At 72.6% G+C, this 53612-nt stretch carries 44 protein-coding genes, 1 tRNA gene and 3 pseudogenes; 23 read left to right on the forward strand and 25 right to left on the reverse strand.

Annotated features, from left to right (window positions below; all coding sequences use genetic code 11):
• From VG276_13150 to VG276_13170, 5 genes are all read left to right on the forward strand, one after another.
• Nucleotides 1–2409 (forward strand): ATP-dependent Clp protease ATP-binding subunit (locus VG276_13150; GenBank protein ID HEV8650321.1); only part of this gene is annotated, 2409 nt, incomplete at its 5' end.
• 144 nt (nucleotides 2410–2553) lie between these two features.
• Nucleotides 2554–5064, forward strand: a complete 2511-nt coding sequence (gene leuS / locus VG276_13155) for a leucine--tRNA ligase (GenBank protein ID HEV8650322.1) — start codon at nucleotides 2554–2556, stop codon at nucleotides 5062–5064.
• 43 nt (nucleotides 5065–5107) lie between these two features.
• The gene (locus tag VG276_13160; GenBank protein HEV8650323.1) at nucleotides 5108–6010 is read left to right on the forward strand and encodes an A/G-specific adenine glycosylase; all 903 of its coding nucleotides are present in this window, start codon (nucleotides 5108–5110) and stop codon (nucleotides 6008–6010) included.
• 441 nt (nucleotides 6011–6451) lie between these two features.
• Nucleotides 6452–7909: an MFS transporter gene (locus VG276_13165; GenBank protein HEV8650324.1), complete on the forward strand. Its 1458-nt coding sequence runs from the start codon at nucleotides 6452–6454 to the stop codon at nucleotides 7907–7909.
• Between the two features lie 33 nt (nucleotides 7910–7942).
• A complete protein-coding gene (locus VG276_13170) occupies nucleotides 7943–8542 on the forward strand; it encodes a hypothetical protein (GenBank protein HEV8650325.1) in 600 nt (199 codons plus the stop codon).
• A gap of 116 nt (nucleotides 8543–8658) precedes the next feature.
• Here the strand turns inward: VG276_13170 and VG276_13175 are convergent.
• A pseudogene (locus tag VG276_13175) lies at nucleotides 8659–8874 on the reverse strand (DUF2087 domain-containing protein).
• A 120-nt stretch (nucleotides 8875–8994) separates the two neighbouring features.
• Here VG276_13175 and radA point away from each other — a divergent pair.
• The 8 genes from radA (at nucleotide 8995) to VG276_13215 (ending at nucleotide 16372) form a co-directional block, all read left to right on the forward strand.
• Complete coding sequence (gene radA, locus VG276_13180; GenBank protein HEV8650326.1) at nucleotides 8995–10413, forward strand: DNA repair protein RadA; 1419 nt, start codon at nucleotides 8995–8997, stop codon at nucleotides 10411–10413.
• The gene (gene disA / locus VG276_13185) at nucleotides 10410–11486 is read left to right on the forward strand and encodes a DNA integrity scanning diadenylate cyclase DisA (protein ID HEV8650327.1); all 1077 of its coding nucleotides are present in this window, start codon (nucleotides 10410–10412) and stop codon (nucleotides 11484–11486) included. The genes radA and disA overlap by 4 nt, the downstream gene beginning before the upstream one ends.
• A gap of 128 nt (nucleotides 11487–11614) precedes the next feature.
• Entirely contained in the window at nucleotides 11615–12094 is a 480-nt protein-coding gene (locus VG276_13190; protein ID HEV8650328.1) for a CarD family transcriptional regulator, read from the forward strand.
• A gap of 76 nt (nucleotides 12095–12170) precedes the next feature.
• The gene (gene ispD, locus VG276_13195; protein ID HEV8650329.1) at nucleotides 12171–12905 is read left to right on the forward strand and encodes a 2-C-methyl-D-erythritol 4-phosphate cytidylyltransferase; all 735 of its coding nucleotides are present in this window, start codon (nucleotides 12171–12173) and stop codon (nucleotides 12903–12905) included.
• Nucleotides 12906–12931: 26 nt separating this feature from the next.
• On the forward strand, nucleotides 12932–13426 hold the full coding sequence (gene ispF, locus VG276_13200; protein ID HEV8650330.1) for a 2-C-methyl-D-erythritol 2,4-cyclodiphosphate synthase: 495 nt from the start codon (nucleotides 12932–12934) through the stop codon (nucleotides 13424–13426).
• Between the two features lie 142 nt (nucleotides 13427–13568).
• On the forward strand, nucleotides 13569–14975 hold the full coding sequence (gene cysS, locus VG276_13205; GenBank protein HEV8650331.1) for a cysteine--tRNA ligase: 1407 nt from the start codon (nucleotides 13569–13571) through the stop codon (nucleotides 14973–14975).
• On the forward strand, nucleotides 14957–16249 hold the full coding sequence (gene rlmB, locus VG276_13210; GenBank protein ID HEV8650332.1) for a 23S rRNA (guanosine(2251)-2'-O)-methyltransferase RlmB: 1293 nt from the start codon (nucleotides 14957–14959) through the stop codon (nucleotides 16247–16249). Before cysS ends, rlmB begins: the two co-directional genes overlap by 19 nt.
• Nucleotides 16250–16299: 50 nt before the next feature.
• Nucleotides 16300–16372: transfer RNA gene (locus tag VG276_13215), tRNA-Thr, on the forward strand.
• A gap of 128 nt (nucleotides 16373–16500) precedes the next feature.
• Here the strand turns inward: VG276_13215 and VG276_13220 are convergent.
• From VG276_13220 to VG276_13285, 14 genes are all read right to left on the reverse strand, one after another.
• Complete coding sequence (locus VG276_13220) at nucleotides 16501–16740, reverse strand: type II toxin-antitoxin system HicB family antitoxin (protein ID HEV8650333.1); 240 nt, start codon at nucleotides 16738–16740, stop codon at nucleotides 16501–16503.
• A complete protein-coding gene (locus tag VG276_13225; protein HEV8650334.1) occupies nucleotides 16710–16955 on the reverse strand; it encodes a type II toxin-antitoxin system HicA family toxin in 246 nt (81 codons plus the stop codon). The genes VG276_13220 and VG276_13225 overlap by 31 nt, the downstream gene beginning before the upstream one ends.
• 441 nt (nucleotides 16956–17396) lie before the next feature.
• A complete protein-coding gene (locus VG276_13230; GenBank protein ID HEV8650335.1) occupies nucleotides 17397–18518 on the reverse strand; it encodes an FAD-dependent monooxygenase in 1122 nt (373 codons plus the stop codon).
• A gap of 161 nt (nucleotides 18519–18679) precedes the next feature.
• Entirely contained in the window at nucleotides 18680–20071 is a 1392-nt protein-coding gene (locus tag VG276_13235) for a 2-polyprenyl-6-methoxyphenol hydroxylase-like oxidoreductase (protein HEV8650336.1), read from the reverse strand.
• A 122-nt stretch (nucleotides 20072–20193) separates the two neighbouring features.
• The gene (locus tag VG276_13240) at nucleotides 20194–21831 is read right to left on the reverse strand and encodes a response regulator transcription factor (GenBank protein HEV8650337.1); all 1638 of its coding nucleotides are present in this window, start codon (nucleotides 21829–21831) and stop codon (nucleotides 20194–20196) included.
• 184 nt (nucleotides 21832–22015) lie between these two features.
• The gene (locus VG276_13245; protein ID HEV8650338.1) at nucleotides 22016–22426 is read right to left on the reverse strand and encodes a Rieske 2Fe-2S domain-containing protein; all 411 of its coding nucleotides are present in this window, start codon (nucleotides 22424–22426) and stop codon (nucleotides 22016–22018) included.
• A complete protein-coding gene (locus tag VG276_13250; GenBank protein HEV8650339.1) occupies nucleotides 22416–23870 on the reverse strand; it encodes an aldehyde dehydrogenase in 1455 nt (484 codons plus the stop codon). Before VG276_13250 ends, VG276_13245 begins: the two co-directional genes overlap by 11 nt.
• Complete coding sequence (locus VG276_13255) at nucleotides 23867–24088, reverse strand: tautomerase family protein (protein ID HEV8650340.1); 222 nt, start codon at nucleotides 24086–24088, stop codon at nucleotides 23867–23869. The genes VG276_13250 and VG276_13255 overlap by 4 nt, the downstream gene beginning before the upstream one ends.
• A 19-nt stretch (nucleotides 24089–24107) precedes the next feature.
• Nucleotides 24108–24896 carry a fumarylacetoacetate hydrolase family protein gene (locus tag VG276_13260; GenBank protein HEV8650341.1) on the reverse strand — a complete coding sequence of 263 codons (789 nt, stop codon included), beginning with the start codon at nucleotides 24894–24896 and terminating at the stop codon, nucleotides 24108–24110.
• Complete coding sequence (gene dmpG / locus VG276_13265) at nucleotides 24893–25966, reverse strand: 4-hydroxy-2-oxovalerate aldolase (GenBank protein HEV8650342.1); 1074 nt, start codon at nucleotides 25964–25966, stop codon at nucleotides 24893–24895. The genes VG276_13260 and dmpG overlap by 4 nt, the downstream gene beginning before the upstream one ends.
• Nucleotides 25963–26871 carry an acetaldehyde dehydrogenase (acetylating) gene (locus VG276_13270; protein HEV8650343.1) on the reverse strand — a complete coding sequence of 303 codons (909 nt, stop codon included), beginning with the start codon at nucleotides 26869–26871 and terminating at the stop codon, nucleotides 25963–25965. Before VG276_13270 ends, dmpG begins: the two co-directional genes overlap by 4 nt.
• Nucleotides 26872–26874: 3 nt before the next feature.
• The gene (locus VG276_13275; GenBank protein ID HEV8650344.1) at nucleotides 26875–27666 is read right to left on the reverse strand and encodes a fumarylacetoacetate hydrolase family protein; all 792 of its coding nucleotides are present in this window, start codon (nucleotides 27664–27666) and stop codon (nucleotides 26875–26877) included.
• Nucleotides 27663–28505: an IclR family transcriptional regulator gene (locus VG276_13280; GenBank protein ID HEV8650345.1), complete on the reverse strand. Its 843-nt coding sequence runs from the start codon at nucleotides 28503–28505 to the stop codon at nucleotides 27663–27665. The genes VG276_13275 and VG276_13280 overlap by 4 nt, the downstream gene beginning before the upstream one ends.
• Nucleotides 28502–29188 (reverse strand): hypothetical protein, encoded by a 687-nt coding sequence (locus VG276_13285; GenBank protein HEV8650346.1) that lies wholly within the window; start codon nucleotides 29186–29188, stop codon nucleotides 28502–28504. Before VG276_13285 ends, VG276_13280 begins: the two co-directional genes overlap by 4 nt.
• Before the next feature lie 192 nt (nucleotides 29189–29380).
• Between VG276_13285 and VG276_13290 the strand changes: the two genes are divergently transcribed.
• The 9 genes from VG276_13290 to VG276_13330 all read left to right on the forward strand — a co-directional run bounded on the left by VG276_13290 (nucleotide 29381) and on the right by VG276_13330 (nucleotide 38498).
• Nucleotides 29381–30292, forward strand: coding sequence for a catechol 2,3-dioxygenase (locus VG276_13290; protein HEV8650347.1), 912 nt, complete (start codon nucleotides 29381–29383; stop codon nucleotides 30290–30292).
• An 8-nt stretch (nucleotides 30293–30300) separates the two neighbouring features.
• Nucleotides 30301–31209, forward strand: coding sequence for a catechol 2,3-dioxygenase (locus VG276_13295; protein HEV8650348.1), 909 nt, complete (start codon nucleotides 30301–30303; stop codon nucleotides 31207–31209).
• A gap of 10 nt (nucleotides 31210–31219) precedes the next feature.
• On the forward strand, nucleotides 31220–32299 hold the full coding sequence (locus VG276_13300; GenBank protein ID HEV8650349.1) for a histidine phosphatase family protein: 1080 nt from the start codon (nucleotides 31220–31222) through the stop codon (nucleotides 32297–32299).
• Nucleotides 32296–33384, forward strand: a complete 1089-nt coding sequence (locus VG276_13305) for a PEP/pyruvate-binding domain-containing protein (protein HEV8650350.1) — start codon at nucleotides 32296–32298, stop codon at nucleotides 33382–33384. The genes VG276_13300 and VG276_13305 overlap by 4 nt, the downstream gene beginning before the upstream one ends.
• 48 nt (nucleotides 33385–33432) lie before the next feature.
• Entirely contained in the window at nucleotides 33433–35241 is a 1809-nt protein-coding gene (locus VG276_13310; GenBank protein HEV8650351.1) for a PEP-utilizing enzyme, read from the forward strand.
• Between the two features lie 12 nt (nucleotides 35242–35253).
• Nucleotides 35254–36516, forward strand: a complete 1263-nt coding sequence (locus VG276_13315) for a Rieske 2Fe-2S domain-containing protein (protein ID HEV8650352.1) — start codon at nucleotides 35254–35256, stop codon at nucleotides 36514–36516.
• Nucleotides 36509–36745 (forward strand): hypothetical protein, encoded by a 237-nt coding sequence (locus tag VG276_13320; protein HEV8650353.1) that lies wholly within the window; start codon nucleotides 36509–36511, stop codon nucleotides 36743–36745. The genes VG276_13315 and VG276_13320 overlap by 8 nt, the downstream gene beginning before the upstream one ends.
• A 71-nt stretch (nucleotides 36746–36816) precedes the next feature.
• Complete coding sequence (locus tag VG276_13325) at nucleotides 36817–37473, forward strand: HAD family phosphatase (GenBank protein HEV8650354.1); 657 nt, start codon at nucleotides 36817–36819, stop codon at nucleotides 37471–37473.
• 128 nt (nucleotides 37474–37601) lie between these two features.
• Nucleotides 37602–38498, forward strand: coding sequence for an alpha/beta fold hydrolase (locus VG276_13330; protein HEV8650355.1), 897 nt, complete (start codon nucleotides 37602–37604; stop codon nucleotides 38496–38498).
• Nucleotides 38499–38567: 69 nt separating this feature from the next.
• Here VG276_13330 and VG276_13335 read toward each other — a convergent pair whose 3' ends face one another.
• From VG276_13335 to VG276_13380, 10 genes and pseudogenes are all read right to left on the reverse strand, one after another.
• Nucleotides 38568–40292, reverse strand: a complete 1725-nt coding sequence (locus VG276_13335) for a bifunctional diguanylate cyclase/phosphodiesterase (protein ID HEV8650356.1) — start codon at nucleotides 40290–40292, stop codon at nucleotides 38568–38570.
• Nucleotides 40274–41221 (reverse strand): annotated as a pseudogene (locus tag VG276_13340) (FIST N-terminal domain-containing protein). Before VG276_13340 ends, VG276_13335 begins: the two are co-directional and overlap by 19 nt.
• A 334-nt stretch (nucleotides 41222–41555) precedes the next feature.
• Nucleotides 41556–42506, reverse strand: coding sequence for a hypothetical protein (locus VG276_13345; protein HEV8650357.1), 951 nt, complete (start codon nucleotides 42504–42506; stop codon nucleotides 41556–41558).
• Nucleotides 42507–42770: 264 nt separating this feature from the next.
• Nucleotides 42771–45884, reverse strand: a complete 3114-nt coding sequence (locus VG276_13350) for an FtsX-like permease family protein (GenBank protein ID HEV8650358.1) — start codon at nucleotides 45882–45884, stop codon at nucleotides 42771–42773.
• Nucleotides 45874–46563: an ABC transporter ATP-binding protein gene (locus VG276_13355; GenBank protein ID HEV8650359.1), complete on the reverse strand. Its 690-nt coding sequence runs from the start codon at nucleotides 46561–46563 to the stop codon at nucleotides 45874–45876. Before VG276_13355 ends, VG276_13350 begins: the two co-directional genes overlap by 11 nt.
• Before the next feature lie 2 nt (nucleotides 46564–46565).
• Nucleotides 46566–47258 carry an ABC transporter ATP-binding protein gene (locus VG276_13360; protein HEV8650360.1) on the reverse strand — a complete coding sequence of 231 codons (693 nt, stop codon included), beginning with the start codon at nucleotides 47256–47258 and terminating at the stop codon, nucleotides 46566–46568.
• 14 nt (nucleotides 47259–47272) lie between these two features.
• Nucleotides 47273–48436, reverse strand: a complete 1164-nt coding sequence (locus VG276_13365; protein ID HEV8650361.1) for a hypothetical protein — start codon at nucleotides 48434–48436, stop codon at nucleotides 47273–47275.
• A 347-nt stretch (nucleotides 48437–48783) separates the two neighbouring features.
• Nucleotides 48784–50661, reverse strand: a pseudogene (locus VG276_13370) (glycoside hydrolase family 15 protein).
• A gap of 193 nt (nucleotides 50662–50854) precedes the next feature.
• Complete coding sequence (locus VG276_13375) at nucleotides 50855–51673, reverse strand: isocitrate lyase/phosphoenolpyruvate mutase family protein (GenBank protein HEV8650362.1); 819 nt, start codon at nucleotides 51671–51673, stop codon at nucleotides 50855–50857.
• Between the two features lie 130 nt (nucleotides 51674–51803).
• Nucleotides 51804–52952 carry a polysaccharide deacetylase family protein gene (locus VG276_13380; GenBank protein HEV8650363.1) on the reverse strand — a complete coding sequence of 383 codons (1149 nt, stop codon included), beginning with the start codon at nucleotides 52950–52952 and terminating at the stop codon, nucleotides 51804–51806.
• 244 nt (nucleotides 52953–53196) lie between these two features.
• Here VG276_13380 and VG276_13385 point away from each other — a divergent pair.
• On the forward strand, nucleotides 53197–53612 hold a 416-nt coding region (locus tag VG276_13385), incomplete at its 3' end, for a hypothetical protein (GenBank protein ID HEV8650364.1).

Below are 53612 nucleotides of genomic sequence, written 5' to 3' on the forward strand. Positions count from 1 at the left end.
ATCGGCACCGAGCACATCCTGCTCGGGTTGATCCACGAGGGCGAAGGCGTCGCCGCCAAGGCGCTCGAGTCGCTTGGCATCTCCCTCGAAGCGGTCCGGGCCCAGGTGGAGGAGATCATCGGTCAGGGCCAGACCGCCCCGACCGGGCACATCCCGTTCACGCCCCGGGCCAAGAAGGTCCTGGAGCTGTCGCTGCGCGAGGCGCTGCAGCTCGGCCACAACTACATCGGCACCGAGCACATCCTGCTCGGCCTGATCCGCGAGGGCGAGGGCGTCGCGGCCCAGGTCCTGGTCAAGCTGGGCGCCGACCTGTCCCGCGTGCGCCAGCAGGTCATTCAGCTGCTGTCCGGCTATGCCGGCGGCAAGGAGGGCCAGCCTGCCGGTGCCAGCGGCGAGGCGCAGCCGCAGGGCTCGCTCGTGCTCGACCAGTTCGGGCGCAACCTGACCCAGCTCGCGCGTGAGGGCAAGCTCGACCCGGTGATCGGGCGCGAGAAGGAGATCGAGCGGGTCATGCAGGTGCTGTCCCGCCGGACCAAGAACAACCCGGTGCTCATCGGCGAGCCGGGCGTGGGCAAGACCGCCATCGTCGAGGGCCTGTCCCAGGCCATCGTCAAGGGCGAGGTGCCCGAGACGCTCAAGGGCAAGCAGATGTACACCCTCGACCTGGGCGCGCTGGTGGCCGGGTCGCGCTACCGGGGCGACTTCGAGGAGCGCCTGAAGAAGGTGCTCAAGGAGATCCGCACCCGGGGCGACATCGTGCTGTTCATCGACGAGCTGCACACCCTGGTCGGCGCGGGCGCGGCCGAGGGCGCGATCGACGCGGCCTCGATCCTCAAGCCGATGCTGGCCCGGGGCGAGCTGCAGACGATCGGTGCGACCACCCTCGAGGAGTACCGCAAGCACCTCGAGAAGGACGCCGCGCTCGAGCGCCGGTTCCAGCCGATCCAGGTCCAGGAGCCGACGGTTACCCACACCATCGACATCCTCAAGGGCCTGCGCGACCGCTACGAGGCGCATCACCGCGTCACCATCACCGACGACGCCCTGGTCGCCTCGGCCAACCTGGCCGACCGCTACATCTCCGACCGGTTCCTGCCCGACAAGGCGATCGACCTGATCGACGAGGCCGGCAGCCGCCTGCGCATCCGCCGCATGACCGCCCCGCCCGACCTGCGCGAGTTCGACGGTAGGATCGCCGAGGTGCGCCGGGACAAGGAGTCGGCCATCGACGCGCAGGACTTCGAGAAGGCCGCGTCCCTGCGCGACAAGGAGAAGAACCTGCTGGCCGACAAGGCCAAGCGCGAGCGCGAGTGGAAGTCGGGTGACATGGACGTGGTCGCCGAGGTCGACGAGGAGCAGATCGCCGAGGTGCTGGCCTCCTGGACCGGCATCCCGGTGTTCAAGCTCACCGAGGAGGAGACGGCCAAGCTGCTCCGGATGGAGGAGGAGCTGCACAAGCGGGTCGTGGGCCAGGAGACGGCCATCCGGGCCGTGTCCCAGGCCATCCGGCGCACCCGGGCCGGCCTCAAGGACCCCAAGCGCCCGTCCGGCTCGTTCATCTTCCTCGGCCCCTCGGGCGTCGGGAAGACCGAGCTGTCGCGCACCCTGGCCGAGTTCCTGTTCGGCGACGAGGACGCGCTGATCGCCCTCGACATGTCGGAGTACATGGAGAAGCACACGGTCAGCCGGCTGATCGGCTCCCCGCCTGGCTACATCGGCTACGAGGAGGGCGGCCAGCTCACCGAGGCGGTCCGCCGCAAGCCGTTCAGCGTGGTGCTGTTCGACGAGATCGAGAAGGCCCACCCGGACGTGTTCAACACCCTCCTGCAGATCCTGGAGGACGGCCGCCTGACCGACGCCCAGGGCCGCACCGTGGACTTCAAGAACTGCGTGCTCATCATGACGTCGAACCTGGGCACCCGGGACATCGCCAAGGGCACCACCCTCGGCTTCACCGCCCGGCCCGACGCCAAGGTCGACTACGAGCGCATGCAGAGCAAGGTCATGGACGAGCTCAAGCGCCACTTCCGGCCCGAGTTCCTGAACCGGATCGACGAGGTCATCGTCTTCCACCAGCTCTCGCGCGAAGAGGTCTTCTCCATCGTCGGCCTGATGATGCGGCGCATCGTCGAGCAGCTCAGGGCGAAGGACATCGCCATCGAGCTGACCGAGAAGGCCAAGGGCGCGCTGGCCGACAAGGGCTATGACCCGGCGCTCGGTGCCCGTCCGCTGCGGCGCACCATCCAGCGGATGATCGAGGACCCGCTCTCGGAGAAGCTGCTCTGGAAGGAGTTCACCGCCGGCCAGCTCATCGTGGTGGACGCCGAGAACGGCGAGATCGCATTCCGCTCGCTCGACCAGCCCACCGACATCGACATCCCACCGGCCGAGCTCGCCGGCAAGGAGTGAGGCCGCCACCTGTCCCACCCCAGGGATAGACGAAGCCCCCGGGTTCTCCGGGGGCTTCGTCGTTCCGCCAGTCGACTGATCTCCGCCCGCAACCCGGTGGCCTGGGGTGCCGGGCGCCTGCGATACTCGAGAAGGGACCGAGCGATGGACGACGAAGCAGCCGCCTACGACCCGGTCGAGGTCGAGGAGCGCTGGCGGGCGCGGTGGCGGGCCGACCGCCTGCTCGAGGTGGACGTCGAGCGGATCGGCCCGGACACCAAGCTGTACAACCTGGTCGAGTTCCCCTACCCCTCAGCGGAGGGGCTGCACGTCGGGCACGCCTACACCTACACCGGCGCCGACACCTGGGGGCGGTGGCAGCGCATGCAAGGCCGCGCGGTGTTCCAGCCGATCGGCTTCGACTCGTTCGGGATCCACACCGAGAACTACGCGCTCAAGGTGGGCGAGCACCCCAGGACGCTGACCGCGAAGACCATCGCCCACTACCGGGAGCAGCTGGAGCGGCTCGGTGCGGCCTGGGCCTGGGACCACGAGCTGGCCACCAGCGACCCCGCCTACTACCGCTGGACCCAGTGGGTGTTCCTGCGGCTCCACCGGGCCGGGCTGGCCGTGCGGCGGGAGGCGCCGGTGGTCTGGTGCCCGTCCTGCCTGACCGTGCTCGCCCACGAGCAGCTCGAGGGGGACCGCTGCGAGCGCTGCTCGTCCCGGGTCACGACCCGGGTGACCAGGCAGTGGTTCCTGCGCATCACCGCCTACGCCGACGAGCTGGTCGACGGGCTGGACGAGCTGGACTGGCCCGAGCTGGCCAAGCGCCTGCAGCGGGAGTGGATCGGGCGCTCGGAAGGCGTCGAGGTCGACTTCCCGGTTCCCCGGCTGGCCGGCAAGCTGGCCGCGTTCACGACCCGCGTCGACACCCTGTACGGGGTCACGTTCCTGGTCGTGCCGCCCGAGCACCCGCAGGTGGAGGCGCTGGCCGCCGGCACCCCCCAGGAGGAGGCGGTGCGCGCGTTCGTGGAGGAGGCCCGCGAGCGGGCGGCGCTGCCTCCCGAGCGGGCGACCGGTCCGCGCTCGAGCAGCCGGCGCGGGGTGTTCAGCGGCACGGCCGCGCGCCACCCGGCCAGCGGCGCCGAGGTGCCCGTCTGGGTCTCCGACTACGTGGTGGCCGGGTACGGGACCGGCGCGGTCATGGGCGTGCCCGCCCACGACGAGCGGGACTGGGAGTTCGCCGCCGCGATGGGCCTGCCGGCCGTCCCGGTAGTGGCCGGTCCCGAGGGTAGGGCCGGGGCCGGGTCTGGGTCCGGGTCCGGGGACGGGTCCGGGCATGGGTCTGGGCCGGAGGGCGGGGGTGGGTCCGGCCCGTACACCGGCGAGGGCGTGCTGGTCGATTCGGGCCCGTTCTCCGGGATGGCGTCCGGCCCGGCACGCGCGGCGATCGCCGGGTGGCTGGAAGAGCGGGGCCTGGGCCGCCGGGCGACCAGGTACCGGCTGCACGACTGGCTGATCTCGCGCCAGCGCTACTGGGGGCCGCCGATCCCGGTCGTCTACTGTGGCGCCTGCGGCACCGTGCCCGTGCCAGAGGACGAGCTGCCCGTGCTGCTGCCCGACGTCCAGGAGTTCCGGCCGACCGGGACCGGGGAGTCGCCCCTGGCCGCGGTGCGGTCGTTCGTGGAGACGACCTGCCCGGCCTGCTCCGGGCCGGCCCGGCGCGAGACCGACGTGTCCGACACGTTCCTGGACTCCGCCTGGTACTTCCTGCGCTACCCGTCCAGCGACATCCACGACCGGGCGTGGAGCGAGGAGCGGACATCGAGGCTGCTGCCGGTCGACATGTACGCGGGCGGGCAGGAGCACGTCATGCGCCACCACCTGTACGCCCGCTTCGTGACCCGTGCCCTGCACGACCTCGGCCTGGTCCCGTTCGCCGAGCCGTTCCCCCGGCTGCGCCTGCACGGCCTGCTGCGCAAGGACGGCGCCAAGATGAGCAAGAGCCGCGGCAACGTGGTCGACCCCGACGCCTACGTGCGCCGGGTCGGTGCCGACAACCTCCGCATGTACCTGCAGTTCTGCGGACCGTGGGAGGAGGGCGGCGACTTCTCCGACGAGGGCATGGCCGGGATCGAGCGGTTCTCGGCCCGGGTGTGGCGCCTGGTGGTCGACCCGTGGACGCCGGGTCCGGGCGGGGTGGATCTCCGGCCCCTGGACCGGGCGGTGGCAGCGGTCGGCAGCGACCTCGAGCGCCTGAAGTTCAACACCGCCCTGGCCGCGCTGATGGAGCTGGTGCGCTGGGCCCGGCGGCAGCGCGCGGCCATGTCCGGCCCGGAGTGGAACCGCACCACCCGCACCGTGGTGCTGCTGCTGGCGCCGTTCGCCCCGCATCTGGCCGAGGAGCTGTGGTCGCGGATCGGCGGGGCGTACTCGGTCCACCAGCAGGCGTGGCCCGCCTACGACCAGGCCGCGCTCGCCGAGGAGGAGATCACGCTGGTGGTGCAGGTGAACGGCAGACGCAGGGACGCCGTGCCGGCGCCCGCCGGCACGACCAGGGAGCGGGCGCTCCAGCTCGCCCTGGCCAGCGAGAAGGTCCGCCGCCACCTGGAAGGACGGCCTCTCCGGGACGCCGTGTTCGTCCCCGACCGCCTGGTCAACCTGGTGGTGTGAGACCGCGGCCCCTCGCGGGGAGTCCGGGCCCTACCATAGAGCCATGCCATCGACCCCGCCGCCGGTCGACGCCGGGCTGCTGGACGCCGTCCGGGCCGCCGTGCTCGACTGGTTCGCCGCGGCCCGGCGCGACCTGCCCTGGCGCGGCACCCGCGACCCCTACCGCGTCCTGGTCGCCGAGGTGCTCGCCCAGCAGACGCAGGCGGCCCGGGCCGCGGCCGCCTACCCGCTCTTCCTCGAGCGCTTCCCAAGCGTTGCCCATCTAGCCGTCGCCAGCCCGGCCGAGGTGCTCCGGGCCTGGCAGGGACTCGGCTACAACCGGCGAGCGCTCGCGCTGCGGGCCACTGCCCAGGCGGTCGTGGCCCGCGGCGGCTGGCCCGGGACCGTAGCCGGGCTGGCCGAGCTGCCCGGGGTCGGCTCGTACACGGCGCGGGCCGTGGCTTGCTTCGCCTTCGGCCAGGACGTCGCCCCGGTGGACACCAACGTGGCCCGGGTCCTGGTCCGCTCGCTGGCCGGGGCGGACCCGTCCAGCCTCGGCCCGGCCGCCCGCCAGGACCTGGCCGATGCCGCCCTTCCCGCCGGCCGGGCCTGGGAGTGGGCCTCGGCCCTGATGGACCTTGGGGCGGCCCACTGCCGCCCCCGGCCGCGCTGCGAGGGCTGCCCGATCGCCGTGCGCTGCCGGTGGCGGGCGCTCGGCCCGGCCGCGCCGCCGCCCCGTCCACGGGCACAGGCCCCGTTCGCCGCGTCGGACCGGCGCTGGCGCGGCGCGGTCGTGCGCGCCCTGGCCGCCGAGCCGGCCGGGCTGGACCCCGCCGCCCTGGCCACCGCCGTCGGAGCGGACACAGCCGAGCGCCCGCCGGGCTGGTTCCCGGACCTGCTCGAACGCCTGCACACCGAGGGGATGATCGCCCGCGACCCCGACGGCCGTCTCCGCCTCCCCGGCTGAGGCCTGGTTCCTGAAGCGGCGCGGCCGGGCGACGCTCCGCTTGGCCGTGGCGGCCCCGGTGGCTCCGCTTGGCCCGTGGCGGCCCCGGGTGGCTCCGCTTGGCCGTGGCGGCCCCGGTCAGGGCGCGCCCGTGGCCTGGCGGCGGGTCCACCGCAAGGACAGGCTGCGACAGCGTGGTCCGAGGTCGCGGAGTCGTCCTCGGCGCAGCGGGGTCGGTACCTGTGCGGGTGGGGTTGAAGACGTGGTGCGTGGGCCCGACGATGGGCTCGACGCGCCGATCGGCTACCCGAGGACGGTTCGGTGGCTGGGAGCGCTCCGCCGCCGACCGACACGGAAGGGATGGATGCTGTGACCGACCACAGGGACGAAGGGACCCCGGACCCGACCCGGACGGTCGAGGAGCAGAACTGGGTCCGGTACGCCTCGCCGGCCGGACGGTGGGTGCTGCTGGCCACCGTGCTCGGCTCGGGCATCGCGTTCCTGGACGGCACGGTCGTCAACGTCGCCCTGCCCAGGATCGGCCAGGAGCTGGGCGCCGGCATCTCCACCCTGCAGTGGGTGGTGAACGCCTACACCCTGACGCTGGCCGGCCTCCTCCTGCTCGGCGGCTCCCTCGGCGACCACTACGGGCGCAGGCGGCTGTTCGTCATCGGGGTGGTCTGGTTCGCGACCGCCTCGCTGCTCTGCGGGCTGGCGCCGAACGCCGGGGCGCTGGTGGCCGCCCGCGCGCTCCAGGGAGTCGGCGCGGCGCTGCTCACCCCGGGCAGCCTCGCGATCATCGAGGCCAGCTTCCATCCCGACGACCGGGGCGCGGCGATCGGCGCCTGGTCGGGCCTGGCCGGGGTGACCACGGCGGTCGGACCGTTCCTGGGCGGCTGGCTCGTCGAGGCGGTGAGCTGGCGGCTGATCTTCTTCATCAACCTGCCCCTGGCCGCCGCGGTGGTCTGGATCGCGCTGCGGCACGTGCCGGAGTCCCGCGACCGGAACCTCGCCCCCCAGCTCGACTACCTCGGCGCCGCGCTGGCCGCGGTCGGGCTGGCCGGGGTCATCTACGCGCTCACCGACGGGCCGGCCAGAGGCTGGACCTCGCCGGCCATCCTGGCCGCCGGGCTCGGCGGGGTCGCCGCCCTGGTGCTGTTCATCGAGGTCGAGCGGCGCAGCCCCCACCCCATGCTGCCGCTCGACCTGTTCCGGTCCCCCCAGTTCACCGGGGCCAACCTCGTCACCTTCGTGGTCTACGGCGCCCTGGGCGGGGCCCTGTTCCTGCTCCCGATCCAGCTCCAGCGCGTGCTCGGGTACTCCCCGCTCGCCTCGGGCGTGGCCCTCGTCCCGGTCACGGTGCTGATGCTCCTGCTCTCGGCCCGGGCCGGCCGGCTCGCCCAGCGGATCGGGCCGCGCCTGCCCATGACCGTCGGCCCGCTCGTGGCCGGTGCCGGGCTCGCGCTGCTGGCGCGGGCCGACGTCGGCGCGAGCTATGTGAGCGGCGTCCTGCCCGGCGTGATCGTGTTCGCGCTCGGCCTGTCGCTGACCGTGGCGCCGCTGACCGCGACGGTGCTCGCCGCGGCCAGCCCTGATCATGCGGGCGTGGCGAGCGCGGTCAACAACTCCGTGGCCCGGGCGGCGGGGCTGTTCGCGGTGGCGGTGCTGCCCACGGCGGCCGGCATCTCCGGGGCCGGCGCCCTGGACCCGGCGGGGTTCAGCGCCGGGTTCCGGGCCGCCATGCTGATCGCTGGCGGCGTCTGCGCCGCCGGCGGCCTGCTCGGCTTCGCCACCATCCGCACCGTCCGGCGTCCCGTCGAGGCGGCCGAGCCGCGCCCCGAGGAGCACGAGCCCTGCATCAGCTGCCCGGTGTCCGTCCCGCCGCCGCGCCGGGTGGCAGCCGGTGCGGGCCGCTCCTGAGTGCCGGCAGCCCGGCCCTGGTAGACCGTGGGCATGGACGCGACCGGCCCCGAGCCCCCGCTCCGGCGCGGCGCGGCGCGAGCGCTGGCCTGGCGGCGGTCTGGCGCGGGCAAGCGGGAGTTCGTCCTCCTCGCCGACGGCGCGGTCCTGGCCACGATGTGGACCTCCGGCTACGCAGGCACCAGGGGGGAGCTGGACGCCGCCGGGCAGCGGTCCGCCCTGCGCGGCCAGCGGTCCGCCCTCCACGGGCAGCGGTTCGCCCTGCGCGGCACCCTCCACGGGCAGCGGTTCGCCCTGCTGGCGTCCGGCCGCCGGGTGACCGTCACCGACGCCGGTAGCGGGTGGGCCGCCGAGCTGCGGCGCACCTGGACGGGCGCCAGCGGCGTGGTCGAGCTTCCCGGCGGGGAGCGGCTCACCTGGGCCAGGGCGAGGGGCTGGCGCTCGCGCTACCTCCTCACCGACCAGGCCGGCAACCGGCTCGCCGGCACGACCGCGCGGGGCGGGCTGCGCCGCTTCGAGGCCACGGTCCAGGTCGACCCGGCGGCCGCCTCCCGGCCCGACCTGCTGCCGCTGCTCGGCCTGGCCTGGTTCACGATGGTGGTGATGCGCAACCAGCCCGTGGTCGCCGCGTAGGGGTTACCCTGCCGGGCCGTCCACGTCGACGGTGCCGCCGGTGCGCCAGTAGACCTGGCCGGCCCCCGCTCGAGGAAGCCCTCGTCGATCAGGTAGCGCCGCAGGGTGGCGTAGTCCGCGTTGTAGGCACCGAGGATCTCGTTGACCTCGGTCTCGGGGTAGTAGCGGCCAGGCTCGAACAGCCTGGCCAGGTGGTCGAGGACGATGCGGCGCTTGGCGTGGCCGGCCGGGATCGAGACCAGGCGGCCGCCACCCGCAACCGGTCCTCTTCGGCCAGCAGGCCCAGAATGTCTCTTGGCTCCAATGCGTCGTTCATGGCGACTCCGCCGGATTCTTGGATCGACGTGCTAGCCTCTTTTCTATCACCGGGGTATGCGACCCGTACTCACATTGGGGCCACGCGCGGGCTGCGGTCGGAGCGCCAGCGAGCCCGTGGGTGGGAGCCTTCTCACGTGCCGAAGACCGTTCGTACCACCTATGCCTGCACCGAGTGTGGGACGTCGACCCCGCGCTGGGTCGGTCGCTGCCCCGGCTGCGGCGCCTGGAACACGCTGGTCGAGGAGGTCGTGGAGCGGGCCGGGCCGCCGCGGGCGTCCGGTCCGGTCGCCGCGGCCGTCGCCATCACCGACGTCGCCCCCCAGGTCGAGGCGCACCGCCCGACCGGCGTGGGCGAGCTGGACCGGGTGCTCGGCGGTGGCCTGGTCGCCGGCAGCGTCGTGCTGCTCGCGGGCGAGCCCGGCATCGGAAAGTCGACCCTGATGCTCGGGGTGCTGGCCGGGCTCGCCGCCGAGGGCCGCGTCCTGTACGTCTGCGCCGAGGAGTCCCGCGAGCAGGTCCGCCTGCGCGCCGAGCGCCTGGACGCCCTCCACCCGGACCTGCTCCTGGCCGCCGAGACCGACCTCGGCGCGATCCGCACGCTGATCGACGAGGTGCGCCCGCGGGTGGTGGTGGTGGACTCGGTCCAGACCGTGGCCGACCCGGAGCTGGCCGGCGCGCCCGGCGGCGTCGGCCAGGTGCGCGAGGTCGCCGCCCAGCTCGTCCGGCTGGCCAAGGAGCGGGGGATCGCCACCTTCCTGGTCGGCCAGGTCACCAAGGAGGGCGTGGTGGCCGGGCCCAAGACCCTCGAGCACGTCGTCGACGTGGTGCTGAACTTCGAGGGCGACCAGCACCACGCGCTGCGCCTGGTCCGCTGCACCAAGAACCGCTACGGCCCGGCGTACGAGGTCGGCTGCTTCGAGATGACCGAGGCCGGCCTGGTGCCCATGGCCGACCCCTCCCGGCTCTTCCTGTCCGCGCGCCAGACCGGGGTGCCCGGGGTGGTCTGCACCGTGAGCCTGGAGGGCCGCCGCCCGCTCGTCACGGAGGTCCAGGCCCTGGTGGCGCCCACCGCCGCGCCGATGCCCAGGCGGACCGCGCAGGGGCTCGACCCCGGGCGGCTGGCGATCCTGGTCGCCGTGCTCGAGCGGCGGGCCCGGGTCGCCCTGGCCGGCCAGGACGTGTTCGCGGCGACCGCTGGCGGGGTGCGCCTGACCGAGCCGGCCGCCGACCTCGCCGTCTGCCTGGCGCTGGCCTCGGCCGCCCGGGAGTGGCAGGTGCCTGCCGACCTGGTCGCCTTCGGGGAAGTGGGGCTCGGCGGCGAGGTGCGCCAGGTGCCCCAGCTCCCCCGACGGCTGGCCGAGGCGGCCCGGCTGGGCTTCCGGCGCGCGCTCGTTCCGGCCGGCAGCGAGGCCCGGGCCGACGGCCTCGCGGTCGTGGAGGTCGACTCGGTGACCCACGCACTCTCCACCTTGCTCGCGTCCGGCCGCGCGCCGGCGCGGCCCGAGCGGCCGCCGGACGGCGCTGCCGTGCCGTCCACGGGGGGACGTCCATGACCTCCTCGCAGTTTGACGACCGGCTGATCCAGGCGCTCCAGCAGGTGGCCCCGGGTACCCACCTCCGCGAGGGCCTCGAGCGCATCCTGCGCGCGGAGAAGGGCGCGCTGGTCGTGCTCGGCGCTCCGCCGCAGGTGCAGGCGCTGTTCACCGGCGGCTTCCGGATCGAGGTCCCGTTCACCGCCCAGCGACTGTCGGAGCTGGCCAAGATGGACGGCGCCCTCGTGCTCGACACGGCAGCCAGGAACATCCTGTGGGCCAACGTCCACCTGATGCCCGACCCGGCCATCCCGACGTCGGAGACCGGCACCAGGCACCGCACCGCCGAGCGGGTGGCCAAGCAGACCGGCGTGCCGGTGGTCACCGTCTCCGAGTCGATGCACATCCTCACCCTCTACCTGGACGACCTGCGGCACGTGTTCGACAACGTCGCCAACGTGCTCTCGCGCAGCAACCAGACGGTGCAGACCCTCGAGCACTACCGGGCCCGCTTCGACGAGCTGGCCGGCCACCTCACCGGCCTCGAGCTGGACGGGGCAGCCACCCAGCGCGACGTGCTGGCGGTCCTCGCCCGGGCCGAGATGCTCTGCCGCATCGCCGAGGAGCTGGAGCGCTACGTCGCCGAGCTGGGCGTGGACGGGCGCCTGCTGCGCCTGCAGCTCGACGAGCTGGCGGCCGGTGTCAACGAGGCGAAGATGCTGGTGGTGCGCGACTACCTGCCCACGCGGGACAGCCTGGACGTGTCCGGCGTGCTCGCGAAGCTGGCCGGGCTGACCCCGGAGGAGCTGTCGGACACGGTCGCCCTTGCCAAGGTGGTGAACCTGACCAGGGACCCCGAGGCGCTCGAGGCGGTGCTGGCCCCCCGCGGGTACCGGGCGCTCGCTAAGGTGCCCGAGCTGCCCGGCTGGGTGATCGACCGGGTGGCCGAGCGCTTCGGCTCCCTCAAGGTGCTGCTGACCGCGAGCCTGGAGGATCTCGAGGAGGTCGAGGGCATCGACCGCGACCGGGCCAGGCAGGTCCGGGACGGGCTCGGACGCCTCGCCGAGGCGTCGATGGTTGAGTATTACCCCTGACCACTCTGCGTGGCGAACCGTTTCTGTCAAGTCGCGATCAGGCCATCTACCTGCGCGTTCATTTGAAGCTGAGGGCGCGAAAGTGCTACGATGAACTGCTTCATCTCGACGGGAAGGGGTTTTCGCGTATGTTCAAGGTCGGGGACAGCGTCATCTATCCGCAGCACGGGGCTGCAACGATTGAGGGGTTGCAGGACCGGGAGGTAGGTGGCGAGACCCGAGAGTATCTTGTGCTCAAGCTGACGTACGGCGACCTCACCCTGATGGTGCCCCGCGACAACTGCCAGGAAGTCGGGATCCGCGAGGTCTGCAGCTCCGAGGATGTCGAGGGCGTGTTCGACATCCTGCGCACCGGCGAGCCCTCGACCCAGGGCAACTGGAGCCGCCGGTTCAAGGGCAACATCGAGCGGCTGCAGTCGGGCGACATCTTCCAGGTCGCCGAGGTGGTCCGCGACCTCACCGTCCGGGATCGCGACAAAGGTCTGTCCGCGGGTGAGAAGCGCATGCTGCAGCGCTCCCGCCAGATCCTCGTGTCCGAGCTCGTGCTCGCCTGCAACTGTGGCGACGACAAGGCCATCAAGATGGTCGACGAGGCGCTGGAGTCCTAGCGCGTCGGCTGGCACGTCCTTCGAGGGGCCGCACCGGTGCGGCCCCTCGACCGTTGTGCACAGGAGGGAGACGTTGGTGACAGGTCCGGTCGAGGTGGCGGCGGTCGTCGCGGACCAGCCGGGCGTCGGCCGGCGCCCGGGCGCCGAGGCGCTCGTCCCGCTGGACGGCCGCCCGTTGCTCGCCCACGCCCTGGCCTGCCTGGAGGCGAGCCGCAGCGTCACCACGGTCGTGGTCGTGGCCGACCCCGACGCCGAGGAGGCGACCGCCAAGGTGGTCGCCGGCGAGGGCTTCGCCAAGGTGACCGCGGTGGTCCCTGGCGGTCCGACACGCCAGGCGAGCGTCGCCCTCGGGCTGGCCGCGCTGCCACCTGGCCCCGAGTTCGTGGCCGTGCACGACGCGGCCCGCCCGCTCGCCGGCCCCGGCCTGGTCGACGAGCTGCTCGAGCTGCTCCGGGTGGCCGGCCCGTCCGGGCCGGCCGGTGTCGTGCCCGGTGTGCCGGTGACCGACACCGTGCGCCGGGTGGGGAAGGATGGTCGCTCGCTTGGCGTGGTGGACCGCGAGCAGCTTCGCGTGCTCCAGACGCCCCAGCTCTTCGTCCGCGCGGTCCTCGAGGAGGCCCACCGGCGAGCCGCCCGCGACGGGGTCGAGGCGACCGACGAGGCCGCCCTGGTGGAGTGGGCCGGCCACCGGGTCCGGGTGGTACCCGGAACGGTCGAGAACCTGAAGGTCACCACGGCCCTCGAGCTGGCTGTGGCCGAGGCGATCGTGGGCCGCCGGGCCGCCAGGCTCGCCCCGCGTCACACGAGATGAGCCCGGAGCCAGGAGTCCGCGCGCCGGTGGCCGCGCCGTTCCGGGTCGGCCAGGGCGTCGACGTGCACCCGCTCGTCAGCGGGCGGCCGCTGGTCCTCGGCGGGGTCGCCGTCCCGTTCGACCGCGGCCTGGACGGCCACTCCGACGCCGACGTGGTCGCCCACGCCGTCTGCGACGCGGTGCTGAGCGCGGCCGGGCTGGGCGACCTCGGCCACCACTTCCCGGCCGGCGACCCCGGCTGGACCGGCGCCGACAGCCTGGTCTTCTGCCGCCGGGTGGCCGGGCTGGCCCGGGAGGCCGGCTGGGTGATCGGGAACGTGGCCGCCACCGTGCTGTGCGACCAGCCGCGGCTCGGGCCCTACCTCCCGGCGATGGTCGAGGCGCTGGCCGGCGCCCTCGGCGTGGACGACGGGCAGGTCCAGGTCACCCCGAAGTCGTCTGAGGGGCTGGGCTTCGCCGGCCGCGGCGAGGGCATCGCCGCCGTCGCGGTCTGCCTGCTGGTCGCGGCCGATCCGGGGTAAGGTCCGCCCGGCTGACCGGTCACGGGCCTGCCGCGCAATACCCGCTTCGGGACGGGGTTAGCATAGGAGGGGCGTGGCAACGCGTTCGCCATGCGAATAAGTTCCCTTGACGACATCCCGAGCCGAATCCTGGAGCCGAATCGTGGCCCTGCACCTGACCAACACGCTGATCCGCCGCAAGGAGCTGTTCGTCCCCAGGGACGAGGGCAAGGTCGGCATCTACCTGTGCGGGATCACGGTCTGGAACGAGCCCCACATCGGCAACCTCCGCAACGTGGTGGTCTTCGACGTGCTCCGCAGGCACCTCACCGCCTCCGGCTACGACGTGCTGTTCGTGCGCAACTACACCGACGTCGACGACCGGATCATCGAGGCGTCCGGCCACGACCCCCTGCGCGCGTTCGTCGTCGCCGAGCACTGGGCCCGCGTGTACGACGAGGTGAACGCCGCGCTCGGCATCATCCCGCCCGACGTCGCGCCCCGCGCCACCGGGCACATCCCCGAGATGCTGGAGCTCGTGGCCAAGCTCGTCGACGTCGGCCTCGCCTACCAGGCCGGCGACGACGTCTACTTCTCGGTGGGGAAGTACCCCGACTACGGCAAGCTCTCGGGCCGCGACCCGTCCGAGCTCCTGGCCGGCGCGCGGGTCGACGTCAACCTCGACAAGCGCGACCCGCTCGACTTCGTGCTCTGGAAGGGCGCCAAGCCGGGCGAGCCGAAGTGGAACTCGCCCTGGGGCCCGGGCCGGCCCGGCTGGCACCTCGAGTGCTCGGCGATGGCGGCCAAGTACCTCGGCCGCGGCTTCGACATCCACGGCGGGGGGGAGGACCTGATCTTCCCCCACCACGAGAACGAGATCGCACAGTCCGAGGGCGCCACCGGTGAGCCGTTCGCCCGCTACTGGCTCCACAACGCCTTCCTGCAGCTCCACGGCCAGGCGATGCACAAGTCGACCGGCAACGTGATCTCGCCCCGGCACCTCTTGCAGCGCTACCGCGGGGTCGTGCTCCGCTACGCGCTGATGAGCGCCCACTACCGCAGCCCGCTGGAGTTCTCCACCGAGGTGCTCGACGAAGCCGCGGCCGCCTACGAGCGGCTGGCCACCTTCGCCACCAACGCCGCCCGCGCGCTGCCCGAGCGGGTCGGCGTGGGCGGCACCGAGGAGGGCGGCTGGCGCGAGCGGTTCGTCGCCGCCCTCGACGACGACCTCAACATCCCGGCCGCCCTGGCCGTGTTGTTCGACCTCGTGGGCGCGGCCAACCCGCTCATCGCCCGGGCCGAGCGCGGCGTGCCCGAGGCCGTCGCCGAGCTGCACTCCCGGCTGGTCACGTTCAGCGACCTGGCCGCCCGGCTCGGCTTCACCCCGCTGCTCGACCTGCCCGAGCCGACCAAGTTCCCGGCCGTGCTCAAGCTCGTGCTCGAGCTGCGCGAGCGGGCCAGGGCCGCCCGCGACTTCGCAGCCGCCGACCTCGTCCGCGACCGGCTTGCCGCGGTCGGCATCCGGGTCGAGGACCGGGCCGGAGGCCCCCGGTGGCACCTCGCCCCCTAGGCGGGCCCCGCCCAGGGTCGTCCGGGTCGGGGAAGCCGCCCCGGGACCGCCGCCAGCGTCCGCAGCGCCCGCCAGCAGCCGGTCGCCCGGCCAGGCGGGACGGGGCCGGGACCGGACCCTCAGCCGGTCGGGACGGGGCCGGGACCGGTTCCCCGGCCGGTCGGGACGGGGGCGGGATCGGACCCCTGGCCGGTCGGGACGGAGGCGGGACCGGATCCTCATCCGGGCGACCGGGCGCTGCCGGGACCAGAGCCGGCAAGCCGGCGGATCCCGGAGCCCACGGGGACCGCGACCGGCGGACCGCGGACGGCCGGGGTGGGGAGGCCGCGCACGGCCGGGGTGGGGAGGCCGCGGTCCAGCGACCCCGGGCTCCGGCCGAGAAGCGGCGGGCCACCAGGCCGGGATCCGGGCTCGGCTCCGCATCCGCCGCGCGCACCGCCAAGCAGGCCCGCCGCCGTGACCAGCTCGACGCGGCCCGGGCCGCCGTCCGCCCCGGTCCCGACCGGGAGCTGATCGAGGGCCGCCGCCCGGTGCTCGAGGCGCTGCGGGCGGGCCGGCCCGTCGACCGGGTCCTGGTCGCCTCCGGCGGGTCCACCGGCGCCACCCTGGCCGACCTGCTCGCGCTCGCCCGTGACCGCCGGGTCCGGGTCGAGACGGTGCCCCGCTCGGTGATCGACGCCGAGGCGCAGACCGGCGCCCACCAGGGGGTCCTGGCCGTGGTGGCTCCCATCGAGCCGATCAGTCTGGACGAGCTGCTCGCCGTCCCGCTCGGTACCGTTGAGCCGCCCTTCTTCCTCGCTCTCGACGGGGTCGAGGACCCCCGCAACCTCGGGGCGCTGGCCCGCAGCGCCGACGCGGCCGGCTGCCACGGCATGATCGTTCCCAGGCACCGGAGCGCCCCGCTGTCGGCCGTGGCGGTGAAGTCGTCGGCCGGGGCGCTCGCCCATCTCCCGGTCGCCGAGGTCGCCAACCTGACCCGTGCCCTCGACCGGCTGCGCGAGTCCGGCGTCTGGTGCGTCGGCCTCGACAGCGAGGCCGACGCCGGCCTGTTCGACCTCGACCTGGCCACCGAGCCCGTCTGCGTGGTCGTCGGCAGCGAGGGTGCCGGCCTCCACCGCCTCGTCCGCGAAGCCTGCGACGTGGTCGTCCGCATCCCCATGACCGGCCACGTCGAGAGCCTGAACGCCTCTGTCGCCGGCGCCCTGGCGCTGTTCGAGGTCCGCCGCCGCCGCAGCGGCCCACCGGGCCCGCAGGCCGCCCCCCCGGGTCCCTGAGCATTCCGCCTGGCCTGCCCTTGGCCCACCCGGTACGCTCTCCTCATCCCGCTGGCGTGGCGCAACCGGCAGCGCAGCTGTCTTGTAAACAGCAGGTTGGGGGTTCGAGTCCCCCCGCCAGCTCTCATAGCTGCAGGTCACAGGCCCTTTCCTGCTTCCTCTGCGAGCCACGGCCTGAGCCGCCGAGGAGTCTCTGGCGATCTCCGAGTTGCGCTGCCAGGAAATCGCGGATGCGCAACGGTGGCGCGCGGCTACGCCGCTGGCGTGGTCAGCATGACCGCTGCCACCGTGGTCGGTGCCGGGACAGACTCGCCCTGCTCGCGGAGCCCCTCCAAATGGAAGGCGATGGCCTCGCGCATCTGGCGCTCGGTGTCCTCGATGGTGTCGCCGAGCGCAACGCAGCCAGGCAGGTCGGGCGCCCAGGCGCCGTAGCCGCCGTCATCGGCACGTTCGATGACGATCAGGTAACTGGGTGGCCTGGTGTCGGGCATGGCATGGCTCCGAATGGCTGACGTTGGTCTCCGAGGAGGCCGGCTTGTCTGAGGATGCTCCGCTGCAGCCCGACCGGCAAGTCCTTGGCGGGCTTGCCCGGGATCGTGACGAGCCCCGGTCTGGTGGGATGCTTGTACTGGCGGTGGCTACCACGCGTCCGGCTGAGCACCCAGCCGTCCTCCTCGATGAGTCTGATGACCTCCCGGACCTTCACCCGACGCGACTCCTCGGCTGGTTCGTGTGCCCAGAACCTACCGAGCTGACGGGACCCGTGGGTCGTGCCATCCACAGCCGGAACGAAGGTCAGGATCTGCGCCGTCGCCAGCGGCCAGGACGCAGCGAAGGTGGCGAGCTGCGCGAGCCTTACAACTAGCCCTTGCTCGTCGTCCAGGCGCAGCGAAGGCGCGACCCAGGAGCGCAGCGACTCGGTGCCGACCCCGAGCTGGCGCGCCACCCGAGTGATCACCCCGAAGCGCTCGCCGGTCTGCTCGATCGCCTCCTGGACCATGCGGACGGCCCGCTCACGCAGCTCGGGCGGGTACCGCTTCTGGGATGGGTGGGTGTTCCGGTTGTCTGCCATGACTCCATCTTCCCTTCCAAGCGATGGAGCCTCCAGGAAAACCCAGGGTGAATCACTTGCTTGACTCCCGGGCGCCTAGATGGGCTCCAGCAGGGGCCGGTAGTTGGACCGGAAGATCCGTCGCCCGAAGGCCCGCAGGGTGAGGTCGCGCAGGACCGGCGGGAGGTTGCGGGTCTGGTCGCGGCGGTGGGTCTGGGCGCGGACCCAGCCGGTGCGCCGGCCTCGCCGGGCCACGAACCCGGTCACCGCGTCGGTGACCGTGGCCGCGTCGCGCAGGCAGGCGGCCAGGACCAGGGCGTCCTCGAAGGCCAGGGAGGCACCCTGGGCCATGTTGGGCGACATGCCATGGGCGGCGTCGCCGACCAGCACCACCACCCCGCGACCCCACCGCTCCTCGGCGACCTGCTCGATCGGCGCCACATGGATCCGGGCCGGGTCCTCCAGCTGGTCCAGCAACTGCGGGACCGGGGCGGCGAAGCCGGCGAACCGCTCGCGCAGCCTCCCGACCGGGTCGCCGTCCAGGCCACCGCTGAGGGCGGCGCTGTCAGTGGTGACGTCGGCGTAGCCGTAGGCCAGCCCGTTGCCGACCGGGACGGTCAGAAACGACGCCCCTTGGCCCAGCAGCACCGTCCAGGTGGTGACCTGGGGTGGGCAGGCGGCCAGGAACCGCCAGCTGTGCTGGCCGACCGGGATGGGCGGCCGCTGGTCGACGGCCAGCCGCCGGATGGCGGAGCGCAGCCCATCGGCGCCGACGACCAGGTCGTAGTCGTCGCTGCGGCCGTCGTCGAAGGTGACCTGGACCGGCCCGTCCAGGCGCTCCAGTGAGCGGACGGTCCGGCCCAGCTGTACCGGCACGTACTGCCGGAGGACCTGGTGCAGCTCGGCCCGGGGCAGCGCCAGGCAGGGGCCGACGTCCGCCCACAGCTGGTGCAGGTCGATGTCGGCGAGCAGGCGCCCGCGGTGGTCCAGCAGGCGCTGGCGGGGGATCCGGGCCGCCCTTGCGGCCACGGCGGCCTCCAGGTCCAGCGCCCGCAGGGCGCGCACACCGTTGGCGGGCAGGTACATGCCGGTCCCGGCGATATCCCAGCCGGCCTCCCGTTCGATCAGCTCTGGGGCGAGCCCGGCCTGGCCCAGCGCCCTGGCCAACGCCAGGCCGGCAAGCCCTGCCCCCACAATCAGGATCCGGTAGTGCTTCATTCGGCAGTCCTCCATCCTGGCTGGCCCACTCCTAACCGGCAGCGACTCCTACCGGCTGCGCGCGACCCGCTCGGCCAGGAAGGGAGCCGCCTAGGGTGCCGTTCTCGCCCGCCGGCGCGAGCTGGAATTGTCGGCCGTCCTGGATCGTCATGGCTTCGTCCTCAGGCGCCTGGACCGATGGCGGGCATGCCCGCTTTGGTGGCGTCGATCGGTGGTGCAGGGCGCCGGCGCAGGTTGCCGAGCAGGACGCGTAGCGCGGTGGAGGGCCGGAACAGCCGCTTGGCCGGGTTCTGGAGAGCGGCGACTCGGAGGAACTGCTCAGCCACCGCGGGGTCGCGTTCGGCCGCGGTCAGCACCCGGTTGACGTAGGCGTTGATGACCCGGACCGGCAGCGGCCGTGGTCCCTGCACCTGGGGCAGAGCCAGGTCGGCGCCGACCGTCAGCTGCCAGGCGATGCTGACGGGCTTGGCGGCGGCCCGGAAGAACCGCCGGGCCAGATCACCCTCGCCGCGCACCAGCGAGTCCTGCAGTGCTGCCGCCTGCAGCGCGGCCACCGACATGCCCAGGGCGTACACCGGGTTCGAGCTGCAGAGCGCGTCGCCGAAGACGAGCAGCCCGGCCGGGAAGCGGCGCAGCCGCTCGTAGCGGCGGCGAAGGTTGGCCGGGAACCGGTAGGCGACGATGTCGTCGAGCGGCTCAGCGTCGCGGATCGCGGCGAAGACGTCGGGTGGGGCGGCGGTCTCGACGAAGGCGAGGAAGGCTTCGGGGTCGGCCGGCGGGTGGTGTCCGTGGTACCCGATCAGCGTCAGGACCCACCGGTCCTCCTCCTCCGCGAACAGCACGAAGCCGGTGGGCCGGCCCGGCTCGGCACCGATGGCGACGAACTTCTGGCCGCGCAGGGCGCCGGGGCGCAGGCGCAGGTGTCGGCTGGCGTACTTCAGGTGGATCGTGAGCCGCTCTTGCGGCGGCTGGTCGTAGCCGATCGTCGCCAGCCAGGCCGTCGCACGGCCGCTGCGCCCGGTCGCGTCGAGGACCAGATCGGCGCCGAGGGTCTCCTCGACGCCGCCGGCGCTGCGCAGGATCCGCACCCCGGTGACGCGGTCTCGGGCCGCGGTGGTGACGAGCCCGACGACGTCGCACCGGTCGACGATCTCGACCGTGGGCAGCGCCCGGACCCGGGCGCGCACCTGACCTTCCAGGTAGGGCCGGCTGGCTTGGTAGGTAGTGGCCTCCGGGGGGTGGCCCTTGAGGCAGAGCGGATGGCCGCCCGGGGAGAAGCGCAACTCCGCGAGGTCCCGTACCACCGGTGCGCCACCCGCGACGAGGTCGTCGAGCAGTCCCGGAAAGAGCTCGTCGAGGATCTGCGCCCCTCGGGCCCACAGCACATGGGCGTGCCGGCCCTGGGGTACACCCCGCCGATGCTCAGCCGTCTTCGGGAGCGGGTCGCGCTCGACGACGGTGACCCGCTCGTACGCGTCGGCCAGCACCCGGGCGGCGAGGAGCCCGGCCATGCTTGCCCCGAGGACCACCGCGTGGTCACCGATCTTCCGCATCTCGCACCTCCTGCGTTGTGACAGGTGCTTCGACGCTAGGAAGGCGAGGGGTCTGGCGCCTTCGGGAGAACCACCCAACCGGGGACGCCGAGGGCCTGGGTAGTTCTTCTCTGCAGGCGCGGCTACAGGAGGCGGTGCTGGTAGGCGTAGGCGGTGGCCGCTGCGCGTGAGGACACGTCCAGCTTGGTGAAGATGTTGCTCACGTGGCGGTGGACCGTCTTCTCGGCCAGGACCAGGTCGGTAGCGATGGCGTGGTTGGTCTTGCCGGTCGCCAGCAGCCGCAGCACTTGCAGCTCACGCTCGGTCAGCCCGTGGGCCTTGGAGGCGGCCTCCGACCGGGCGAGCGCCTCGAGGCGGGCGAGGTCGGGCGCGGCGCCAAGCTGCGCGAACACGCTGCGGGCGGCGTCCATCTCCATCGCCGCGGCCTCCTGATCCCCGAGCTGGCGGCAGGCGAGTCCGACCAGCACGCGCACCCGAGCGGCCTCGTACGGCGCTTGGAGCTCCCGCCAGACCTGCCACGCACCGCGCAGCGCGACCAGCGCGGCCTGGGCGTCGCCGTCGGCGAGCAGCACCGCACCCCGGGCATGGTCGGCCACCGCCCGCAGCGCCGGCGTGCCATAACCGCCGGCGATCTCGGTCAGCTCATTGGCGGCGTCGCGTGCCGCCCGGAGGTCGCCGACCGCCAGCATGATCTCGACCTGGGCGGGCAGCAGCTTGGCCCGCCTGAACCGCTCGCTCGTCTCGGCGACGACACGGCGGCTCGCCGCCGCGGCCGCGTCGGTCTTGCCCTGCGACAGCCGCAGCAGGGCCAGCCCCGGCTGCGGCTCGCGGCCCCACTGGCTGGCCTGCTGGTAGGCGTCCTCGGCCGCCGTGAAGTCCCCGGAGAGCCGGTACAGCTCCGCCTGCTGGTAGAAGGCCGCGCCGCTGGCGTAGTCGTCGGCAGCGTGGGCGAACCGTTCACCCGCCCGCTTGGCCTCCTGGACCGCCTCCGGCCATGCCCCGTGCAGCTGCAGGATCTCGGCGCGGTGGACCAGGCACTGGCCGGTGAAGGTGACCATGTCCGGCTGCTTCCCGCACCAGGCCGTCAGCGCCTCGGTCCACTCCTGGGCGCGCCGCAACTCGGCGATCTCCTGGCAGATCTCGATCATCCCGCAGTAGACCGTGCCGGCGACGGTGGGTGACAGCTCGCCGGCCACCACCGCCACCATGGCCTCGTCCAACAGGGCCAGGCCCTCGCCCACCCGACCCTCCCACACCAGGGCGCGGCCCTGCAGGTACCGCGCGAAGGCGACCAGATCGGCGTCACCGGTGCGAGCGCCGATCCCGGCCGCCTGGGCCAACGTCTCCCGCGCCCCCGGGTAGTCACCCGCCAGCAGCTGCTGGAACGCGGCCGAAATCAGCAGGTAGCCGTGCTCGGCACACTCCTGCCGCTCATGCTCAAGGAGCCGGCTGGCCCGGCCGAACCAACCACTCGCCTGGGCCAGATCCCCTCGAATGCTCAGGTGAAACCCCAGCCAGCCCGCACACCGCGCGGCCCGCCGTCGGTCGCCGCCCTCGGCATACAGCTGCTGGGCGCGCTGCAGCGCCCCGAGACAGTCCTCCACGCGGCCGAGGAGGTAGGCCGCGGTCGCCAGCAGCTCCAGATCCTGGGCTGCCAAGGGGGACGACTGGTCGGCCAGCGACAGCGCGGTGTAGGCATCCGCCCACGCCAGCCGCTCGGCGGCCTCCCGGCCCCGGGCAAGCTCACCGTCCCCACCCACCGTTCGGCTCGCCTCCCAGCTGGCGCCTGATCCGCACCCCGGTAGCGTAGCGAGGCCCGAGCATGTCAATCCCGGTGTCAGCCCATCAGCTAGCAGTCTCCGTAGGGAAGCGGCGCCGGTCATTCCGAGGGAAGCGGCGCCGGTCATTCCGTTGGTCATTCCACCCGGCGCCAGTCGCCGCGACTTACTGTGCGCCGGTCCGTGCGTGTTCGAGCAGGATCTCACGCCATGACCGAGTTGGTGGAGCGGGCGTTACGGTCACCCGCACCTCGCCGTCCACCACCCGCACCGGGCAGACGTCGAGGCGCGGTCCCGGTTGGCCGAGCCGCGCGCCCGTGCGGACGTCGTAGCGCCACCAGTGCAGCGGACACTGCAGCACCCAGCCGTCAAGGTGGCCGCACGCCAGCGGCCCGCTGCGATGCAGGCAGGCGTCGTCGACGGCGAACAGGCAGCCCCGCGCGTTGCCTACGGCGATCCGGCGGCCCGCCACCTGCACCAGGCGCACGGTGCCAACCGGGAAGTCCTCCAGGCGTCCCGCGGGCGCCTCGATCGGCGGGTGCGCGATGTGGTCGGCCGCGCCGGGCTCAGGGGACATGCTGGGTCACGACCGCTTTCGCCTCGGTGAACAGCTCCTCGCTGTACGGGCCGCCCTCGCGGCCGATGCCCGAGTTCTTCATGCCGCCAAACGGCGCACGCAGGTCGCGCAGGAAGAAGCAGTTCACCCAGACGGTCCCGGCGCGCACGGCTCCCGCGACCCGGTGGGCGGTGTCCAGATCCTGCGTCCAGACCATGGCCGCCAACCCGTACGGGCTCGCGTTGGCCAGGGTGACCGCCTCCTGCTCGGTGTCGAAGGGCATGCACACCTGGACGGGACCGAAGATCTCCTCCTGCGACACCCGCCACGAGTTGTCCACGTCGGCGAACACGGTCGGAGCGAGGTAGTTCCCGCGGGCGAGCGCTCCGTCGGTGACGCGGTTTCCGCCGGTGAGCAGCTTTGCGCCCTCCTGCTGGCCGAGCTCGACGTAGGAGGTGACCTTGCCGAGGTGCTCCACGGACACGACCGGGCCGATGCGGGTCGCGGGGTCGAGCGGGTTGCCGACGGCCAGCGCCTCGGCCTGCGCGACGAAGCGTGCGAGGAACTCCTCGTACACCGGCCGCTGGATCAGGAGCCGGCTCCCGGCCAGGCAGACCTCGCCCTGGTTGCGGAAGCTCGCGTCGATCGAGACGGCGACGGCGCGGTCCAGGTCGGCGTCGGCGAACACGATGTTGGGGCTCTTGCCGCCGAGCTCGAACGACAGCTTCTTCAGGGTGGGCGCGGCGTTGGCCATGATCGCCCTGCCGGTCGCGCTCTCTCCGGTGAACGACACGAGATCGACGCCCGGGTGCGTGGTGAGCCGCTCGCCGGCGGCATCTGGCCCGAAGCCCTGCACGACGTTGAGCACGCCCTCCGGCACGCCAGCCCCGGCGCAGATCTCGGCCAGGATGGACGCGGTCACAGGGCTCTGCTCGGCCGGCTTGAGCACGGCGGTGCAGCCGAATGCGAGCGCCGGAGCCACCTTCCAGGTCGCGAGCATGAGCGGGAAGTTCCACGGGGAGATCAGCGCGGCCACGCCCGCGGGCTCTCGCACGGTGTAGGTGAACATGCCGCCCGGGGCATGGAGCGCCGTGTCGTGCGCCTGGACGGCGCAGTCGGCGAAGAAGCGGAAGTTGTGGGCGGCGCGGGGCACGTCCTTGGTGCGCGCTTCGGTCAGCGGCTTGCCCATGTCGCGGGTCTCCCACTCCGCGAGCTCGTCCAGCCGCGCCTCGATGCTGTCGGCCACGCGGTGCAGCACCTTGCCACGCTCGGCGGGCGTCATCCGTGGCCACGGGCCGGCGTCGAAGGCCTGGCGGGCCGCCTCGACGGCTCGGTCGGCATCCTCGACGGCGCCGTCGGCCACCGTGGCACACACGGTGTTGTCTATCGGGGAGACGGAGTCGAACGTGCGTCCGGACAGTGATCCGACGAACTCCCCGCCGATGAAGTGCCGGACATGGGTCATGGCTGGCTCCCCTCCTGGGACGACGACGAGCCTCGGGCGACGGAGTACGGGACGCCCCCGATGCCCCAGAGATCGGGGTCGACCTCCGAGACGAGAACACGCACCCGATCGATCGGCGTGTCGAGGGTCCGCGCCACGGTCCGCGACACCTCCTCGACCAGCAGCATGAGCACCGCCTTGTCGCGGCCGCGGACGAGGTCGATGCGGACGAAGGGCATGAGGACCTCCTCGGGCGCCTCAGCGCACGGGTAACTCGACAGTACCGATCCGGTCGAAGCTGGCGAGGACGACATCGCCTGGTGCAACCGCCACAGCCTCGGTCAGCGCGCCCGAGAGCACGATGTCGCCCGCGGTGAGGCCACGGCCGCGGCGCGCCAGCGCGCGAACCAGCCAGGCGACGGCGCCCGCCGGGTGGCCGAGTGCGGCCGCACCGGCGGCGGTCGCGACCAGCCTGCCGTTGACCTCGAGCAGGCAGCCGACGAGCCGTAGGTCCAGGCGGTCGGCGGGATGGCGCACCCCGGCGAGGACCAGGCGCGCGGCCGAGGCGTTGTCGGCGACGACGTCGGCCAGGGTGAACGCGTAGCCGGCGTAGCGCGAGTCGAGCACGTCCAGCGCCGGGGTCACCGCCGCGGTCGCCGCCAGGACCTGCGCCGCCCCGACCCGCTCGCCGGCCAGATCGGCGCCGATGAGGAAGGCGATCTCTGGCTCGACCCGCGGCTGGAGGTGCTCGGCGGCGACCAGCGGCTCGCCGACGTCCAGCAGCATCGCGTCGGTCAGCTCTCCGTACAGCGGCTCGTCGACGTGCATCTGCCGCTGCTTCGCCCGACTCGTCAGGCCGAGCTTGTAGCCGATCAGGCGCTCGCCCGCGTCGGTCAGGAGCCGGACGCCGGCCTCCTGCACGCCGTACGCGGCGTCGAGGTCCAGGCCCGGGTGGTCGACGGTGAGGCCCTGACCCGCCACGCGCTCCAGCCGGCACGTGGCGAGACGCTGGGCCAGCGCCGCGACGTCCACGGGAGGCGGGCTCACGTGCGCACCTCTTGATCCACCCGGGCGCCCCCTCGGGGTTCCCTGGACCCCTCCGCCACGGACGGTTCGGCGAGCCCGCGGGCCAGCTCGAGCGCGACGTCGAGGATCATGTCCTCCTGGCCGCCGACGACCTTGCGCCGCCCCAGCTCGAGCAGGATGTCGCCGACGTCGACGCCGAAGCGCTCCGCCGCCCGCTGCGCGTGCAGCAGGAACGAGCCGTAGACGCCGGCGTAGCCGAGCAGCAGCCCGGCCCGGTCGATCACGCCCATCGCCGGGCGCAGCGGCCGCACCAGGTCCTCGGCCACGTCGAGCACGCGCAGCGGGTCGACCCCGGTGTCCAGGCCGAGCTTGTCGCAGGCGGCCACCAGCACCTCGGTCGGGCAGTTGCCCGCGCCCGCGCCGAGCCCGGCCGCGCACCCGTCGAGCTGGGCGGCGCCGACGTCGAGCGCGGCGAGCGAGTTCGCCACGGCGAGCGAGAGGTTGTTGTGGGCGTGGTGGCCCACCTGGCAGCCGAGCCTCTCGGCGAGCAGGCCGACGCGGGCACGCGCGTCCGCGGTGGTCATCGCGCCCGCCGAGTCGACCACGTAGACGCAGTCCGCGCCGTAGGACGCCATCAGCCGGGCCTGCCCCAGCAGCTGCTCCGGCTCGATCATGTGGCTCATCATGAGGAACCCGACCGCCTCCATGCCGAGCCGCTTCGCCAGGCGGATGTGCTGCTCGGCGATGTCCGCCTCGGTGCAGTGGGTCGCGATCCTGGCCACCTGCGCGCCGCGCTCGCGCGCCTCACGCAGGTCGTCGGCCACCCCGATGCCCGGTAGCAGCAGCACGGCGATGCGCGCCCGCCTCGCCGCAGCCACGGCGGCGGAGATCAGGTCGCGCTCGTCGATCTTGGAGAAGCCGTAGTTGAATGACGAGCCGCCCAGCCCGTCGCCGTGGCTGACCTCGATGACCGGCACGCCGGCCGCGTCGAGGCCGCGCACGATCGAGGCGACCTGCTCGGGGGTGAACTGGTGCGACAGCGCGTGCGACCCGTCGCGCAGGGTGGAGTCGGTCAGCCGGAACGCGGTCATGCCGGCACCCCCGCCCGCGCCTCCGCCCGCGACTCGGCGACCCTGACCGCCGCCGCCGTCATGATGTCGAGGTTGCCGGCGTACGGCGGCAGGTAGTCGCCCGCACCCTCCACCTCCAGCAGCACCGCGACCCGGGCCGGCGCCGTCCCGCCGGGAGTTCGGTACGGTCCCTCCTCGAAGACCGGCGCGCTCTTCAGCCGGTAGCCGGGGACATAGCTGGCGACGCGGGCGACCATCCGCTCGATCGACGCGGCGACCGCCCCCTGGTCGCAGCCCTCGGGCAGGGCACAGAACACCGTGTTGCGCATGAGGATCGGCGGCTCGGCCGGGTTGAGGACGATGATCGCCTTGCCGCGCCGCGCGCCGCCGACCTCCTCGAGGCTCCGGGCCGTGGTTCGGGTGAACTCGTCGATGTTCTGGCGGGTGCCTGGGCCGGCCGAGCGGGAGGACACCGTCGACACGATCTCCGCGTACGGCACCGCGCAGGCCTGGCTGACCGCCGCGACGATCGGCACGGTCGCCTGGCCGCCGCAGGTGATCAGGTTGACCTCGGGCGCGTCCACGTGATGGAGCAGGTTGACGCTCGGCACGACCGCCGGCCCGAGCTTGGCCGGGGTCAGGTCGACCGCCGCGACGCCCGCCGCGCGCAGCCGCGGCGCGTGCCGCACGTGCACCCGCGCGCTGGTCGCCTCGAAGGCCAGGTCGATCTCGTCCGCGTGCGCCGTCACCCAGTCGATCCCCTCGGCGGTGGCGTCGACTCCCAGCGCCCGTGCTCTCGCGAGCCCGTCGGAGTCCGGGTCGATGCCGACGAGGGCGCGCAGGCGCAGCGTCGGGGAGCGCAGCAGCTTGTGCATGAGGTCGGTCCCGATGTTCCCGGACCCGATGACGACGCAGGACAGCGTCACGGTTCAGCTCCCTTCTCGCACGGCGACGACCCAGACCGGACCGAGCCGGTCGAACTCGGCCCGGAACACGTCGCCCTCGCCGAGCGGGACGGCGGCGTGCAGGGCGCCGGTCATCACCACGTGCCCGGCCGCCAGGGTCGCCCCGAGCGGGTGCAGCGTGTTGGCGAGCCAGGCGACGGCGTGCAGCGGGTCGCCCAGCGCCGCCGCGCCAGCGCCGGTGGCGACCAGCTCGCCGTTGCGGGTGAACACCATGCCGATCAGGCGAGGGTCCAGGCCCTGCAGCGGCACCAGCCGGCTGGACAGCGCGATGGCGCCGCTGGAGGCGAGGTCGGCGACGGTGTCGGCGAGCCGGATGCGCCAGTTCTCCACCCGCGAGTCGACGATCTCGATCGCCGCGACCGCGCCGGCCGCCGCCCGGCGTGCGTCCAGTGCCGTGCATCGCGGCCCGGACAAGGGCTCGCGCAGGACGATCGCGATCTCCGCCTCGACCTTCGGCTGGATCAGCCGGCCGACGTCGATCCGCACCCCGGCGGGACGGACGTGCGCGGCGAGCACGGGTCCGTAGTCCGGCTGGTCGACGCCGAGCAGCTCCTGCATGGGACGGCTGGTCAGGCCGAGCTTGTAGCCGACCACCTCGCCCTCCCCGTCGGCCTGCAGCAGCCCGACCAGATGCTGCTGGACCGCGTAGGCGTCGGCCGCGGTCATGTCCGGCCAGGCGTCGGTCAGCGGCGGGATCGCGACCCGGTCGCGCCGCGCCCGGTGCAGCGCCCGGGCCAGTTCCTCGACGGCGGTCACGAGGCACCTCCCGCGACGGCGTCGGGCCGGTAGCCGAGCCGCGCGGAGATGGCGTCGGCGGCCTGGACCACGGAGGAGCAGAAGAACCGGCGCAGCGACTCGCCGTCCAGCCGCAGGACCGGCCCGGCGACGCTCACCGAGGCGATCACCTCGCCGCGGGCGTTGCGGATGGGTGCCGCGACGCTGGCCACGCCGACCTCGCTCTCGCTGATGTTGGTCGCCCAGCCGCGGGCGCGCACGCGCTCCAGCTCCTCCCGCAGCTTCGGGCACTGCCAGATCGTGTAGGCGGTCCTGCGCTCCGGCCGCCAGCCCCTGAGCAGCGCCTCGCGCCGGTCCTCGGGCAGGTGGGCGAGCAGCACCTTGCCGTTGCTGGTGCAGTGCGCCGAGTTGCGGTGCCCGATCCTGCCGAACAGGCGCAGGGTGTGGGGGCTCTCCAGGCGCTCGACGTAGACCACCTCGCGGCTGTCGAGCACGGCGATCTGGACTGTCTCCTTGGTCGCGTTGCGCAGCGCCTCGAGGATCGGCGTCGCGGCGTCGTGGAGCACGCGGTGCACCGACACGCGCGCGCCGAGCTCGTAGATGACCAGACCCAGCCGGTAGGTCCCACGGGCGGGGTCGTGCTCCAGGATGCGCTCGTCGGTGAGCGTCGCGAGCAACCGGTGCACGGTCGACTTGCCCAACCCGAGCCGGCGGGACAGCTCGCTCACGCCCAGCTCCCGCTCGCCGGAGCCGAACTCCTTGAGCAGCCGCGCCGCGTTCTGGACCGACGACAGCCTGGACCCGTCGCGCCCGCCCGGCGCAGTCTTCGTCGCTCCTTCGCGCCCGCCCGGCGCAGTCATCGTCGCTCCTTCCCGCCCAGCGCGTGCAGCAGCGCCGCCCGCAGCGTCCCGGGCTCGACGGCGGCCGCCTCGACCGCCTTGTCGCCCGGGGCGATGGCGCGGGCCAACAGCGCCTGCGCCCGGACCAGACCGGCGATCGTCGCCCCGGCCAGCTCGTCCACCAGCTCCTCGCGGCCGGGCGCCTGGGCGCGGATCGCCTCGAGCTCGCGCGCGGCGGTCGCGTGGGCGTTGGCCAGCCCGGCGCCGGCGTGGGTCGCGTGGTGGGGCGTGAGCTGCGAGCCGGGCTGCACGACCAGGTGGTAGAGGTAGGTCCGCAGCCCGAGGATGCGTCGCACCTCCGCCGGCGCGGCCCCGGCCGACTCGTCGACCAGGCCGAGCGGCGGCAGCACGACCGGGTCGAAGAAGCGCAGGTCCCAGGCCAGCCCCTCGGCCTCGCCGCTGACCTCGACCTCCTGCCCGACGGGCGCCGGCAGCTCCTCCGACGTGGCCAGCACGTGCAGGTTGCGCGCCCCGGCCGCGGCCACGGTCAGCCGCCCCGCGCGCAGCAGGGGAAGCCGCGCCCGCTCGGCGGGCGGCAGGAGCCGGGCCTGGGCGAGGTAGGCCTCGTGCACCGCGGCCACGAAGTCCGCCATCGCCTGGCGCATCTGCTCCGGGCTTCCGGGTTGCGGTCGCGTGTCCGTCATGGTCCGCCGACCATACCTCCCGTTCCTCCATGCGGGAAGGTGTTCTTTCCCGCGGAGCGGGACGGTCGTAACGTCGGCGCCACACAGACGCCACGGCCCCGTCCGTCACACCAGACACAGACGCCACGGCCCCGTCCGGTCACACCAGACACAGACGCCACGGCCCCGTCCGGTCACACCATCGGAGCGCACATGGGCATCCTTCGACTCTCCCACGTGGACGTGCGCGTCCCCGACCTCGACCTCGCCACCGCGTACTACACCGAGGTGCTCGGGCTGCTGGAGGTCGAGCGCACCGCCGGCGAGGTCTTCCTCAAATGCTGGGACGAGACCGACCACCACTCGCTCAGGCTCAGCTACGCGCCGCGTGTGGGCCTGGATCTGATCAGCTTCAAGGTCGAGCGGGACGAGGACCTCGCCTCCCTGGAGTCGCGGGTCGAGGCCTACGGCTTCCCGGTGCGCCGGATCTCGCGCGGCGAGGCGGTCGGCCAGGGCGAGTCGATCCGCTTCGAGACGCCCTCCGGGCAGCTCATGGAGCTGGTGCGCGAGGTCGAGAAGGTTGGCGGGCTGCTGCCGAAGGTGAACCCGCCGCCGTTCCCGCCCCAGGGCCTGCGCGGCATCGCCCCGCCCCGCATCGACCACGTCCTGGTCACCGCGGAGGAGGTGGGCGAGGCCACCCGGTTCTACATGGACCTGCTCGGGTTCCGGCTCACCGAGCAGCTGCTCGACGGCAACGGCCACCAGATCGGCGTCTGGCTGGAACGCTCGCACTCCCCCCACGACCTGGCCGTCGTCACCGGAGCCAACGGCGGGCTGCACCACTTCGCCTTCTGGCTCGACGACTGGGACCACGTGCGCAAGGCGGCCGACATCCTCGCCTACAACGGCGTGCAGATCGACGTCGGCCCGACCCGCCACGGGATCACCCGCGGCAACACCATCTACTTCTTCGACCCGCTCGGGACGCGCAACGAGGTCTTCACCGGCGGCTACCGCCCAGACCCGGACTTCCCGACGATCACCTGGACCGAGGACAACATCGGGCGCGCGATCTTCTACTACGAGGGCGAGCTCAGCGAGCGCTTCATGAAGGTGCACACGTAGGAGGGAGCATGGGCGTCCTGCGCCTGTCGCACGTGGAGGTCCGGGTCCCCGACCTCGAGCTGGCTACGGCCTACTACACCGAGGTGCTCGGCCTGCTCGAGACCGGGCGAGAGGCGGAGCGGGTCTTCCTCAAGTGCTGGGACGAGCACGAGCACCACTCGGTGATGCTGCGCTACGCCCCGACCTACGGCCTGGAGCACATGGGCTTCAAGGTCGAAGACGCCGACGACCTCGAGGAGTGTGAGCGGGTGGTCGAGAAGTACGGCGGCCAGGTGACCCGCCACGCCCGCGGCGAGCTCGCCCCGGGGCACGGCGAGGCGATCCGCTTCGACACGCCCACCGGCCACCGCTGCGAGCTGGTGCACGGCATGGAGAAGGTGGGCAACCTGCTGCCCCGCACCAACCCGCCGCCGCGGCCCCTCGGCCTGGTCGGGATCGCGCCGCCGCGGCTGGACCACATCTTCGTCACCGCCGAGGACGTCGAGGAGGGCACACGGTTCTTCAAGCTGCTCGGCTTCCGGCTGACCGAGCAGATCCTCGCCGACGACGGGCACCAGCTGGCGACCTGGCTGGAGGTGTCCCACACCCCGCACGACATCGCGCTGGTGACCGGCCCCAACGGCGGGCTGCACCATTTCGCCTTCTGGCTGGACGACTGGAACGACGTGCGCTCCGCGGCGGACACGCTCGCCTACCATGGGGTGCCGATCGACGTCGGCCCCACCCGCCACGGCGCGACGCGCGGCTTCACCGTGTACTTCTTCGACCCGGCCGGCAACCGCAACGAGATGTTCACCGGCGGCTACTGGGTCGACCCCGACCACGAGCCGGTCACCTGGACCGAGGCCGAGATGGGCCGCGCGATCTTCTACTACGAGGGTGCCGTCAACCAGCGCTTCTTCACCGTGCACAGCTAGAGGGGACGACATGGCCTCCGACGACCCGCCCGCCCGCCCGGCGTTCCCCAGGACCGAGCGGCAGGACCCGCCGCTGTACCTCGCCCGCTACCTGGAGCGGCAGGCGCGCGGGAGCGGGGAGGGGGACGGGGACGACGACCCGGCGACCCCGCTGTACCTGCGCCGGTTCCGGGAGCGGCGGGCGCGCCCGGACGCCCTGCAGGCGCCGCCGCCGGTCATGGAGGGCGAGCCGCCCGGCGTGACCCGCTCGTGGGCGGACATCACCCGGACCAAGGAGATCGTCCCGCCGGCACCCGCGGACACCGTGCGGGTCGCGGCGCAGATCCACCTCATCCGGCACGGGGAGACGCAGGGCTACTCCACCGAGAGCGGGCTGACGCCGCTGGGCGGCTGGCAGGCGCACCGGCGCGGCTTCGACCTGTCCAAGGGGATCCGCGACGGCGAGCAGGTGCGGATCGTGTGCGCCGACACCAACCGCGCGCGCCAGACCGCCGAGCACCTTCACCGCGGCCTGCTCGACGGGCTGGACCTGTGGCGGCGCGACGCCAAGGTCGGCGAGCCCCAGCCGATGGCGGAGTTCCGCAACTTCCAGGTCGCCACCCCGGAAGGCCTGCGCGACGTCACCAGCGCCTTCCGGATCTACCAGGCGGTGATGGAGCGTTACGAGCGGGTCGCGCTCGGTGACCGCCCGATGTGGCTGGTCGAGCTGGACCGCTTCTGGAACGTGCAGCAGGGCGGCGCGGACCCCATCTACCACTGGCTGACGGTCCCGATGCTGCACTTCGAGCCGCCGGCGAGCTGCGTGCGCCGCTTCTGGGCCGGGTTCGGCCGCCTGGTCGACGAGGCGCCGGGCGCCCGCATCCTGTGCGCCACCCACTCCGGGCCGATCCGGGCGTTCGCCACCTGGGCGCTGGGCTACGACCCCGGCGAGCCCTACAACACCGAGGAAGTGCTGGTGAAGCTGAAGGAGGGCGGCCAGGAGGCGCTCGTCGCCTGCCGCAACCGGGTCCAGGAGGTCCACGTCCCGCCGCTGGCCGACCTGCCCGACTGGTGGCAGGGCATCGTCCTCGCCGGGAGGGAGTCGCCATGACCTTCGTCGTCTGGCTGCACGAGTACGACCCGGCGCAGCGGCCGCTCCTCGGCGGCAAGAACGCGAGCCTCGCCGAGCTGCTCTCCGCCGGGCTGCCCGTGCCGCCGGGCTTCGCCGTGACCGTCGGCGCCTACCACACGCTGCGCGACCACGCCGACCTGCGGCGGGAGGTCGGGCGGCTGCTCGCCGAGATGGACCTGGGCGACGCGGCCGGCCTCGAGCAGCTCAGCGCCACGATCCGCGGGCGCCTCGAGCAGGTCCCCATGCACGACGGCGTCGCGCGGGCGGTGCGCTCGGCCTACGAGGCGCTGTGCGAGCGCTGCCAGCTCGAGGCCGTGCCCGTGGCGGTCCGCTCCTCGGCCACCTCCGAGGACCTGCCGGACGCGAGCTTCGCGGGCGAGCACGACACCTACCTGTGGGTCCGCGGCGCCGCCGACGTCTTGCGCCAGGTGACCCGCTGCTGGTCGAGCCTGTTCACCGCAAGGGCCATCTCCTACCGGCGGGAGATGGGACACGACCACGACGTCGTCTCGATGTCGGTCGGGGTGCAGAAGATGGTCCACCCGCGAGCGTCCGGGGTGGCGTTCACCCTCAACCCGAGCGACGGCGACCGCTCCCAGGTCGCCGTCGAGTCGGCATGGGGGTTCGGTGAGGGCGTCGTGTCGGGCGAGGTGACGCCCGACAGCTTCCTGGTCGACAAGGTGCTGGGGACGATCGCGCGGCGCACGGTCTCCGACAAGGCATTCGAGTACCGCCTCACCGACGGCGACACGGTCGGGCGGGTGGCCGTGGAGGAGGCCAGGCGCACGGCCCCGAGCCTCACCGACGATGAGGTCTGCGCCGTCGCGCGCCTGGCCCGCCGGGCCGAGAAGCACTACGGCTGCGCGCAGGACGTCGAGTGGGCCGTGGACCGCGACCTGCCGGCGGGGGACAACGTGATCCTGCTGCAGGCCCGTCCCGAGACGGTCTGGAGCAGGCGGGAGCCGACCCCGGTGGCCGTGCCGGGGACCGACTTCATGTCCAGCATCGTCAGGACGCTGCTGTCGCCGCTGCACGCGCGCCCCACCCAGGAGCGGCCACCCTAAGGCGGCGCCGAGCCTCTCGCCACCAGCCTGCACGGAAAGGACACTGGCATGGCCGACAGGTTTCCCAGTCCCTTCGACATCGAGACCCCACCGGGTGCCGAGGGATGGCAGGAGCTGTACACCTACTCCCTGCCGTTCAGCGAGGACCGCCGCGAGTACGAGGACTCGATGTTCTGGTTCCAGGACGGCGTCCACTGGCCGGAGGCGCTGACGCCGTGGGATGCCACGTTCCTGGAGTACGCGCTCGCGTCGCTGTCGCAGTACAACACCCGCCACTACCTGATCCCGCCGGCGCTCGGCGTGGACTACCGGGTGCTCAACGGCTACACCTACCTGTCCCCGGTGGGTGTCGCGGACCCGGCGGAGGTCGAGGCGAGGGTTCCGCACTTCCTCGAGCGCGCCGGCTTCTACTTCCAGAACTGGGACACGCTGTACGAGCAGTGGATGACGAAGATCCGCGGGCTCATCGGCGAGATGGAGACGCTGCGCTTCGAGCCGCTGCCGGCCATGGAGGACCTCGCGGTCGTCACCGAGGGCCGCGGCGTCGGCTCGGGCTTCGAGATCCAGCGGAGCTACCACAAGCTGCTGGACCTGGCGCTGCAGCTGTGGCAGTACCACTTCGAGTTCCTCAACCTGGGCTACGCCGCCTACCTCGACTTCTTCGGCTTCTGCAAGCAGGTCTTCCCGAGCATCCCCGACCTGGCGATCGCCAAGATGGTCGCCGGCGTCGAGGTGGACCTGTTCAAGCCCGACGAGGAGCTGAAGAAGCTCGCCCGCCTGGCGGTCGAATCGGGCGTCGGCGACGCGTTCGGCGCGACCCCGCCCACGACGGTCATCGAGGCGCTGCGGGCCAGCGACGCTGGCCGGGCGTGGCTGGCGGAGTGGGAGGCGTCCGCGCAGCCGTGGTTCAACTTCTCCGCGGGCAGCGGCTTCTACCACACCGACGAGATCTGGCTCGAGCACCTGGAGATCCCGTTCGGGTTCGTGCGCGACTACATCGCCAAGCTCCGCTCCGGCGTGGACATCAGCCGGCCGATCGAAGCGATCCGCGCCGAGCGCGACCGCATCGTGGCCGAGTACGGCGAGCTGCTCGCGACCGACGAGGACCGGGCCGCGTTCGAGCAGAAGCTCGGGCTCGCGCGGGTGGTGTTCCCGTACGTGGAGAACCACAACTTCTACGTCGAGCACTGGAGCCACTCCGTGCTGTGGCGCAAGATGCGCCAGCTCGGCGGCGTGTTTGTCAAGGAAGGGTTCTTCGGCGACGAGAACGACGTGTTCTACCTCAAGCGCGACGAGGTCCCAGAGGCGCTGTGGGACATGTACAGCGCGTGGGCGGTCGGGGTGCAGCCGCGCGGCCCGAAGTACTGGGGGCGCGAGCTCGAACGGCGCAAGCGCATCCTCACCGCGCTCAGGAACTGGTCGCCGCCGCCGGCACTCGGCGAGCCGCCCGAGGTGGTCACCGAACCGTTCACGATCATGCTGTGGGGCATCACCGGCGAGAGCGTCAAGCAGTGGCTGGGCGCCTCGGGGACCGACGGCGGCCTCAAGGGCTTCGCGGCCTCGCCGGGTGTCGCCGAAGGGGAGGCCCGGGTCATCTTCTCGGCCGACCAGATCGGCGAGGTGCGGGAAGGCGAGATCCTGGTGGCCCCGCTGACCGCGCCGAGCTGGGCGCCGATCTTCGGCAAGATCCGGGCGACCGTCACCGACGTCGGCGGCATGATGGCCCACGCCGCGATCGTGTGTCGAGAGTACGGGCTGCCGGCCGTCACCGGCACGGCCTTCGGCACCAAGACCATCAAGACCGGCCAGCGCATCCGCGTGGACGGCAACGCCGGCACGGTCACCCTCCTGGACTGAAGGAGATCCACCATGCTCACGGCCGACCAGAACGCCGAGCTGACCCGCGTGGGTCCCGGGACGCCGATGGGTGAGGTCCTGCGGCGCTACTGGTACCCGGTGGCGTTCACCCGCCAGCTCGACGAGTTCCCGGTCAGGCGGGTCCGCCTGCTCGGCGAGAACTGGACGGTATACCGCACCCCTGGCGGCGCGTACGGCGTGGTGGAGGAGCACTGTCCCCACCGGCGGGCCTCGCTCGGGTACGGCGTCGTCGAGGCCGACGGCATCCGCTGCGGCTACCACGGATGGCTGTTCGGCCTCGACGGCACCTGCCTCGACCAGCCGGCGGAGATGGACAAGACCTCGTTCAGGGACCGGGTCAAGGCCAGGGCGGGCGAGGCGCAGGAGCTCGGCGGCATGGTCTGGGTCTACGTCGGCCCGCAGCCGGCCCCCTTGCTGCCGCGCTACGACGTCTACCTCATGGACGGCCTGCGTGACGCCGGCCACGCGACCCTGCCCTGCAACTGGCTGCAGACCATGGAGAACGCGGTCGACCCACACCACGTCGAGTGGCTGCACGGCCGCTATTTCGACTTCCTCGGCAAGACGCTCGGCTTCGAGGCCCCGAAGTCCTTCCAGCGCCGGCACGTGAAGGTGGCCTTCGACGAGTTCGAGCACGGCATCATCAAGCGCCGGCTGCTCGAGGGCCATACCGAGCAGGACGACGACTGGGCGATCGGGCACCCGCTGGTCTTCCCGTACTGCATGCGGGTCGGCGGCGCCGGGATCGACCAGATGCAGATCCGCGTGCCGGTCGACGACACGGTCACCTGGTTCGTGCTCTACACGGTCCACCACCCCGACGGCGGCAGCTGGGAGCCGCAGGCGGCGATGGTGGACTACGAGCTGCCCTGGCTCGACGAGCGCGGCAACCACATCGTCGACTACGTCGAGGGGCAGGACATCATGGCCTGGGTGACCCAGGGGGCGATCACCGACCGGACGGTGGAGCACCTCGGGAAGTCCGACGTGGGCGTCGCGCTGATGCGCAAGATGTACAAGCAACAGCTCGTCGCGGTGGCCGAGGGCCGCGACCCGATCGCCGTCGTGCGCGACCCGGCCGCCAACGAGCGCATCGACCTGCCGTGCGAGAAGAACAAGTTCGGCGCGGGCAGCGAGTTCGCCATCCAGTGGATCAACCAGGGCTTCTCCCGCTACTCGCCACAGCTCAAGGAGCTGCTGCGCCTGCACGTCGACGCGGCCGCCGCCCGCACCGAGGCGCCAGCCGGTGCCTGAGGAGTGGGCCGCGGCCACCGCCTGGTTCGCCCCCGACGCCGAGCGCCACCTGCTCGACGCGCCCAGGCACTGCCCCCGCTGCGGCGCGCCGATCTCCGGCCGCGGCGGGCTGGTGGTGGAGTACTGGGCCGCCGAGGACCGCGTCTTCTACTGCTGGTGCGGTTCGTGCGACTGGACGGGGACCGTCGTCCAGGTCGAGCGGCACGTCGGGCACGAGGCGGCCGGGTAGCGCCGGTGTGGGGCGGCGAGGTCGAGGCGCCCGCGGCGGGTGTCGGTGTCCGTGCGGCGGGCGGGGCCCGGATGAGGGCGCTCGTGCTCGACTTCGGCGGGCCGGTGCTGCGGACACCATTCGAGCTGCTGCGGGCGACCGAGCGCCGGCTCGGGCTGCCGCCGCGGACCTTCGACTGGCGGGGCCCGTTCGATCCTGGCGCCGATCCGCTGTGGCGGAGCCTGGCGGCCGGCGCAGTCAGCGAGCCGGAGTACTGGACCGCCCGCGCCGCGGAGTTCGGCGCCGTGACCGGTGTGTCGGGGGTGCCGGCCATGATGCGGCAGGTCTATTCGGGCCCTGAGGACGAGATCGTGCGACCGGAGGCGACCGCGGCCATCCGCTCGGCCCGGGCGCGAGGTGTCCGGGTCGGCGTCCTGAGCAACGACCTGACGCTGTTCCACGACCCCGACTGGATCGACGGCGTTCGCGTGCTGTCGCAGCTGGACGCACTGGTGGACGCGGCGACCGTCGGCGTCCGGAAGCCTGAGCCGGCGGCCTACCGGACGGTTCTCGAGGCGCTCGCCGTGACCGCGCCGGATGCGGTGTTCGTCGACGACCAACCAGTCAACGTGGACGGCGCACGCGCCGCCGGCATGCGCGCCGTGCTGTTCGACCCGACTCGCCCCGCCGAGTCCTACGCCCGCGCCCTCGCACTGCTCGACGGCAGCCACGACAACGCCTCAGGTTGAGGCCATGAAGGTCGGCCGACCCAGGGCGCGGCAGGACCTAGGGCGCGGCAGTAGGTAGGTCACCGGGGCCGATCACCTCCGGCGCTGGGTAGACGACCGGCGGGAGGGCGGGCCAGACTTGCCCTGCCATGAACGTCACGTCGTTTGCGCTCGCCCTGCCCGACGGCCGGTCGCTCGAGGTCAGCGTCTCGGGTCCAGACGAGGGGACGCCGCTGGTGGTCCACCACGGTACGCCGTCGGCGCGGACCCAGTTTCCGCCCTTCGCGAAGGCCACGGCGGTGCGGGAGTTGCGGCTGGTCTCCTACTCACGGCCCGGGTACGGCGGCTCGGCACGGCAGCCGGGTCGTGCGATCGCCGACTGCGCCGCCGACACTCTCGCGATCATCCAACAGCTCGGCGCGAGCCGGTTCTACACAGCCGGCTGGTCGGGCGGCGGTCCGCATGCGCTCGCCTGCGCCGCGCTCCTGCCCGACCGGGTGCTTTCGTGCGCCACGATCGCCGGCGTCGGGCCGTTCGGCGCCGCCGGGCTCGATTTCCTTGAGGGGATGGGCCGGGAGAACCACGAGGAGTTCGGCGCGGCGCTGGCCGGCCCGTCGGAGCTGCAGGCCTATCTGGAGCGCGAAGCCCGGGCGTTCGCGGGACTGACCGGGGAGCAGGTGGCTGCGGCGCTTGGCGACCTGGTCTCGCCAGTCGACGTCACGGCGCTCACCGGCGATTTCGCTGCGTACGTGGCGGCGTCGTTCCGGCAAGCCGTGTCGAACGGCATTTGGGGCTGGTTCGATGACGACCTGGCGTTTACGCGGTCGTGGGGCTTCGGGCTGGACGATATCCGCGTGCCGGTGGTGGTGTGGCAGGGCGGTCAGGATCGGATGGTGCCGTTCGCACATGGCCGGTGGCTCGCAGCCCACGTGCCGGGCGCGCGGCCGAGGCTCCTTGCCGAGGAAGGACATCTTTCGATCGCGGTCGCCTCATTCGGCGAGATCGTGGACGACCTTCTCGCAAGCGGTCCGCCGGTCGGCAGGTGAGCACCCCGGACAGGCAGAGCGTCAGGGGCCTGGAGCCCGGGAACAAGCCGCTCCACCTGGCTGCTGGGGTCAGTCGTGCGAGGCGTCCGGCTGCGGCTGCGCGGCCAGCCAAGCGACCAGCTCGGCTGCGGGCATCGGCCGGGCGAGGTAGTAGCCTTGCACGGTGTCACAGCCGAGGGTGGCCAGCTCCTGCCAGGTCGCCTCGTCCTCGACACCCTCGGCGACCACCCGTAGGCCCAGGTTGTGGCCGAGATCCACCGTCGAGCGGACGATCACCGCGTCGCTCTGGCTGTGGCGCAGGTGCGTTACGAACGAGCGGTCGACCTTCAATTCGTGCACCGGGAGGCTCTTGAGGTAGGCCATCGAGGAGTAGCCGGTGCCGAAGTCGTCGATCGCCAGCTGCACGCCCAGCGTGTGCAGGCGGTTGAGGATCTCCAGCGCCCGGGTCGGGTCGGTCATGATCGCGCTCTCGGTGATCTCCAGCACCAGGCGTTCGGGGGCGACCGCGGTGTCCTCAAGCAGCCGGGCGATCTGGTCGGGCAGGGTGAGGTCGAGGAGGCAGCGGACGGACAGGTTGACCGCCACTGAGAGCTCGCGGCCGGCGTCCAGCCAGGCGCGGCACTGGCGCAGGGCGGCGTCGAGCACAAAGGAGGTGAGCGGGCGGATCAGCCCGGTTGTCTCGGCGAGCGGGATGAACTCGCCCGGGCCGAGCAGGCCGTGCTCGGGGTGCTGCCAGCGCACCAGCGCCTCGACGCCGAGGATCCGCGCGGAGCGTACATCGGCCTTGGGCTGGTAGTGCACCACCAGCTCGCCGGCCGCGAGCGCGCGGCGGAGCTGGCCGAGCAGGCCGAGCCGCCGCGGACTGTGCTGGTCGAGGGTGGGGTCGTAGACCGTGTATCCGGCGTGGGCGGCCTTGGCGGCGTACATCGCCACGTCGGCGCGCTGCAGCAGCTCGTCAGCGTCGGTGGCGTGGTCGGGGTAGGTCGCCACGCCGATGCTGGCGTCGATATCCAAGGTCAGCCCGCCGACCGTGAACGGCGCCTCGATCGCCGCGCTGAGCTTGTCGGCAACGGCAGTCGCGTCTTGGACGCTGGCGATCTGCGGCAGCAGCACGGCGAACTCGTCGCCGCCGAGGCGCGCGACCGTGTCGCTGTCGCGCGTGGTGCCGTGCAGGCGTTCGGCGACCTGTTGCAGGAGCAGGTCACCGTGGTGGTGGCCGAGGGTGTCGTTCACCTCCTTGAAGCGGTCCAGGTCAACCAGCAGCAGCGCGGCGGTCAGACCCTGCCGGCCGGCGAGACGCAGCGCCTGCTGGGTGCGGTCGTGGAGGAGGGTGCGGTTGGGCAGGCCGGTGAGCTGATCGGAGAACGCATGGCGGGTGAGGGCGCGCTCGAGCTGCTTGCGCTCGCTCACGTCGCGCAGGGTGAGCAGCACCCCGCGCACGGCCTCGTCGCCGAGCAGGTTGCGGCCTAGACCCTCGACATCACGCCAGGTGCCGTCCGGCCGGCGCAGGCGGAACTCGACCACCTCCTCGCAGCCCGCAGTGCCGAGCAGTTGCTGCAGCTTGGCGGTGAGGTGGCTGGCGTCGTGGGGGTGGACGTGGCGCTGGACGAACGCCGCCATCGGATGCCCGTGTAGCTCGTCGGCGGGCAGGTGCAGCACTCGCGCGGCCGACGAGCTGACGTAGGCGACCTCGCCGGCTGCGCCGAGCACGATGGTGGTGTCAGAGGATCCGGCCAGCAGCGCGTGGAAGCGGCGCTCGTCGTGCTCGCGCAGCTGATCGCGACCGCCAGGCACCCGGCGCCGGTGTCCTGGCCGCGGCGGGCCTGCCGCCCGGCCGTCGCGGCGCCTTCCACCAACCGGTCGAAGTTCGCCCGCATCAGCTGGACCCGGCCGCCTTGCGGCACGTCGCCAGCGAAGGTCATCGACTGCTCGGCCTCGTCGACCGCCAGGACGGTGCGGACCAGCCCAGCCCCGCCGTCGTCGGCGCACAACGCCAGGGGGAACAGCAGCGCCGTGGCGGGCAGCCCGGCCGCACGGTCGCCCAGGTACCGTCTGTACAGCGCCAGCGCGGGCTCGCCGTCCAGTTCGTACAGCACGTTGCCGTCCGAGCGGGTCACCTGCCGCTCCACCCCGAAGCTGTCCCAGCCACCCCGCGAGCCATGCCCGACCTGGATCAGGTCGCCGTACAGGCCGACCGCCGAGACGACCCCGGCGGTCGGGCGGCCTTGGCACACTACCCACGTGGCCGCGAAGCGGTCGCCGTCGCCAGCGAGCCCGCCGCTGACCACCACACCGGCAGGCAGCACCTCCTTGACGCCGTTGAGCAGCTCGGTGCCGTTGACCCGCAGCCCGTCGGACAACACCAGCACCCCGCGCAGTCCCGGCGCGACCAGCGCCCCTGCCAGTTCACGGCCCGCCCGCCGCGAGTCGGTCGGGGCCGCGACGTCCACCTCAGCGCGCCGTAGGGTGGTGTGGGTGAAGCGGGCGACGGCCACGCTCATGCCGCCGTCTGCCACCCGCCGGTCCAGGATCTCCCCGGCGGTCGAGCAGCCGGCCAGCTGCGCCTGCGGCAGCGCCGCCGCGAGCTCGGCAAGCCGCGCCGCCGCCACCTCCTGCGGAGGCGACCCGAACGCCAACACCAGCGTCGAGGGTCCGTCGAGCTTGCCGGGCAACGGGGCTGACCAGCCGGTCGACGGCTCCCATGCAAGCAACCGGACGTCCATGCACGAGCTCCTCCAGCAGGGCCGGGCCCGGTCACGGTCCGGCGTTCGTCTGGATCATCGACACGACCAGGCACGGACATGAAGATCCCGATGCGCTGGCCGCCGGCGGGTCAAGGCAGCTCCCGACCGTCACAAGTCCGCCGCGAGCTGCCTGGCCGGCTGGCTTGCGACCCCTCCACGGCACCAGACAGGGCCAAGGGTGGGTGGACAGGCTCAGCCCTCGCGAGGTCGGAGGTGCGGCCTGAAGCTGGGGGCGGCAGCACCAGGCAGTCGTCGCCGACCACCAAAGTCGAGGCGGCTGGTCGCCAGATGCAACAGTGTCTCCGAACCTGCCTCATGGCGATCGCTTGGCCGGTGCGGAGCCGGCGAACACCTCCTTGGCAGTGCTCCTCGCGTGCTCGTCGAGCTTCATCGCCTGCGCACTGGCCTCGGCCAGCCCCTGGGGCGTCAACTGGATGACGTTGACCAACGCTTCCTTCTCCTGCTCGCCGCCGGAGTAATTGGGCTCGGTGGCGATGGCGCCCACACCAGCGGCGTAGTACTTGAACTCGCTGCCTGCCTCGAGGATGGCCAGCACATTCGAGAAGCACCGGAAGGGGACGCACTTGGACTTGCCAAGCTTCGCCACCTCGGCGGTGAGGATCTCGCGACCGGGAATGCGGGCCTGCACGTACGAGGGCATCCCCACCTTCGGGTCGGCCATCATGGCGATGCCCGCCGTGGCCCCCTTCACGCCGGCTAGCCAGGCGTCGTTGGCGTTCACGAACTGACCGCCCTCGTAGCTCTCGGTGTACGACCCGAGGTACCAGACGTTGCCGTACTTGTCCTGGGCGTAGTAATCGAGTGCCTGCTCGGCGATCTGACCCGCGTCGATGTCCTGGTCGAGGACGAGCACCGTACGCACCCCGTTCACCTCCTTCAAGACGTCGGTGACGGTGTAGCGGCGCCGGTGATGAAGCTTCCTGTGGCCACGGAAGAGCGTACCGTCCCTCACTGACTGGTAGCCGGGGACCAACGGCAGCCAGGCATTGGCATCACCAACCGGCTTACCGAAGTCTTTCGGGTCGAACTTGTCGGGGTCGGCGTTGACCCGAGGCGCGGCCCTCGTGGTGGCCGTGGACGTCCCGGTCGGGGAAGACCTCGAAGATGTGGTCTCCTGGCGAGCAGCCGCGGTGGACGCCGGCGTCGACGACGTTCGGCTGTCACATCCGGCGACGGCCGCCGCGAGGCAGATCGCGGCCGCCAGGGCAACGATCGTGCCGCGCGGTCGTGGTTCCTCAGCCATACGCTCGACGGTAACACGTCGCTCCCTGAAGAGAACCTGAACGCGCCCTCACGAGGGTCACCTCACCTGACGGCGGCGAACGGCCAGGCCGGGAGCAGGCCCTTCATCGATGGCACAGTGATCGCCACGGGAGGAACACCGCTCGCGTTGGGAGTGCGCTCGGTGGTCACCGTCGCTCGCGGCGGGCCGTCGTCAGTGACCCCGAGATGCGCGGGGCGCCTGAACCACTCCGGAAACGCTCTCGCGGCTCATCGGTATCTGGGGCTACTCGTCGCGCAGGAGCTCCGTGGGAGGCAGGCGGTTGATCAGCGTGGTGGCCGCGAGCGATGCGACCAACGACACACCCAGGACGAGCGCCGTGAGGGTGGCGATCCCGGTTGCCGGGATCACGATCGGCGGGCGCAGCACGAACAGCGGGCGCAGCACGTTCACGAGGAAGTACGCCATGCCGCCACCGACGAGCAACCCAGCCACGCATCCGAAGACCACGACCCCACCCGCCTCCATGACGAGGAGGGATCGGATCTCGCCGGCATGCATCCCCTGGGCGCGCAGCGTGACATACTCCCTCCTCCGCTGGAGGAGCAGCCCGAACACGAAGACCGTGATCGCGGTCGCCGCCATGGCCAACGCGTAGGCAGAATCAAGCGTCAGCAGGCCGCGGATGTTCAGCGCCGCCAGGCTCGACTGGTCTTTGTCGAGTGTGGTTTCCCGCGTGTCGATCTGCAGCGCGTCGACGGACCCTGGGCCGTCGCGAAGGGCCGAGACCGCTCGCTCCAGCGTGACGGAATTGGGGTCGGTCGTCCGCGCCAGGAAGAAGCTTGCGTTGGTCGAGGGAATGAGGCTCACCTGTCGCTGGAGGTTGGCGAGCACATCGGCGCCTTCAGGGAAGCCGGGGAGACGCTCGAACAGCCCGATGACCTTCATATCCGACAGCTTCTGCTCCTTCGTCCCGCGGGCGAACAAGACCTGCACCGGGTCGCCGGGTCCGAGCGCGAGGAAGTCGGCGAGATCGGTACTGACGAAGACGCCGCCCGGGTCGCGCCTCAGGGCGTCCATCGCGCTCGCCGCCGTCCGGTCGACGAAGTTCGAATCGGCGAGCGCCGCGACACGTCCGAAGGTGGCGGGATCGACCGCGGCCATGTTGGCCGCGTCCTCGTTGAACTCGCTTTGCAGGACGGCGTTCTGCAGGCTGAACACCACCGGGGTCGCCGTCTGGACGCCGGGGACATCGAGCGCGTCGACATATCCCGGCGGATGCTCGACCGTGCTCGTCGGACTCGGCGTCACCCGCACGTCGGATCCGACGACGAATCTCGCGTCCGCCGCCTTGGCCCGGTTGTACGACGCGGTGAACGAGGCGACGCTCGTCCCGAGGGCGAAGATCAGCCCGACGATGATCACCCCGCCAGTGGCAGCCCAGGAGCGCCGGCGGACGCTGCGGGTCAGGATCCCCCAGAGCGGCCGGCCGAAGCGGGGCGGGGTCGGCAGCGGCAGGCGGGAGAAGAACCGCTCGACCACCCGCGCCGAGAGAAGGATGCCTGCGATCCAGACGCCGATCGGAACGATCACCAGATGCATCCGGAGGGACACGGACCGTCCGTTGTAGACCGAGCCAGCGGCGCCCTCGAAGGCGCCGGCGCGCAACGCGACCCCTTCGGCGACCGCTACGATCACCAGCGCTGCGATGTCGAGCCGGAGACGCCGCCAGGCGGGCGGGCGCGACGAGAGCTGGGCCCGTTCTTCGCTGATGTCCCGGTTGATGGCGCGACGGCCCGAGGCGTACAGCGCTGCGCCGGTGGCGAGGAATCCCCCGCCGGCACCCAGCAGCGCCGAGGCGACGAGGCTGGTGGTCGGGGCGCGGGCCAGCGCATCCGCGGAGAGGACGGCGATGGCGGAGGCCATCCCGAGGCCGAGACCGATTACCGAGCCGGCGCCGGCGAGGGCGAGCGTGCGCAGGGCGTGCATGCGGAGCAGGTGCCGGCGGTTGGCACCGCGGACACGCAGGATCGCTTGCTCGCGTCGTAGTGCGTTGGCCAGGACGCCGCCTGCGTACGCCGCGAGGATCGCGGCTAGGAGGGCGCCGGGCACGCCGAGGAACACGAACATGCGCTTGGCGACGCGGGCGTCGTCGCGTGCGACCTGAAGGGTGTTGGAGATGTTGTCGATTAGGTAGTCCTGGCCGGGCGCGATATCGGTGACGGCGCTGGCGGCCGCCTTGGTCTGCGCGAGCGCGGTTCCCGGATCGGCGTCGAGCCGCTCGCGCTCGACGCCGATGTCGACCTCGAGGATCGGATTGCTCTTGACGACGTCGCCGCTGGTCGTCGTCGCCTTCTGGAAGGCGGACACGATCGCCCTGGCGAACACCTCCGGTTCGATCACCACAGCGTTCGGGACGTAGAGGAACTGCTCGAGCTGCTGGCCCTGCCGGCTGTAGAAGAGGGACTTGGCCCGCGACAGATCGGTGATCCCGCTGATCGGGACGGACAGGGGCCTGTCGAGGCCGGGCACGTCGACGCGAACGACGTCGCCGGGCTTGACCGACAGCGCCTTGGCCGCCTCCGCGCTGAGCAGGCCGTGACCCGGTTGATACGACCCGCTGACGATCTGGATCGAGTCGTTGTGCTCGCGGTACAGGTCGTCGAAGCCGAAGACGCGCACCGCCCCGGCCGCCTGCTTCGAGCCCGATCGGAGCGAGCCGGGCGCGAGGTCGACGAAGGACAGCTGGTCGGCCGTTACAACGCCGGGTACCTCGGCGATCCTGCGGGTCAGTTCGGCCAGCCCCACCGGACCGGGCGCGTTGGCCTGGACCGGTGCGTCGATCTCGCGGCTGGAGAAGGTCGCACGGAGATCTAGTGACGTGACCGAGTTCACGGCCGACCTCGCCGCCGCGCTGTAGGCCACCGTCACGCTCGTCTTCGGGGGTACCGTGCCCAGGTTGAGGCCGAGCTTGGCCGCGCCTTGGGCGAGGGGACTGTCCCCCCCGCGGTCGGCGACGCGAGCCCCGTCGATCGTCGTCGAGCCGGGGACGTAGGTGAGGGGCGCCGGAGGCTCGTCCCGGATGACGACCTCGTTGGCGGGCCGTGCGCTGTCGTTGGCGAGGACGAGCTCGACACGCGCGGTGTCGCCGGGCTGGAGCCGCGCGGCGGGTGTGACCCGCTCGGCCAGTCGGATCTCCTCACCGAGTGGGGCCGTCAGTATTCGCTGCATGTCGAGGGGAAGCGGCGCGATGGCGCGTTGGGTCATCGACGCCGAGGAACCGTCGATGAAGAAGAGGACGGCCGAGAACAGACCGACACCGAGCGTGATCCCGGCGAGCGTCGCCAGGCTCCTTCTCGGGTTACGGGCGAGGTCGCGCCAGACGTACCTAGCGATCATCGGATGCCAACGATCCTGTAACGCGCCCGTCGCGGAGCCCGATGCGCCGGTCCATCCGGCTCGCTGCGCCCGGGTCATGGGTGACCATGACGAGCGTCGCGCCGATCTCGCGCTGCACCTCGAGAAGCAGGTCGATGACAGCTGCGGCGTTCGCGGCGTCGAGCGCGCCGGTCGGCTCGTCGGCGAGGATGACCTCGGGCCGGTGCACGACCGCTCGGGCCACCGCCGCACGTTGGCGCTGGCCGCCCGAAAGGTGGTCGGGAAGCCGGTGCGCCTCGTTCGCAAGGCCGAGCTTGTCGAGCAGGTCGAGGGACCGGTCCACGGCGGTGGATTCTCCGTCGAGGGCGAACTGAAGCCCGACGTTCTCGACGACGGTGAGGAACGGGAGCAGGTTGTCGGCCTGGTAGACGAACCCGACGTGGGTGCGCCGGAAGTCGGAGCGCCGGCGCTCCGACAGCGACGAGATCTCCTCCCCGCCGATCCGCACGGCGCCCGCGGTCGGGAGGGCGAGACCCCCGAGGACTCCGAGCAGCGTCGACTTGCCGCACCCGCTGGGTCCGGTGACCGCCACGCTCGACCCGGCGTCGACCGTGAAGGAGACCCCGTCGAGCGCGCAAACGGGGCCACTCGCTGTGGCGTGCTCGACCACCACTGACTCGACGTGGATCGACGCGTCCATGGTCACGCCGGCACGATCCGGCGGTCGGCGAGGCGCAGCGAGTGCTGGGCCTCGCGGGCGAGCTGCTCGTCGTGGGTCACGTACAGGACGGCGAGGTCGCGCTCGCGAGAGGCGGCGAAGATGAGTTCGGTGACATACGCCGCGGTGGAAGAATCGAGCTGTCCGACGACTTCGTCGGCGAGCAGGAGGTCCGGTTCGTTGGCGAGCGCCACGGCCACTGCCACCCGTTGCGCCTCCCCACCGGACAGCTGCCGCGGGAGATGGTCCATGCGGTCACCGAGCCCGAGCTCGGACAGCAGCTCTCGGGCTCGGCTCATCGACCGGCGACCCGGAGCGAAGCCTCTGGCCAGCTCCACGTTTTCGACGGCGGTCAGGAACGGGAGCAGGTTGTCGGCCTGGAGGACGACGCCGATCCGCTCAGCGCGAAGCCTCGCACGGCCGGCCTCGTCCAGCTTGTTCGTCTGCTGCCCACCAATGTGGATGTGTCCGGCGTCGGGACGCATGAGCCCGGCGATCAGCGAGATGAGGGTGGACTTCCCACTTCCCGATCGGCCGACCAGGCTCGTGGTCTCGCCGCACCGGAGGTCGAGGTCGACCCTGTCGAGCACGTGGAGCTGGTTCGGACCGGTGCCGTAGGACTTCGACACCCCCTCGAGGCGCACGAGCGGTGGCGAGTGTCGCTGGGCGTTGCTCACCTGGCCCTGTCCGCTCAGCCGCCGGGCGTGAGGAGGTCCTTGGGATTGGCGTAGACCTCGGACTTTGCGACCCCCGCCAGGGTGGTGGAGGTGTCGAGCAGCACCGGGACCGACCCGCCGGCGGGGACGACGTCGACGTTCTCGGCCTGGCCGCCGATGATCCGCCCGGCCTGGTCGTAGTAGACCGCGACGACGTCGGCGCCGCTGAGGGGTTGTCCGAGCGTGGAGTGCAGGGTGGCGGTGGTCGTCAGCTTGCCCGCCACGAACGAGGTCCGCACGCCGTCCGCGCTGAGGTTGCCTGCCAGGCCCTGCGCGGGCGCCCAGCTGCCGCCGAGGATCTGCACGCGCAGCCCGGTCACCCCTGTCGCGCTGGTGGTGTCGGCGACCGCGGCCGTCTGCCCGGGCAGTAGTGCGTCGAGCCCCTCGTCCTTGATCTTGACGGTGGCGCCGTTGGCGCCAGTGAAGGTGAGGACCGCGCGAACGTCCACCGCGACCTGGTCGTTTCTGGGGTTGCGGAGCACCACGGCGTAGATCACCTTGGCGTCGCCGTCGGCCTGGGGTGGGAGCTGGGTGAACCCTTGGCGCACGGCCTGGACGGTGCCGGCCCCGGTCCCAGCAGCCACGCCCGCCTGGCTGGTCTGGCTCGCGCCGGCCGTCTGGCCTGGCGTCACGCCTGCCTGCGCCGTCCCTGCCGCGGGCCCGGTCGGGGCCGTCGTGGCCTTGTGGCTGCCGGTGAGCGAGGGCCGCGCCAGGGCGGCGACGGCCACCAGCGCGACGACCGCGGCGGCGGTGCCGACCACCACGCCGGTGCGCGGACGGCGGCGCCTGGACTGCGCGCCCACCGTTGGCGGCTCGCCGGCCTCCGACCGGCGCGCCCGCGCCCACGCCGGGGCGTCGAGCGGCAGCGGCACGAACTGCTCGGTTCGCTTGCTCCGGTTCACGGGCCGCTCGGCCGATCCCGCTGGCGAGCCCTGTGCCGGGCGTTCCTCCACCGCCGCAGAGGCCGGTTGCGCGTGCGCCGCCACCGGCGCGGTCTGCGACGCGGCCGTCTCGGGCGCCACGACCGGCAGCTCCGCGGTCGGTTCCGCGGCCGGTTCCGCAGGCTCCGCCTCGCCCGGCGCACCGTACTGCTCGACGGGCTTGTTCATCCCGGTGTCCCTCGGAGACTCGGTGGCCATGATGATGCCTCCCCGTTTGCACATCGGCCTGCTTGCACCGCTTCAGTATCCGGCCGGCCCGACGCCGATTCGCTGCTGTCTGGGAAGATGTTCCTCCCGGACGGTGCTGGCAAGGAGGAATGCGATACAGGCGGCTGGCCGAGGCGTCGCGCAGCGGCAACAGTGCGGAGCGCCGGCCGGGGTCGTCGAGGTCATCGGTCCTCCGCAGGTGTCCTGCGCCAGTTCTTCGGGAGAGGTGGCAGTCGCGTGAGAGGTGGCAGTCGCGTAAGGATGTAATCAACTGACCGCCGGCGAAGCAACAGGCACCTCGCGGCGCGGCCGGCGCCGATGGTGCCCGCACGACGTGATCAGGGCTGACGCTGCCGGGGCGGGATGAACTGCAGCGTGGGTCTGGGGTCCTCGGCACGGATCAGGTGCATCACCGCATTGATGAGCGCCAGGTGGGTGAATGCCTGGGGGAAGTTGCCCAGGTGCCGGCCAGTGCGCGGGTCCAGCTCCTCGGCGTACAGCCCCAGCGGGCTGGCGTAGGACAGCAGCTTCTCGCACAGCTGTCTGGCCCTGGCCACTTCGCCGACCTCGACCAGGGCCGACACCAGCCAGAACGAGCAGATCGTGAAGGCGCCCTCCTCGCCCGCGAGCCCGTCGTCGGTCTGGTCGGTCCGGTAGCGCAGCACCAGCCCGTCGATGCTCAGCTCCTCGGCCACGGCCAGGACGGTGGCGCGGACGCGTTCGTCGTCGGCCGGCAGGAAGCGGACCAGCGGCAGCAGCAGGACCGAGGCGTCCAGCGCGGTGGTGTCGTAGTGCTGGACGAACACCCCACGCGCGTCCAGGCCCTTGGCCAGGACGTCGGCGTGGATCTCGTCGGCCGCCTTCTGCCAGCGCTCGGCGCTGTCGGGCTCGTCGTGCAGCCGGGCCAGCCGCGCCCCGCGGTCGCAGGCGACCCAGCACATCAGCTTGGACGAGGTGAAGTGCCGCGGCGGTCCGCGCAGCTCCCAGATGCCCTGGTCGGGCTCGTGCCAGTGCTCGATGGCCTGCTCCACCTGCCGCTTGAGGGCCGGCCACAGGTGCTCCGGCAAGTGGTCGCGTGACTTGGCGTGCAGCCAGACCGAGTCCAGCACCGCCCCCCAGACGTCGTTCTGGCGCTGCCGGCAGGCGGCGTTGCCGGTCCGCACCGGCCGGGCACCCTGGTAGCCGGACAGGTGCTCCAGGGTCGACTCCGGCAGCTCCCGTTCCCCCCCGACGCCGTACATGATCTGCAGGTCCTCGTCGCCGGCGCTGGCGTCGGCGACGAAGTAGAAGAAGTCGTTGGCCTCCCGGTCAAGGCCAAGGGTGTACAGGCCCCACAGCGCGAAGGTGGCGTCGCGGATCCAGGTGTAGCGGTAGTCCCAGTTGCGCTCCCCGCCCGGGGTCTCGGGCAGGGAGGTGGTGGCGGCGGCCAGCAGCGCCCCGGTCGGCGCGTAGGTCAGCCCCTTGAGGGTGAGGGCGCTGCGTTGCAGGTAGCCCTGCCAGGGGTGGTCGGGGAACTCGCCCTGGTTGATCCACTGCCGCCAGTACTCGGCGGTCTGCCACATCCGCTCGGCGGCGTCCGCCCAGGTCCGCGGCGGCGCATGCTCCGACCACGACAGCGCCGCGAACACGTCGTCGCCTTCGGTGAGTCGGGTGCGGGCGCGGGCGCCGCGCCCCTCGAAGCCGAGGCGGAGATTCGTCGTCAGCCGCAGCTCCAGCTCGCCGCCGGGCGCGACGGCGACCGCCTCGCCGTAGCCCTCGCCGACGTAGGCCCACTGCGCCGGGACGCGCCCGTAGTCGAACACCGGCTCGCAGTCCAGCGCGAGCTCCACGCTGCCGTTCACGCACCGCACCGTCCGCAGCAGCACGTGCTCTGGCTCGTAGTCGGCCGGGGCGCGGCGGTGGGTCGTCAAGCGGCGCTGGTCGTGGTACCAGCGGCATACGCACAGCGCGTCACGGACGATCAGCCAGCCGGTCCTGGTCTTCCAGGTCGTCTCGACCATGAGCGAGCCGGGCAGGTAGCGACGGGCGGCAGGCACGGCCACGTCGGCCGGGCCGATCCGGAAGCCGCCTGCGGCGCGGTCCAGGATGGCGGCGAACACGCTCGGGCTGTCGACCCGCGGCAGGCACAGCCACTCGACGTTCCCGCCCGGGGCGACCAGCGCGGTGACCTCGCAGTCAGACAGGAACGCGTACTCGGCGATCGGCGGGAACGGGCTGTGCGTGGCCGGTTCGCCGCCCCAGCCCTGGGCGGGCGGGTCGGTCGCGGCGCGGCCGCGTGCGCCGCGAGTGGCCCTCATGCTCATGCTGTCAGCACCTCGCTCTTCGGGCCGGCGGGGTGGTCTGGCCAGCCCTTGATCGCGCCGTGGCCGCCTGCCCGGCTCATTCGCCGCCCACATCGTTCGGTGACCGTCACCTTCCGAAGGCCGAGCGCGCGCCTTGCAGGCCGATGCTCGCCCGCTCCCAGAACGTGTAGGTCCCCTCCGCGCTCAGTTCCCGCGCCGCTTCGATCACAGCCCCCAGGGCAGCGAAGGCGAACGCGCCGCCGACCGAGACCCGGCTGACCCCGACGGCCGCGAGCTCCGACACCGCTGGAGCCCCGGGTCGCGCCAGGACGTTGACGGGCCGGTCCACCGAAGCAACGAGTTGGCGGATGTCTTCCAGGCGGCGCAGGCCCGGAGCGTAGAGCACGTCGGCGCCGGCTTCCTGACAGGCCTGCAGCCGGCCGATCGTGTCGGACAGATCCGGCCGACCGTGCAGGTAGTTCTCGGCCCGTGCGGTGAGCACCAGGTGCACAGGCCCACCATGGGCGACCTGTGCCGCAGCCGCGACCCGCTCTGCGGCGAGGCCGGCGTCGTAGATGGGCGCGTCCTCCCGCCCGGTGAAGTCCTCCACCGAACACCCGGCCAGCCCGGCGTCGAGGGCGAGCCGCAGCGTGTCCGCGACGTCGGCCGGCTGGTCGCCGAAGCCGTTTTCCAGGTCGGCGGAGACCGGCAGATCGGTCGCCTGGACGATCGACGCAGCGTGTCCCACGGCCTCGTCGCGGGTCACCGATCCGTCGAGCCGGCCAAGGGTCGCGGCATAGCCGCTGCTCGTGGTGGCCAGGGCTTGGAAGCCCAACGACGCGAGCAGCCTTGCCGAACCCCGATCCCAGGGATTGGGCAGGAGCAGGGGACGCTCGCCACGGTGCAGGGCCATGAACCGTCTGGCCTTCTCAGCGTGTCCGGTCACTGCTTTGGGCGCTCCTCATGCGGCAGTCGGCTCCGATCCGCTGTGAGTGTGCCAGAGCCAGCGTCGGCCGCGTGCTGGTGAAGTACTGGCCTGGGTGCACGAACAGCGACGACGACGCTTAAGGCCTGGCTCAGGGGGTGAGGGTGGTCAGGGCGAGCCGCCGCTGGCGGAGCCCGGTGATGATCTGGGGCAGGGCGGCCACCGTGGCCGAGCGGTCCCCGCCGCCGTCGTGCAGCAGCACGATCGCACCCGGCCGGGCGGCGCCGAGCACCCGGCTGGTGATCTGCGCGGCGGTGGTCCCCGGCTGCCAGTCGGCCGGGTCGACCGACCACAGCACCGTGCGCAGCCGCTCCCGGCTGGCTGCGGCCAGCACCGTCGGCGACCAGCCGCCCCCAGGCGGCCGGAACAGGCTGGGGTGCATGCCGAGCCCGGCCAGGGTGGCCGCGCCCTGGCCGATCTCGGCGCGCATTCGGTCGGGCGGCAGGGCGGCGAACCCCTGCGGGTGGCTGAACGAGTGGGTGCCGACCGTCATGCCCGCCCGCACCTCCTGTCGGACCAGTTCCGGGTGGCGCAGAACCTGGCGGCCGACCACAAAGAAGGTGGCGGGTGCGTGCGCCTGCCGCAGGATGGCGAGCACCTTGGCGGTCGAGTCCGGCCAGGGCCCGTCGTCGAAGGTGAGCGCGACCGCCCGGGGCACGTGCCGGGGGCCGCTGGGCACGAACACCGCGCCGGCCAGCCGCCCGGAGATCGAGCCGCTTGTCAGCACCTCGTGGCCTGGCCCGGTGACCAGCGTGCCCTGCGGGTTGCGGGGCTGGTCCGGCCCTACCGGCGGCAGCAGGGTGCGCCGCACCGGCTCGACCCGGTCCCGGCCGGCCAGCAGCGTGACCCGGTCGTCGCGCTCCAGCGGGGTGGCGGCCGGGGCGGGGCGGCCGTTGAGCAGCACCCGACCCGGGTAGACGGCCGGCCGCAGCACGGTCCGGTCGACCGCCAGCAGGCTCCCCGCCGGTGGGCGCAGACCCAGCTGGGCCACGCAGCCGGCCAGGGTCGTGCCGGCCGGCAGCAGGCGCCGCCGCCCCAGCACGCTGACCGCGATCGGGAGCGGCCCGTGGGTGCTGCTCACCGTCAGCGGTGGTGCCGGCAAGGTCGTAGCCGGTCCGGACCGGCCTGGGGGTGACGGCTCGGCAGCGCCGCTGCCGGCGAGCAGGGCCGCCGCGAGCAGCACCAGCAGCGCCGGACGGACCCGGTGGACAAGCGGCCAGTCCGGCCAGCGGAGCTGCATGGCCGGCAGCCTACTACGTCTGGCCGGCCCTGCCCGTAAGCGGGCCAGCGACCAGGGCCTCGTTGCGGCAACCGCGGCGCGGACCGTACTCCACCCGGCGCGGACTGGCCACCCTGAACTGCGAGGATGGCACCGGGCTTCGATTCCCAGCCAACTTCCAGGGAGCTTTGAAGTCGGGCACAGGTCTCGCCGCCACCATCGTCCTACCCGGCTCGACAGGAGCCATCGACGAAGGAGGCACGACATGGACAACACCAGCGAGCGTCGCGGCTGGCGGCGCTGGGGTGGTGCGGCGGCGCTCGTCGCCAGTGGGCTCTTGGTTGGCGGTGTGCTGGCGGGAACGCTGACCGCAGGCGCGGCCAGCACGACCACCAGCGCGGCGGACCCGTACGCCGCGACCGCGCCTGGGGCCGCGCCGCGGGGCGGCGCCGTTGACGAGTCGAAGAGCCAGCGGCCGGACGAGAAGCTGCTTACCGGGGACACTGCCAGCAAGGTTCGGGCGGCGGCCCTGGCCAAGTACCCGGGCGCGACCGTGCTGCGGGTGGAGACCGACTCCGACGGCGTCTACGAGGCCCACCTCACCACCGCGAGCGGGGAGCGGGTCACCGTCGAGGTCGGCAAGGACTCCAAGGTGACGGGCCTGGAGTCCGCGCCCCGCCG

Source organism: Actinomycetes bacterium (genome assembly GCA_036000965.1).
Taxonomy (GTDB): domain Bacteria; phylum Actinomycetota; class CALGFH01; order CALGFH01; family CALGFH01; genus DASYUT01.

Bases quoted from the DNA above. Each gene is read 5' to 3' on its own strand.
- leuS (HEV8650322.1), top strand. From the start codon at position 2,554: ATGGACGACGAAGCAGCCGCCTACGACCCGGTCGAGGTCGAGGAGCGC.
- VG276_13160 (HEV8650323.1), top strand. From the start codon at position 5,108: ATGCCATCGACCCCGCCGCCGGTCGACGCCGGGCTGCTGGACGCCGTC.
- VG276_13170 (HEV8650325.1), top strand. From the start codon at position 7,943: ATGGACGCGACCGGCCCCGAGCCCCCGCTCCGGCGCGGCGCGGCGCGA.
- disA (HEV8650327.1), top strand. From the start codon at position 10,410: ATGACCTCCTCGCAGTTTGACGACCGGCTGATCCAGGCGCTCCAGCAG.
- VG276_13190 (HEV8650328.1), top strand. From the start codon at position 11,615: ATGTTCAAGGTCGGGGACAGCGTCATCTATCCGCAGCACGGGGCTGCA.
- VG276_13220 (HEV8650333.1), bottom strand. From the start codon at position 16,740: ATGCCCGACACCAGGCCACCCAGTTACCTGATCGTCATCGAACGTGCC.
- VG276_13230 (HEV8650335.1), bottom strand. From the start codon at position 18,518: ATGAAGCACTACCGGATCCTGATTGTGGGGGCAGGGCTTGCCGGCCTG.
- VG276_13235 (HEV8650336.1), bottom strand. From the start codon at position 20,071: ATGCGGAAGATCGGTGACCACGCGGTGGTCCTCGGGGCAAGCATGGCC.
- VG276_13245 (HEV8650338.1), bottom strand. From the start codon at position 22,426: ATGTCCCCTGAGCCCGGCGCGGCCGACCACATCGCGCACCCGCCGATC.
- VG276_13250 (HEV8650339.1), bottom strand. From the start codon at position 23,870: ATGACCCATGTCCGGCACTTCATCGGCGGGGAGTTCGTCGGATCACTG.
- VG276_13255 (HEV8650340.1), bottom strand. From the start codon at position 24,088: ATGCCCTTCGTCCGCATCGACCTCGTCCGCGGCCGCGACAAGGCGGTG.
- dmpG (HEV8650342.1), bottom strand. From the start codon at position 25,966: ATGACCGCGTTCCGGCTGACCGACTCCACCCTGCGCGACGGGTCGCAC.
- VG276_13280 (HEV8650345.1), bottom strand. From the start codon at position 28,505: ATGACTGCGCCGGGCGGGCGCGAAGGAGCGACGAAGACTGCGCCGGGC.
- VG276_13285 (HEV8650346.1), bottom strand. From the start codon at position 29,188: ATGACGGACACGCGACCGCAACCCGGAAGCCCGGAGCAGATGCGCCAG.
- VG276_13290 (HEV8650347.1), top strand. From the start codon at position 29,381: ATGGGCATCCTTCGACTCTCCCACGTGGACGTGCGCGTCCCCGACCTC.
- VG276_13295 (HEV8650348.1), top strand. From the start codon at position 30,301: ATGGGCGTCCTGCGCCTGTCGCACGTGGAGGTCCGGGTCCCCGACCTC.
- VG276_13300 (HEV8650349.1), top strand. From the start codon at position 31,220: ATGGCCTCCGACGACCCGCCCGCCCGCCCGGCGTTCCCCAGGACCGAG.
- VG276_13305 (HEV8650350.1), top strand. From the start codon at position 32,296: ATGACCTTCGTCGTCTGGCTGCACGAGTACGACCCGGCGCAGCGGCCG.
- VG276_13310 (HEV8650351.1), top strand. From the start codon at position 33,433: ATGGCCGACAGGTTTCCCAGTCCCTTCGACATCGAGACCCCACCGGGT.
- VG276_13315 (HEV8650352.1), top strand. From the start codon at position 35,254: ATGCTCACGGCCGACCAGAACGCCGAGCTGACCCGCGTGGGTCCCGGG.
- VG276_13325 (HEV8650354.1), top strand. From the start codon at position 36,817: ATGAGGGCGCTCGTGCTCGACTTCGGCGGGCCGGTGCTGCGGACACCA.
- VG276_13330 (HEV8650355.1), top strand. From the start codon at position 37,602: ATGAACGTCACGTCGTTTGCGCTCGCCCTGCCCGACGGCCGGTCGCTC.
- VG276_13345 (HEV8650357.1), bottom strand. From the start codon at position 42,506: ATGGCTGAGGAACCACGACCGCGCGGCACGATCGTTGCCCTGGCGGCC.
- VG276_13350 (HEV8650358.1), bottom strand. From the start codon at position 45,884: ATGATCGCTAGGTACGTCTGGCGCGACCTCGCCCGTAACCCGAGAAGG.
- VG276_13355 (HEV8650359.1), bottom strand. From the start codon at position 46,563: ATGGACGCGTCGATCCACGTCGAGTCAGTGGTGGTCGAGCACGCCACA.
- VG276_13365 (HEV8650361.1), bottom strand. From the start codon at position 48,436: ATGGCCACCGAGTCTCCGAGGGACACCGGGATGAACAAGCCCGTCGAG.
- VG276_13380 (HEV8650363.1), bottom strand. From the start codon at position 52,952: ATGCAGCTCCGCTGGCCGGACTGGCCGCTTGTCCACCGGGTCCGTCCG.